A 57,553-nucleotide genomic window follows, 5' to 3' on the forward strand; every position below is an offset into this window, starting at 1 on the left:
ACCCACCGATCTCCAACTCGATCTCCTGGACCTCCTCGACATCGATCCACGAGACCTCCGCTGAAGATCACTCACATGCGGAAAACGGGGCTAGCCCGCCGGGGCGGGTGTCAGCGCGTGCGGGCGGGTCGCGAGGCCCGCCTGCGCGCGTCCGTCAGAAGACCCGCAGGTGGTGGAACAGCTCGTACGCGACGTCCTTCGCGGCGAACGCCGCCGCCTCCGAGCGCTTGACCGCCAGGTACGCGCTACGCCGCAGCGGCCCCAGCGCCTCCATGAGCACCTCGTCGGCCTCCAGCGCGTCCAGCGCCTCGTCCAGCGAGGCCGGCAGGCGGGTGTACTGGCCGGGCCGAGTGTCCGGGTCCACGTCCACGGCGGGCCCCGGGTCCAGCTTGCGCCGGATGCCGTCCAGGCCGGCGTGGATGACGGCCCCGAGCGCCAGGTAGGGGTTGGCGGAGGAGTCGGAAGGCTTGAGCTCCAGGTTGGGCTCGCCGCTCTCGCCGAGCGGGGAGCACACGCGCACCGCGGCCTCGCGGTTGTCGGGCCCGTGGACGGCGTACGCGCTCGCCCATGTGCGGGGCGCCAGCCGCCGGAAGCTGTTGACGCTCCCGCACGTGAGCGCCGTCAGGCCGGGCAGATGGGCCATCAGGCCGCCGATGAACCCGTCGCGCACCTCGCCGTCCTCGGCGAAGACGTTACGGTTGTCGCTCCACAGGGACAGGTGCAGGTGCGCGCCGTTGCCCGCCTGGTCGGCCAGCGGCTTGGGGGCCAGCGTGGCCCACATCTGCATGCGCATCGCCGTCCCGCGCACGGTCTCGCGGTAGAGGACGTGGTTGTCGGCGGCGCGCAGCGCGGGCGCGTGACGCACGGACAGCTCCTGCTGGCCGGGCCCCAGCTCGGGATGGTAGTGCTCGACCCGCAGCCCCTGCGTCTCCAGGGCGTGGATGAGCTTGATCGTGTAGTCGTGGGCCGTGTCGAACCCGGCGTTGGCGTAGCACAGCGAGTCGTCGAGCGGGACCAGCCGGTCGGGGCCGCCGGCCGGGTCGGGCAGGCGGCGGCCGAGCGTGAACTCCGGCTCGAACGCCGCGACCAGCGTGTAGCCCTCGGTGGCGAGCTCGGCGATGGCCTCTTTGAGGAAGGTGCGCGCGCAGGCCCCCCACGGCGAGCCGTCCGGCAGGCGCAGGTCGGACAGCATCGCCGCCGCGCCCGGCGCATGGGGCAACGGGACGTAGGTGGCGGGGTCGGGGACAATGCGCACCTCGCCCACCGGACCCATGTGCTCGACCTCCTGGAGCTGGTCGAGCATGTTCATCGCCATCATGGCCACCGTGTGCCCGATGCCCGTGCTGAGCCGTTCCGCCAACCTCGACCGGGACGCGGCCTTGCCCCGGATCACGCCACCGTGGTCGGCGTACAGAAAACGGATCAGCTCGATCCCCTCGAGCTCGGTTCGCTCGAGGATCCGCCGCGCGTTGGGATCGAGCTGATTGATCTTTGTGCCGCTCGGGCGATCTCTCATCCTGCCTGCGTAACACGATCCGGCAGCGCGGGGAAGCATCTGGCGCAGACAGAAGCCTCGCGTCAGGTCAGAACATTTGTGAAGAACACAGCCAATTGGTCTGCTCCGTGAAGGATTCCTTCAAACACTCCGTTGACCGCCGCCGCAGCCTGGGTCGGCTTGGTGAACAGGTAGAACACCACGAACGCGACAGCCACGTAGGTGATCACCTTCTTGACCTGCATGGGGGCCTCCTGCAGTCCATTCCCAGCCGTATATACCCGGATCTGGGCGATCATCAGGCATCTTGGTGAAGATGTACATGATCCTAACCGGGGGGCTTCCTTACTGAGCCAATGGTAAGCGCAGAAGGTCTGGCGTGAACCCCTTGTTCGCCGGGATTTCCGTGATAGGTCGTCCGGATCGCTCAGACGCCGAGGGAGGCCTCGCGCAGTCGTTCGACGTCCTCCGGGTCGCCGGTCAGCTCCACCTTGGTGTGCCGCTGCCGCCCGAAGCAGAACATGAGCAGCTCGGCCGCCCGGCCGGTGACCTCGACCCGCGCGCCGCCGCGGGGGCCGCCGAGCGCCACGCCGCCGCCGAGCCGGTGCAGCACCACGCCGACCGGCGCCTTGCGCAGCATCAGCCGGGCCCCGCTGGCGACCCGCTTCCAGATGAGCCGTTCGAGGTCGTCGGACAGCTCGCGGGGCTCCCATGACGGCTGGGCGCGGCGGACGTCCTCGTGGTGGACGAAGAACTCCAGCGTGTTGACGGCGTCGTCGAGGAAGGGCAGCAGCCCGTAGACGCCGCCCGGCTCGCGTACCAGGCCGACCAGTTCGGGGAAGGGGTGCTTGGCCTTGAGTCCGTTCTGCACCGAGGCGGTGTAGCCGGCGAGGGGCTTGAGCGCGATGCCGCCCATGGCGTCGGGCCTGCGCTCGCGCAGTGCGAGGTGGGCGGCCAGGTCGTAGGTGGTCCAGCCCGTGCAGAGCGTGGGGGCGTCGGGACCGAGGCGGTCGAACAGGTCGCAGAGCGCGGAGCGTTCGTCGCGGGCGTACGTCACGTGGTCAACCCTACCGGTGGGAATAACGTGCATATCTGGAGTGATAGTGACTTAGGCAGATATGTCGGATTGGAAGGGGAACGTGCCGCGTGGCGACCAAGGTCACCTCGGCCGTGATGCGTCAAGGGCTGCGTGTCCTTGGGGTGGCCATTCAGACGGAGAAAGCGGTGTTCGCGCTGGCGGTGCTGGCCAGCGCGGTCTACGGCGGCATGACCGTCGCGTCCGCGTGGGCGCTGGGCTGGGCGACGCAGAACGTGGTGCTGCCGGCCTTCGGGTCGGGCCGCATCGCTTCGGGGGCGCTCTGGACGGGAGCGCTCCTCATCGTCGGGACGGCGCTGCTCAAGGCGGTCGGCGTGGCCGGGCGCCGCATCCTGGCGGGGGTCATGCAGTACCGCATGCAGGCCAGGTCACGCAGGGACGTGACCAAGCAGTACCTGAGGCTGCCGCTGTCCTGGCACCATCAGCACCCGACCGGACAGCTCCTGTCGAACGCCAGCGCCGACGCCGAGGCCGCCTGGGCGCCGCTCGCGCCGCTGCCGATGGCCGTGGGCGTGATCGTCATGCTGTTCACCGCGGCGATCGCGATGCTGTTCACGGACCTCGTGCTCGCGCTGGTGGGCTTCTTGATTTTTCCGGCGATCGCCGTACTTAACCTGATTTATCAGCGCAAGCTCAGCCCGCTGGCCACCCGCGCGCAGCAGCTGCGCGCCGAGGTCAGCGAGATCGCGCACGAGAGCTTCGACGGCGCGCTTGTCGTCAAGACGCTCGGCCGGGAGGAGCTGGAGACCGACCGGTTCCGGCGGCGCGCCCACGAGCTGCGCGACGCCAACATCGCGGTCGGGCGCGTGCGCGGGCTGTTCGACCCGCTGCTGGAGGCGCTGCCCACGATCGGCGTGCTCGCGGTGCTCGCCGTCGGCGCCGCGCGGCTGTCCGCCGGTGCGATCGACTCCGGCGACCTGGTGCAGGTGGCGTACCTGTTCACGCTGCTGTCCTTCCCGATCAGGGCGCTCGGCTGGGTGCTGGCCGAGCTGCCGCGCAGCGTCGTCGGCTGGCAGCGGGTGCAGGCCGTGCTGGAGGCCACCGGCTCCATGGAGTACGGCGGCGTGGCCGCCACCACCGCCGCCTCCACTCCCGCCGCGCTGGAGGTCTCCGGCGTCTCGTACGCCTACGGCGAGGCCCAGGTGCTCCACGACGTCACCTTCGACGTGCCCGCCGGCCGTACCGTCGCGCTGGTCGGGCCCACCGGCTCGGGCAAGTCCACGCTCGTGCAGCTGCTCGTCCGGCTCGTGGACCCCGGCACGGGACAGGTGCTGCTCGACGGCGTGGACCTGCGCGAGCTGGCCTACGGCGGCATCGCCGAGTCGGTGGCGCTGGTGCCGCAGCAGACGTTCCTGTTCGACGACAGCGTGCGCGGCAACATCGCGCTCGGGCTGGAGGCGGGCGACGAGGACGTGTGGGCCGCCCTGCGGCTGGCCCAGGCCGACGGCTTCGTGGCCAGGCTCGCCGACGGGCTCGACACGCGGGTCGGCGAGCGCGGCGCGACGCTGTCCGGCGGCCAGCGCCAGCGCCTCGCGCTGGCCCGCGCGGTCGTGCGCCGGCCCCGCCTGCTCATCCTCGACGACGCCACCTCCAGCGTGGACCCGCAGGTCGAGGCCAGGATCCTGTACGGGCTGCGGGACGCGGCCGAGTCCTCGACCGTCGTGGTCGTCGCCTACCGGATGGCCACGATCGCCCTGGCCGACGAGGTGGTCTTCCTCGACCACGGCCGGGTCGTGGACCGGGGCCCGCACGAGGAGCTGCTGGAGCGCTGCGAGGGCTACCGCAACCTGGTGACCGCCTACGAGCGCGAGGAAGCCGAGCGCGCCGCCATCGACCTGCAGGCAGAAGAGGAAGAAGGGGTCAGCGCATGACGGCGCAGAGCATCCAGGGCAACTCTGAACGTTCCGCGCTCGCCACGATCCGGCATGGCCTCTCGCTCACGCCCGAGTTCCGCAAGGGGCTGGCGGGCACGCTGGCGCTGGCCGTCATCGCGACCATCGGCAAGATCATCGTGCCGATCGCGGTCCAGCAGACGATCGACACGGGGCTCAAGGGCGGCTCGCCGGACCTTCCGTACATCACCAAGGCTGTTCTTGTCTGCGCGGCCGCGGTGCTGCTCACGGCCCTGGCCGCCTACATCATGAACGTCCGCCTCTACAAGGCCACCGAGTCGTCCCTGGCGACCCTGCGCGTGCGCGGCTTCCGCCACGTGCACGACCTGTCGGTGCTCACCCAGAACACCGAGCGGCGCGGCTCCCTGGTCTCGCGCGTCACCAACGACATCGACCAGATCAGCGCGTTCATGCAGTGGGGCGGGCTGATGATCATCGTGGCGTTCGGGCAGCTGTTCGTGGCGACCGTGCTCATGTTCGTCTACTCCTGGCAGCTCACCCTGCTCGTCTGGGCGTGCTTCATCCCGCTGATGATCGCGCTGCCGCGTTTCCAGCGGCTGCTGTCGCGGGCGTACACGATCGTGCGCGAGCGCACCGGCGACATGCTGGCGGCGGTCAGCGAGTCCGTCGTCGGGGCCACCGTCATCAGGGCGTACGCCTCCGAGCGCCGCACCGCCGAGCGCATCGACACGGCCGTGAACGCCAACCGCCGCGCCCAGATCAGGGCGCAGACCATCGTCGGCTTCGTCTTCCCCCTGACCGAGATCGTGGCCGCCGTCGCCATCGGCGCGATCGTGCTGCTCGGCGTGCGGCTCGGCCTGTCGGGCGACATCACGCAGGGGCAGCTGGTGGCGTTCCTGTTCCTGGTGACGCTGTTCGTCTCGCCGCTGCAGACGGCCACCGAGGTGCTGAACGAGGCCCAGAACGCCATCGCCGGCTGGCGCCGCATCCTGGGCGTGCTCGACACGCCGGCCGACGTGGCCGACCCCGGCGACCGGGGCGTGACGCTGCCCCGCGGCCCCATCTCGGTCGCCTTCGAGAACGTGCACTTCTCCTACCCCGGCGGCGCGCCCGTGCTGCGCGAGGTCACCGTGGACATCCCGCCGCGCTCGCGGGTCGCGGTGGTGGGGGAGACGGGGTCGGGCAAGACCACGTTCGCCAAGCTCCTGACCCGCCTCATGGACCCGGCCGCGGGCCGCGTCACGGTGGACGGCCACGACCTGCGCGACGTCCGCTTCTCCTCGCTGCGCGAGCGGATCGTCATGGTGCCGCAGGACGGCTTCCTGTTCGACGGGACGCTGGAGGAGAACGTCCGCTACGGCAAGCCGTCGGCCACCGCCGAGGAGATCCGGCTCGCGATGACCGAGCTGGGCCTGGCCGACTGGCTGGAGGGCCTGCCCGCCGGGCTGGACACCCCCGTGGGCCAGCGTGGCGAGTCCCTCTCGGCGGGCGAGCGGCAGCTCGTCGCCCTGGCGCGGGCGTACCTGGCCGACCCCGACCTGCTCCTGCTCGACGAGGCCACCTCGGCGGTGGACCCGGCCACGGAGGTACGGCTGGCGCGGGCGCTGGAGGGCGTGACGCGCGGCCGTACGGCCGTCTCGATCGCGCACCGCCTGTCGACGGCGGAGAACGCCGACGAGGTCCTGGTCTTCGACGCGGGCCGCCTGGTGCAGCGCGGCCCGCACGCCGAGCTGGTGGGGGAGCCCGGCGTGTACGCCGACCTGCACGCGTCGTGGATCTCCGCGGCCCGCTCCTGACCGAATGTGACGTCCCTGCCCGCGTGCCCGGTAAGCCGGGCAGGCGGGCAGGCTGGTTGAATGGACGCATGTCCCTTGACCCCAAGATCGCCGCGCGGTTGAAGCGCGACGCCGACGGCCTGGTCGCCGCCATCGCCCAGCAGTACGACACCGGCGAGGTGCTCATGCTGGCCTGGATGAACGACGAGGCGCTGCATCGGACGCTCACCACCGGCCGGGCCACCTACTGGTCCCGCAGCCGCGCCGAGCTCTGGGTGAAGGGCGACACCTCCGGCCACGTCCAGCACGTCAAGGCGGTGGCCCTCGACTGCGACGGCGACGCCGTCCTCGTCAAGGTCGACCAGGTCGACGGTGCGTGCCACACCGGAGACCGCACGTGCTTCGACGCCGACCAGCTCGAGATCCCGCTCGGATAGCAGGCCGCATGGGGCACAGAGAGCTGTGGAGCTGGCTGGGGGCGACCGTCCTCGGATGCGTGCTCGTGCTGTTCGGCGCGAGCCGGGCCTGGGTGCGGATCCTGGAGGCGGGCGTGGCCGCGCCCACCGGAGCCGAGCTCAGCCCCGTCCTGACCCCCGTCGCCCTGGCCGCGCTGGCCGGGGTGGTGGCCGTGCTGGCCACCAAGGGCGCGGGGCGCCGCGTCGTCGGGGCGCTGGTCGCCCTGTGCGGGGCGGGCGCGGCGGCCGGGACGTGGACGGCGCTCGGCGGCGACACCGTCACCGGCTGGCTGCGCGAGCAGAACGTCCTGCGCGGCGCCGCCGACCTCCCCTGGGAGGCCGCCCCGCTCTGGCCGGCGGTCACGGCCGCCGGAGCGGTCCTGGTGATCGCCGGCGGGATCGTCGCGATCGTGCGCGGCGGCAGATGGGCGGGGATGTCGGCGCGCTACGACAGGGGCACCGAGCCGGGCGCCGACGGGGACGCCAATGGGGGCGCCGGCAAGGCCCGCGCCGAGGTCAAGGACGACCGGGCGCTGTGGGACGCGCTCGACCGCGGCGACGACCCCACCGACTCCCGCTGACTCTCCGCGCTATGACGATTTCTTTACTGTTCTGAACCTCTGTCTCCTTGGCAAACGTTTCCTCAATAAGCTGCCGTTGCAACTCGCCACGAACACTTAGGAGCCAGGCGCATGAGCTACGGGGATCAGGGCAGCGGCGGCGGCTACGGCGCGCAGCAGCCCGGCGGTGGGTACGGCCAGCAGCCCCCCAGCGGGGGCGGCGGTTACGGCCAGCAGCCGCCCAGCTACGGGGGTGGGTACGGGCAGCAGCCCCCGACCGGGGGCGGCGGTTACGGGCAGCAGCCCCCCAGCCAGGGCGGTTACGGCCAGGGCGGGTACGGGGAGCAGCCGCCCAGCTATCCGCAGGAGCCGCTCGGCTACGGCCAGCAGCCCCCGAGCGCCGGCGGCTACGGCCAGCAGCCCCCCAGCTACGGCCAGCAGGCCTATGGTCAGCAGGGTTACGGTCAGCAGGGCTACGGCTACGGCGCGCCGCCCCAGCAGCCCAGGTCCACCAACGGCATGGCGGTGGCCTCGCTCGTCCTGGGCATCATCGGCCTGATCTTCTGCGGGGTCACCAGCATCCCGGGCGTGATCCTCGGCCACATCGCCCTCAACCGGATCAAGAAGACCGGCGAGGAGGGCTCGGGCATGGCCGTCGGCGGTCTGGTCACGTCCTACATCACCGTCGTGATCTGGGTGCTGTGCTGGCTCATCTTCGGCGGGTTCATCCTGTCGATGATCGGGCTCAGCGCCGCCGCCACGTCGTCCTCGTACGACTACTGAACCGGCCGGTAACCCTCCGCGAGCGTGGCCGGACCGTGACGAGCCGCTTGCGGTCCGATTACGAATTGTCCGCAAAATGGACGTTCTTCCACGTAGGGGGCGTATCCTCGCTAGGCTGCCGCGCGCAACTTGCCACGGATAACAACATGAGAGGTCCTTCATGAGTTACGGCAATCAGGGCGACGGCGGCTACGGCTCGCAGCCGCCCGGCGGCGGTTATGGCCAGCAGCCCCCGAGTGGTGGCGGCTACGGTCAGCAGCCTCCGAGCGGCGGCGGTGGCTACGGCCAGCAGCCCCCGAGTGGCGGTGGCTACGGCGGTGGTTACGGCCAGCAGCCCCCGAGCGGCGGCGGCTACGGCCAGCAGCCTCCGAGCGGCGGTGGCTACGGTTACGGCCAGCAGCCCCCGGCCGGTGGCAACCCGCCGGACAACCACCTGGTCGCGGCCATCCTGACCACCCTGTTCTGCTGCCTTCCCCTGGGCATCGTGTCGATCGTCAAGTCTTCGCAGGTCAACTCGAAGTGGCAGGTCGGCGACTTCCAGGGTGCCGCGCTGGCGAGCGAGGAGGCCAAGACCTGGTGGAAGCGGTCGTTGATCGCGGGCATCATCTGGTGGGTGCTGGTCATCCTCTTCTACGTGGTGGTGTTCGTCCTCCTGGCCGCCAGTGTCCCGAGCTCGAGCTACTGAGCCGGAAGGCGGATACTGAGAGCATGAGCATCGCAACAACCGAGTGGCGCGGCGCGGCGCGCCTCAAGGGCCTGCTCGCGCCGCTCGGTGTTGCGGGCGCGACGGGCGCCGTGTTCGCGTTCGTCGGGATGGTGGACCCCAACCAGCCGGGCCACTACCCGACCTGCCCGTTCCTGGCGCTCACCCACCTCTACTGCCCGGGCTGCGGCACGCTGCGGACCATCCACGCGCTCGCCCATCTCGACCCGGCCACCGCGCTCGGGATGAACCCTCTCGCCGTGGCCATGATGCCGTTCCTGCTGTTCTGGTGGGGGAGATGGGTCGTACGCGCCTGGCAGGGCAGGCCGAGACGCACCACGCTCGCCCATCCGGCGTGGCTGTGGGCGTTCCTCGCCCTCGTCGTGGTCTACTGGGTCGTCCGTAACCTGCCGTTCGGGGCGTTCCTCGCTCCGTAGGGACTCCCAGCCGGGGGGCCTGTGGTGAGGTGACCCCGTGCGGGCCGATACCATCGCAGGACAAGGCAGAGAGCGGACGCGACGCGAACTCTCCGCCGCCCCCACAGTCGACCGGAGGGACCTCAAGCGCGTGAGTGAGCGGACGGAAGGGCCGAGTGTCCTCGACGACATCCTCGACGGGGTGCGCGCCGACCTCGCCGCACGTCAGCAGGCCGTGTCCATTGACGAGCTCAAGCGGCGGGCCGAGCGCGCCCACGCGCCCAGAGACGCCATGGCCGCGCTCGGGGGCGACAGGATCTCGGTGATCGCCGAGGTCAAGCGGTCGAGCCCGTCCAAGGGCGCGCTGGCCGCCATCGCCGACCCGGCCGCGCTGGCGGCCGACTACGAAGAGGGCGGCGCCCACGTCATCAGCGTGCTGACCGAGCGGCGCAAGTTCGGCGGCAGCCTCGAGGACCTGGCGGCGGTTCGCGCCCGGGTCGACATCCCGATCCTGCGCAAAGACTTCATCCTGACCTCCTACCAGCTCTGGGAGGCCCGGGCCCACGGCGCCGACCTGGCGCTGCTGATGGTCGTCTGCCTGGAGCAGGAGGCGCTGGTGTCGCTGATCGAGCGGGCCGAGTCGATCGGGCTCACCCCGCTGGTCGAGGTGCACACCGAGGAGGAGCTCGAGCGGGCGGTCGCCGCCGGTGCCCGGGTCATCGGGATCAACGCGCGCAACCTCAAGACACTCGAAGTCGATCGCGAGGTCTTCACGAAGCTGGCGCCCAAGATCCCCGATAATGTGATCAAGATTGCCGAGTCGGGCGTGCGCGGCCCGCACGACCTGCTCGCCTATGCCAGGGCCGGCGCCGACGCCGTCCTGGTCGGGGAGAGCCTGGTCACCGGCAAGGACCCGCGCAAGGCAGTGGAGGCCCTGGTGACCGCCGGAGCCCATCCAGCGACGCGCCCCGACCACTCAGCAGAGGGATAGCAGTGGCACACGAAGGCTCCATCCTGACCGCCGCCGACCTGACGGGCAACGGCCCGCTCGGCGACGACCCGGACGTGCACGGCAAGTTCGGCATCTTCGGCGGCCGGTTCGTCCCCGAGGCGCTCATCCCGGCGCTCGACGAGGTGGCCGCGGTCTACGAGAAGGCCAAGAACGACCCGGAGTTCCTGCGGGAGTTCGACCATCTGCTGCGCACGTACGCGGGCCGGCCGACCACGCTGACCGACGTGCCGCGCTTCAGCGAGCACGCCGGCGGCGCCAGGATCGTGCTCAAGCGTGAGGACCTCACCCACACCGGCGCTCACAAGATCAACAACGTGCTCGGCCAGGCCCTGCTGACCAAGCGGCTGGGCAAGAAGCGCGTGATCGCCGAGACCGGCGCGGGCCAGCACGGCGTGGCCACCGCCACCGCGGCCGCCCTGCTCGGCCTGGAGTGCGTGATCTACATGGGCGCGGTCGACTGCGAGCGCCAGGCGCTCAACGTCGCCAGGATGAAGCTGCTCGGCGCCACCGTGGTGCCGGTGACCAACGGCTCCCAGACGCTGAAGGACGCCATCAACGAGGCGTTCCGCGACTGGGTGACCAACGTCGACTCCACCCACTACCTGTTCGGCACGATCGCGGGGCCGCACCCGTTCCCCGAGATCGTCCGCGACTTCGCGCGCATCATCGGCGTCGAGGCCCGCCGCCAGATCCAGGAGCTGACCGGCGGCCTGCCCGACGCGGTGTGCGCGGCGGTCGGCGGCGGCAGCAACGCGATCGGCATCTTCCACGCGTTCCTCGGTGACGAGGGCGTCCAGCTGCACGGCTACGAGGCCGCCGGGCGCGGCCTGGAGTCCGGCGAGCACGCGCTCACGCTCACCGCCGGCTCGATCGGCGTGCTGCACGGCTCGCGCACCTACGTGCTGCAGGACGACGAGGGCCAGACCATCGAGTCCCACTCGATCTCGGCCGGGCTCGACTACCCGGGCGTCGGCCCCGAGCACGCCTGGCTGAAGGACTCGGGCCGCGCCACCTACCACGGCGTCACCGACGACGCGGCGATGGCCGCGTTCTCGCTGCTGGCCAGGACCGAGGGCATCATCCCGGCCATCGAGTCCTCCCACGCCCTGGCGGGCGCGCTGGAGCTGGGCCGCGAGCTCGGCCCCGAGGCGACGATCCTGGTCAACCTCTCCGGCCGCGGCGACAAAGACATGGGCACGGCGATGAAATACTTCAACCTCTGACGAGCCGCCACCCCGGCGTGGGGTCCCGCGCCGGGGGATAACTGGTGGGACTCGACCTTCGAAACGGACAGACATGACGACTCTTCAGACGGTTTTCGCCAAGGCGAAGGCGGACAACCGGGCCGCGCTCGTCGGCTACCTGCCCGCGGGCTTCCCCTCCAAGGGCGGCGACGTCGCCGCGGCTGCGGCCCTGGTCGAGGCCGGCTGCGACGTCATCGAGATCGGCCTGCCCTACTCCGACCCGCTCATGGACGGGCCGACGATCCAGGACGCGGTGCACCGCTCGCTGGTCAACGGCACGCGCATCGCCGACGTGCTGCGCACGGTCGAGGGCGTCGCCGCGACCGGTGCCGCCACGCTCGTCATGACCTACTGGAACCCCATCGACAAGTACGGCGCCGAGCGGTTCGCCCGCGACCTCGCCAACGCCGGCGGCGTGGGCACGATCACGCCCGACCTGACGCCCGAGGAGTCGGAGCCGTGGCGGGCGGCGTCCGCGTCCGCGGGCATCGACACGGTGTTCCTGGTGGCGCCGAGCTCGACCGAGCAGCGCATCAAGGCCGTCGTCGACTGCTGCACGGGCTTCGTGTACGCGGCCTCGCTGATGGGCGTCACCGGCGCCAGGGAGAGCGTCAACGTCGCCGCCGAGGGCCTGGTCGAGCGGACCCGGGCGCACACGGACCTGCCGGTGTGCGTGGGCCTCGGCGTGGGCACGGGCGCGCAGGCGGCCGAGGTGGCGACCTACGCCGACGGGGTGATCGTGGGGTCGGCGTTCATCCGCCGCATCCTCGACGCGTCCGACGAGGCAGAGGGCCGGGCCTCCATCGGAGCCCTGGCCAGGGACATGGCCCAGGGGGTCCGCCGGTAAGGGCGCTTTACCGCCTATGTGACGAAATTTCGGGATTGCTGCAAGGATCTGGCGCGTAAGTCCTTGGCGTGCGGTCCGGGGCGGGTGATGATCGGGGCCCCGAAGCGGTGCGACGCACGACCCCGAAAGGACACCGATGCGTCCCAGCCCCCTCACGTTCGCAGCGGCCCTCGTACTCGCGGTCACGGCCATGACCGCCCCGGCCTCCGCCGGTCCTGCCCCGGCGTCGGTAGACCCCGAACCGGCGTCTGCAAGCCCGGAGCCCACCCCGACGTACGCGTTGCCGTCCCCGGAGACGCCGCCCACCGGGACGCCCCCGCCCAGCCCCACCGCGCAGAACGAGCCGCCCAGGCCCGCGCGGGTGGCCCGGCCGATCGCGATCTCGTCCCCGGCGCTGCGCGTTGAGCTCGACCCCGACTTCCCGCGCGTCTTGGGCTACACCGACCGGGCGAGCGGCGCCAGGCTCGGGGGCGGCGCGGGCGTGCCCGCCGTCGTCCTCAACGGCCAGGCGCGAGCCGCCACCGTGGCGCTGACCGCGAACGACGGCGCTACCGCCCGCTACCGGCTGACCTTCCCCGATCTCGGCGGCGTCGCGCTCGGGGCGAGCATCGGGGTCAAGGGCCGGGTGACGACGTTCCGGATCGACTCGGTGGCCGACACCGAGGCGTTCCGCGTCAACACCATCGACCTGCCTGGCCATGACCTGGTGTCGGTGTCGAGCGCGCAGCCGGGCGCGGCGACCGCGTTCACCCGGCTGGACCCGAACTCCACCCGCACCGCCGACGTCTTCGCGCAGGTCACGCCGGGCACCGAGCCTGACGACGGCCCGATCGGGGCTACGTACGCGATCGTGAACACCGACCGGCTGGCCGCCGCGATCGAGACGAACTCCACGTACGACCGCCCCTCGGGCGTCACCGACCGGGACGCCGCCAGGCTCTGGCACCAGGCCAGGAAGGACGCCGGCGGCACGGTCACCGTGGGCGTGTGGAGCGGCCAGTGGACGCACCGCGCGACCGGCTCGCCGTTCACCGAGGAGCCGCCCTGGGCCAAGGTCGTGGTCACGCCCGACGCCAACGGCGACGGGACGCTCGACTGGCAGGACGGCGCGGTGGCGTTCAGGGCCGTCGCCGTCAAGGCGCCCGGCGCCGAGCGGACCGGGGACCGCGTGGTCACGCACATCCCGTTCAACTTCTCCAGCCAGGCCACGCACCCGTTCCTGCGCACCCTGGACGACGTCAAGCGCATCTCGCTGGCCACCGACGGCCTCGGGCAGCTCGCGCTGCTCAAGGGCTACCAGTCGGAGGGCCACGACGCGGCGCACCCCGACTACGGCGGCAACTACAACCGGCGCGCGGGCGGGCTGAAGGACCTGAACACGCTGCTCAAGGCCGGCAAGGGCTGGAACGCCACGTTCGGCGTGCACGTCAACGCCACCGAGTCCTACCCCGAGGCCAGGAACTTCGGCGAGCAGCTCGTCGACAAGGCCGCCAAGGGCTGGAACTGGCTCGACCAGGCGTACCTGATCGACCAGCGCGGCGACCTCACCAGGGGCACCCTGGCCGGGCGCTTCGCGCAGCTGCGCGCCGAGACCGACCGCAACCTCGCGGTGCTGTACGTGGACGTGTTCAGGCCGTTCGGCTGGGTCGCCGACCGCACGCTGGCCGAGCTGCGCGAGCAGGGCTGGCAGGTGACCACGGAGTGGTCGGACAAGCTCGAACGCGCGTCCCTGTGGTCCCACTGGGCCAACGACCTCAACTACGGCGGGGTCACCAACAAGGGGCTGAACTCCCAGATCATCCGGTTCATCCGCAACGACGAGAAGGACGTCTGGAACGCCCACCCGATCCTCGGCAACGCCCGCATCGTCGAGTTCGAGGGCTGGCAGGCCAAGAACGACTTCACCGCGTTCTACCGCAACATCTGGGAGCACAACCTGCCGGTCAAGTTCCTGCAGCACTACAAGATCATGGACTGGAACGCGGACGAGATCGTCTTCTCCGGCGGCGTGCGCGGCACGTACCGGGACGGGAGGCGCGAACTGTTCGCCGGCGGGCACAAGGTGCTCGACGGGGGCACCTACCTGCTGCCGTGGCAGGGCAGGTACTACCACTACAACCCGGCGGGAGGGGTCACGACCTGGGACGCCGACCGGCCGATGACCGTCTACCGGCTCACCGGCCAGGGCCGCGTGGCCGTCGGCACGGTCACCCCGGAGCACGGGAAGATCACGTTGCGGGCGGAGGCGGGCGTGCCGTACGTGCTCTACCCCGGCAAGGCGCCCCGGCAGCCGGACCCGGACTGGGGGCAGGACAGCGGCGTGCGCGACCCCGGCTTCAACGGTGACCGGCTCGCCGGATGGACCGTCACGGGCCCCGTGAGCGTCCGCGAGAACGACCTGGGCCAGCGGGTGGCGCTGCTCGGCGGCGGGGCGCGGGCGCGGCTGGAGCAGCGGCTGACGGGCCTGCGGCCCGGCCGCACCTACACCGCCTCCGCCTTTGTCGAGGTCGAGCCGGGCAGGACCCGCGAGACCACCCTGGAGGTCGCCGGTCAGGCGGTGACCGTCAGCCGGTCCACGGCCAGGAACTACATCGCCTCCGACGAGAAGCACGACACCTACTTCCAGCGGGCCAAGGTGACCTTCACCGCGCCCGGCACGTCGGCCACCCTGCGGATCACGGCCGCCGCCGCGGACGGTGACGTGCGGGTGGACGACGTGAGGCTGTTCGAGCGGGAGCCGGCCGGTGACGTGGAGACGTTCGAGTCGAACGAGCCCGGCTGGGGGCCGTTCGTGAAGGGGGACGCGGGCGGGTCGTTCGACGCGCGCACGCACCTGTCCGAGCGGCACGAGCCGTACACGCAGGCCGGGTGGAACGGCAAGACGATCGACGACGTGCTGAACGGCGACTGGTCGCTGAAGGCGCACGAGGAGCGCCAGGGGCTCATCTACCGCACGCTGCCGTGGACCGCGCGGTTCGAGCCGGGGCACGCGTACGAGGTGTCCTTCGCCTACCAGAGCGCGCAGGCGGACGCGTACCAGTGGGTGACCGGCTACGACAAGGGCGGCGCCAGCGTCGAGACGCGGCGTACGCCCATCCCCGAGCGGCGGACGACGGGGACGTTCAGGGAGCGGGTGGTGGCGGGGTGCGGGGACGTGTGGGTCGGGCTGCGTTCGCTCAAGGCCGAGCAGGCCGGGGCCGACTTCGTCCTCGACGACTTCTCCGTGACCGACCTCGGCGCGGCGCCGGACGCTCAGGCGTGCGGGTCGCTGGAGGTGGCGCCCGCCGGCGTCCTGGAGCAGGGGAGGGCCAACGAGGTCGTCACCACGTTCACGAACCACGAGGACTCGACGGCCCAGGACGTGCGGGTGACGCTGGACGTACCGGACGGGTGGACGGCCACCGGCGACGGGACCGGCGTCGTGGAGCCGGGCGCCAAGTTGACCACGACCTGGCAGGTCACCCCGCCCGCGGACGCCTCCGGGAGCTACGAGCTCGGGGCCGCCGCGGGCTACTCCGTGGGCGGCGCGGCGAAGCGGCTCACCGCGTCCGCGACCGTGCGCACGCCGCCCCGGCCGCCTGCGGAGGACGCCTACGCGAGCGACCTGGAGTGGGTCACCGCGGACAACGGCTGGGGGCCGGTGGAGCGCGACCGGTCCAACGGCGACACCGGCGAGGCCGACGGCGGGCCGATCGTCATCGGCGGGCGGACGTTCGCCAAGGGGCTCGGCACGCACGCGCCGGCCAGGGTCCGCTTCCACCTGGGCGGTGCGTGCGCGGGGTTCACGGCGTTCGTGGGGGTCGACGACGTGCAGGCGACGCGGGGGTCCGTGCAGTTCGCCGTGGTGGCGGACGGGGTGGAGAAGGCGCGCAGCCCGGTCCTGCGGGCCGCCGACGCGGCGTACGAGCTGAGCGCCGACCTGACCGGAGCCCGTTACGTGGACCTGGTGGCCGGGGACGGCGGCGACGGGAACGGCAACGACCACGCCGACTGGGGCGAGGCCAGGTTCACGTGCGGCTGAGCGGGCCCGTCATGCCAGGACCGCCCTGGCGAACAGCGCGGCCAGCCCGTCGGCGTACTCGGCCGGGTCGGCGTCGGGGTCGGCCTCCAGCAGGAGCGGCAGGCCGTCCAGCGCGCGCTGGACCGCCATCGCGGTCACCCGCACGTTGAACGCCCCGAACTCGCCGCTCTCCTGCCCCCAGACCAGTAACCGCTCGAGGTGGGACAGAGCCGACAGGCCGGCGGTCTCGGGGCGGTGGTTGAGGAGGATCTCCGTGGCCGCGCGCATCTCGGCGCGGTGCTCGCTGACGTACTCCGCCAGGGAGCGGATGTACGTCTCCAGCGCCGCGCCGGCCGTGCGCTGTGTGCGTACCCGCTCCGTCATGAACGCCGAAAGCCGCCCCTGGATCGTCGCGATCACCTGAGCGATCAGCTCGTCCTTGCCCGCGAAGTGGTACGAGATCAGGCGCGTGCTGCTGAGCCCGGCAGATCGGGCGATCCGGGCGAACGACGCCTGACGGTAGCCGAGCTCGGCGATCGTCGCGATGGTCGCCGTCACGATCTGCGCTCGTCTGGCGGAGCCCGTGACCGTTACTTGCATGCGTAAATTTTTACTTGACTGCGTAATTCCCGCAAGAAACACGGCTTAGCCGGTGCTTATCCGCCGCGTGGTCATATGGATTCCCGATACTGTGCCCATCCCGGCGCAGAGAAAGAGGAGATGGCGTGTGGACGCGTCACTATCGTCACGCAGAGAGTTCTCGGCGATACCCTGGGTGACGACCGTCGCCCGGCTGGTCCTGGGCGGGGTGCTGATCGCGGCGGGTGGGCTCAAGATCGGCAACCCGGCCGACTCCGTCGTGGCGGTCAAGGCTTACCAGCTGCTGCCCGAATCGATCGCCGTCACGGTGGGCTACGCCCTGCCGATCCTGGAGATCGTCGTCGGCCTGCTGCTGGTCGTCGGTCTGCTGACCAGGGTGGCCGCGGTGATCGCCGGGCTGCTCATGTTCGCCTTCGTGTTCGGCATCGCCTGGGCCTGGGTGCACGGCCTGCGGATCGACTGCGGCTGCTTCGGTGGCGGCGGCCAGCTGGGGGTAGGGGAGGAGCCGACGTACTTGCTCGACATCCTGCGCGACTTCGGGCTCGTGCTGCTCGGCGCCTGGGCGGTGCGTTTCCCGCCGGGCCGTTTCGCGCTCGACGGCGCCCTTGGACTGGGGGGCGACAATCGTATTGAAGGGGATGACGACGATGAGCAAGGCTGAGCGCACCAAGACGAAGAGCGCGCGCGAGAAGATCAGGGAACAGCAGGCCGAGGCACGCCTACGGGAAAGGCGCCGGCGCATCGCCACGTACGTGACCGCCGGGGCGGTCGCGGTGGCCGCCGTCGGGCTCGGCTGGTGGTACGCCGCCAGCAACTCGCAGTCCGAGCAGGCCGCCGGAGCGCTCGCGTCGGTCACGGTGCAGCCCGACGGCTCGGTCGTGATGGCCAACCAGGGCGTCGCCGCGCCCGTGGTCGACATCTACGAGGACTTCCAGTGTCCCGCCTGCAAGGAGCTCGAGCGGGTCAGCGGCCAGACCTTCAAGAACCTCGCCGCCGAGGGCAAGGCCAAGGTCGTCTACCACCCGATCACGATCTTCTCCCAGGAGCCGACCAAGTCCAACTCCGTACGCGCGGGCAGTGCCGCCCGATGTGTCGCCGACGGCAAGCAGTGGGTCGCCTTCCATGACCTGCTCTACCAGAACCAGCCGTCCGAGACCGAGGCCGGCTTCACGGTCGACCAGCTGAAGAACTGGGGCAAGCAGGCCGGCGTGACCGCGCCGGACTTCGACCAGTGCGTCACCACGCAGAAGCACGCCGACGCGCAGCTCTCGTACAGCAAGAAGATCATCGATGCGCAGAAGATCGACCATACGCCGACGGTGAAACTGAACGGCAAGGAAATCGACAATCCCGTACTCTTCAGCCCGCAAGATCTGCGCGAAGCGATTACGAAGGCGGCCAAGTAGTCTCTCTTCCGCTACCCTCACGTGACATGCCCCTTGCCTCGATTCCCAGCCCTTCCCAGGGGGTCTGGTATCTCGGAATCATCCCGATCCGGGCTTATGCGCTATGCATCGTGCTCGGCGTCATCGTCGCCGTCTGGCTGAGCGAGCGGCGCTGGCAGGCCCGCGGTGGCCAGAAGGGGACGATCGTCGACATCGCGGTCCCCGCGGTCATCTTCGGCCTGATCGGCGGCCGCCTCTACCACGTCATCACCGACTGGCAGACCTATTTCGGCAGCCGCGCGATCAAGGAGCCCATCCAGGCGCTGTTCATCTGGGAGGGCGGCCTCGGCATCTGGGGCGCGATCGCACTCGGCGCGCTCGGCGTCTGGTTCGCCGTGCGCAAACGCGGCATCTCCATGAGCGCCGTCGCCGACACGGTCGCGCCCGGCATCGCCTTCGCCCAGGCCATCGGCCGCTGGGGCAACTGGTTCAACCAGGAGCTCTACGGCTCGCCGACCACGCTGCCGTGGGGCCTGGAGATCGACGCCGACCACGGGGGCGAGCCGGGGGTGCTCTACCACCCGACCTTCCTGTACGAGTCGTTGTGGGACGTGGCGCTCGGCTTCGTGCTCCTCTTCGCGGGCCGGCGCTTCGCCCTGCGCCACGGGCGGCTGTTCGCCCTCTACGTCGCCGGCTACACGCTGGGCCGCTTCTGGATCGAAGGGCTGCGCATCGACCCGGTCGGCGGCGTGGACCACGCGGTGACGTTCCTCGGGCTGCGGATCAACCAGTGGACGTCGATCGTGCTGTTCGTGGCGGCGCTGGCGTACTTCTGGCTGTCCAGGAACCGGGACAGCGTGGAGATCGTGGCCCCGGCCGACCCGGCCCACCCCGCCGACCAGGCGGACGCCGACTCCGAGGACCCCCAGGAGCCCACCTCGACCGACGACGGCGAGGACACTCCGAGCCCTCGACCATCGGCCGATCCGTCCAAGGACCCCGAAGCCACGGACGACCCGGCTCCGGAGACCGACACGACCACGGACGCGGAAGTCACAGAAGTCACGGACGCTCCGGCGCCGGCAGCCGAAAAGGCCGAGAAGCCTGAGCAGGCCGAGAAGGCCGAGGACGACGGAGCGAAGGATGCCCCGCCGCCGGCGGATGATGTGACCCCCGCCGACGGGGTAGAGGCATCTGACGCCGAAGTCGTGACGAAGGAGAAGAACTCGCGATGAGTGGTCGCGCGGAGATCCACCACCAGCATCGCGACGTCACCGGAGGCTGGTTGCGGCCCTCGGTGTTCGGCGCGATGGACGGCCTGGTGTCGAACTTCGCGCTCATCGCGGGTGTCGCGGGCGGGACGACCAACACGAAGGTCATCGCCCTCGGAGGCGTCGCCGGGCTCGCCGCCGGCGCGCTGTCCATGGCGGGCGGCGAGTACGTCTCGGTCGCCAGCCAGCGCGAGCTGGCCCAGGCCGAGATCGCCGTCGAACGGCGCGAGCTCGCCCGCCACCCTGACGACGAGCAGGCGGAGCTGGCACAGACGTTCGTCGACAAGGGCGTGGAGCCCGGCCTGGCCGCCGAGGTGTCCAGGCAGATCTCCCGCAACCCGGACCGCGCGCTGGAGGTCCACGCCCAGAACGAACTGGGCGTCGCCCCCGGCGAGCTGCCCTCACCGGTGGTGGCCGCGGTGTCGTCGTTCCTGTCGTTCAGCCTGGGGGCGGTGCTGCCTCTGCTGCCGTACCTGCTCGGCGCCAGGGACCTGGCGCTGTCGGCGGCGGTGTCCTGCGTGGCCCTGTTCGCGGCGGGCGCGCTGGTCTCGGCGGTGACGGCGCGCAGCTGGTGGTTCTCAGGGCTGCGCCAGCTCGTGGTGGGCGCGATCGCCGCGGCGGTCACGTTCGGCCTCGGCAACCTGATCGGGGCGGCGGGCCTGTGATGGCCCGCAGGAGAGCCGGTTCGGGCGGTCACGGCAGATCCTCTTCCGGCCAGGACGGCACGGGCCGCACCCGCGGCGGCCGCTCGCCCGGCAGAGACCAGGACACCCCCACCCCCGCCTCCGGCCAGCCGACCCCAGACCCGAACGCCGCCGGCCGGGCCGGCGGTAGTTGGCCTGCGCGGGATGCCGGCCGTGCTGGTGGTCGGCGGGCGTCGGGTTCGGATGGTGCTGGCCCGGCTGGTGGCAGTTGGCCTGCTCGGGATGTCCAGGACGCCGGCGGTAGCTGGCCTGCTCGGGATGTGCAGGATGCCGGCCGTGCGGGTGGTCGGCGGGCGTTGGGTGCCGATGGTGCTGGCCCGGCTGGTGGCAGTTGGCCCGCGCGAGAGGTGCAGGACGCGGGTGGTAGCTGGCCGGCTCGTGATGTGCAGGACACGAGCGGGAGTTGGCCTGCGCGGGATGCCGGCCGTGCTGGTGGTCGCCGAGCGTCGGGTTCGGATGGCGCTGGCCCGGCTGGTGGCAGTTGGCCCGCGCGAGACGTTCAAGACGCCGGTGGTAGTTGGCCGGCGCGTGATGTGCAGGACGCGGGCGGTAGCTGGCCCGCGCGGGACGTTCCAGACGCTGGCGGTAGTTGGCCGGCGCGTGATGTGCAGGACGCGGGTGGCAGTTGGCCTGCGCGGAACCTGCGGGACACGGGTGGTAGTTGGCCCGCTCGGGATGTCCAGGACGCCGGTGGCAGCTGGCCCGCTCGAGAGGCGCAGGACACCGGCGGTGCTGGGGGTCGCCGGGCATCAGGCTCGGATGACGCCGGCCGTACTGGCGGCGGTGGTCGGCCCGCGTCGGAGGGGCGAGGCAGCCGTCGTGCCGGTGGTCGCCGGTCGGCGGACGCGGCCGACTCGGGGCGGGCCGGTCACGCCCGGCAGTCCGTAGACCCGGACGGTGGAGGCCACGCGGCGGGCGGCTGGTCGGCGGCAGGCGCGGACGGCGGCTGGCAGCCGAGCGGCGATGCCCAGCCGACGCCGGGTGCAGGTGGCCGGCACGCTGGCGACGAGGGTAGGCCCGGTGCCGGTGCCGGGCCTGGCACCGGTCCTGGTGCCACTGGCGGGAGCGGTCCTGGTGCGGCTGGCGGGGCGGGTGCTGGTGCCACTGGCGGGGCTGGCGTCGGCAGCGGTGGCTGGACTGCCGGAGGCCAGGGCGACGATGGTCAACTGCTGGCCGAGGCGACCGGCGGCGGGCGTCTGCCGTCCGGTAAGAGCGGTGAAAGGCGTGCCGGGCGCAGGCGAGCGAAGACGAGCCACGGCGCGGATGACCAGTCGGCGAGCGGCAGCGACCGCGGAAACTGGGCAGCAGACGGCGACCTTGGAAACTGGGCGGCCGGCGGCGACGAGTCCGCGGCCGATGCGGTCGGCGGTGACTGGGCGGTCAGCGGTATGCGGTCCGTCACCGAGGGGACCCGACCCCGCCGATCCGGCGGCCGACGTTCGGCGGCCGAGACCGATGGAGGTCGTTCGTCATCCGGAGGCCGCGGTCGTCGTTCGGCGGCGGCCCAAGGCGGTCACTCGGCGGCTGAGACCGACGGCGGTCGCTCGGTGGCTGGGGCGGAAGGTGGCCGCTCGGCAGCAGGGGCCGAAGGTGGCCGATTGGTGGCCGGCGACGATGGCGGTTGGTCAGTGCTCGGGGCCGAGGATGATCGGTTGGCTGACGACGGTCCATTGGGCTTCGGGGCCGACGGTGGATTTGCGACTTCTGAGACTCGCGACGGGAAGGCCGATGGCGACGGGCGGCCGGGGAAGTTCTCGCGTACGCGACGGCGTCCGCCGCCTTCTGACTGGCAGCTCCCGCTGCTCACCCACATGGGCTTGCAGCCCAAGCACCAGCGGCTGATCGTCATCATCGCCACGATCGTCGGCGTGCTGGCGGGCGGGACCGGGCTGGTGGTCGCCATCAACTCCATCGGCGGCTACTCCCCGCAGCGGCAGGCCGGCTCCTCCATGATCGCGCCGGACACGGCCCTCCCGCACGTCTTCCGAGGATGGGGCTCACCCAAGCTGTTCGACCCTGTCACGGACAGGGCCAAGGACCAGCGGGCCCTGACCGAGAAGGAGGTGTTCGGGCAGAGCGAGCTCGCCGTGTCCAAGAAGCTCAAGCTCAAGCTGGTCACCAAGAAACTCGATGCCGACTGCTCGGCGGCGCTGTGGGGCGCGAACCTCCTCGAACTGGTGTCGGACGCCGGATGCACCCAAGTTGCCCGCGGCCTCTACGCGAGCTCCGACGGCCGGTACATCGGCCAGTACACGCTGCTCAACCTCAAGGACGGCAAGTCGGCCGCCGACCTGGTGGAGTCCTTGAAGACGCTTTACCGGGGCGGTTGGACGCGTCCCCTGGAGTCCGCCAAGGCCACCTTCCCCGCCGGCGGCTACTCCGAGGCTGGCGGCTACGCCCTCGGCCACTACGTCGGCCTGGTGTGGCTGGGGAAGACCGACGGCGCGGATCCCGGCCCCAAGGACGACTTCGTCTCGCTCACTCTGGCGCTGCGCGGCGCGGAGAAGGCCGTCTACCGCCGCGTCGTCACGATCACCGGACCGTCCTCTTGATGCAGAACCACCTACCCCCGAACAACACCCGCCCCTGGCACCGCTCCCGTGCCGCCATCACGCTCGCTGAGGGTGGTTGCCTGAAGTCCGGGGGAGTTGCCGCGATGGTGGAGGGCGGCGGCCCGGGGCCCCGGGATGTCATCGCGATCGCTGAGGGCGGATGCCCAAGGTTCGGGGGAGTTGCCGCGACGGTGGAGGACGGCGGCCCGGGGCCTGGGGGTGTTGTCGCGATCGCCGAGGGCGGTCGGCTGAGGTTTGGGGGAGTTGCCGTGATCGTGGCGGGCAGTGGCCCGAGGCCTCGGGATGTCGTCGCGATTGCGGAGGTGGCCTGCTGATGTCGCGTCGTGTCGTCATCCCCTTGGGGCTCGCCGTCGTGGCGGTCGTCGCGGTGGCCGGTTGGCTGTGGCTGCGGCGCGAGGATCCCAGGCCCGCCAGCTTCCACGCCGAGCCCACCTCCGCCTTCTACTCCGCCATCGACAAACGCCAGAACGACACCGCGCCTCTCACCCTGAACGAGGTCTTCACCCCGGCCACCCAGAGCCTGGGCGCCATACGTCTGGACGCCACGCAGCAGTTCAGCGACTGTGACGAGGTTCTCTGGGGAGTCTCGGCCACGGGCTGCACGCAGGCGCTCCAAGCCACGTACAAGGGGGGTGCGGTGGCGGGTCAGTTCGTCATCTTCAACCTGAGCGACGGGCGGGCGGCTGACGCGCTGGTGTCGGCGCTGGGCAAGGACGGGTTCGTACGGCAGAACATCGTGTTCGAGCCGGTCGGTAGCCGGGCACAGGCGCGGGCGATGGGCCACTACGTGACTGTGAGCTGGGCCGGAGGATCGGCGCCCGCCCAGGACCTGGTGGCCGCCCTCGTGGCGCTGGACGGTTTGGGGCGCGTGGTCCAGGGCCGCATCGTCGCCGTAACCTGAGGCCACCGCCACCCACCCGTCCCCGATGGCGACCTGCTCCTGTGGTGGCGACTCGGACCGGCGACCGCGACCGCGATGGCAGCCCCTGAGAGAGGCAGAGGTCGTGACTGCGATGGCAACCCCTGAGAGGCAGAGGCCGCGACCGCGATGGCAACCCCTGAGCGCGACGGTGACCAGCACTCGAGACCGTGGCCGGGTGCATGACTCGCGACGGCGACGAGGGCGGGGACTGCATCGGCGATCCGCGAGAGCGACGGTGACCAGGACCCGCGACTGCAATGGTGATCGGAGCTAGCGACCGTGGCCGGGCCCATGACTCGCGACGGCGACCGGGGCCGGGATTGCGTCGGCGATCCGCGAGCGCGACGATAACCAGGACACGTGACGGTGGGATCCGCGAGCGCGACGGTAACCAGGACACGTGACGGTGGCCGGGCCCGCGACGGGGCGGCAGCCCGCGACGGTGGCCAGGGCCAGCGACTCCGATGATGGCCGCCACGATGATCAGGACGGCGATCGCTACAGGCGACCCTGACGGCGACTCGCCAGGGTGACTGGGATGGCGATCAGGGCGGCTTGCGACATTGGGCCGCTGCTGGCCTCGACCTCCACTGGCCTCGACCTCCACTGGCCTCGACCTCCACTGGCACTCCACTGGCCTCGACCTCCGCTGGACTCCGCCTGGCTGGACTCCGCCTGGCTGGACTCCGCCTGGCTGGACCCGGCCTACCTGGACCCGGCCTCGGCAGGACTTGGCTGTGGCGCATTGGCCTGGCTTTGGCAGCGACTGGACGCCCGGACCCCTCGGAGGGCGGGTTTCCCGGGTCAGGTGGTTGTGGTCAAGGCGGAGATGGTCGTGGTGACTGCTTCGGGGAGGGCGGACAGGCGGTGGAGGGGGGCGTCCAGGGGGGTCAGGGCTTCCGACCAGGGGGCGGCTTCGGCGATGAGGGTGCGGGCCTCGTTCTTGGTCAGGGTCGAGCCCTGGGTACGGGCCACCGCGATGAGGGCCTCGCGCCATGTGTTGGCCAGCTTGGCGTGCCCGTTGTCCAGGATCCTGCGCAGCACCGAGGCCGCGTCGCCGGGCGGTTGTGGGAGGCGTACGGCGTCCAGGACGTCGCCGCCGGCGCTCAGTTTGTAGACGGTGGACAGCACGTCAGGCAGCGGCGGGAGGTCGGAGCCCACGACGCGTACGTGGGAGGCGCGGGTCGCCAGGAGGATGCGGGGGAGGGCGGCCTCCAGGCCCGGGGGCAGGGCCACGGCCACGCGGTCCAGGGTGGCGGCGTACGGCTTGGAGAGCCAGGTCGAGAGCCGGACCCGGGGCTCGGTGAGGTCCTTGGGCCACTCGCCCACCAGCAGGTCGGGGTCGAAGCCCTGGATGGCCTCCTGCGGGGCTGAGAGGGCGTTATGGGCGCTTTCGACCGATTGTGGGCCTTGGGTGTAGATAGTGGTGGTTTGGCGGCTCAGGCGGGACGTCACGGCCGGGCGCGTCTTGGTGGTGGGGCGGAGGATGTACATGTCGGCGGCCGAGCCGATGGCTTCTGCCCCGAAATATCGGTTGAAGTCGGGATAGATGGCTTCGTAGGCGAGGTTGAGCTCCACCAGGGCCTGCTGGACCTTGAAGGCCAGCATCGGGGTACGTTCGCTGGCTCCGTACGCGAGCAGGATGCGGCCGTTGTCCGTCAGCGCCTCGGCGGCGCGTGCCACGAACAAGCCCGTACCCTCCGGCGTGTACGGCGGGTCGGTGAGCGCGAGGTCGTGGTCCCGGGCGGACGCGGGCAGGCCGAGGCGCAGGTCGGCCCAGCGGGTGCGGACCCCCAGGCGCTGGGCGTCGATGTACGCCAGGATGCGCTCGTCGATGTCGACCACCGTGACGTCGGTCTCCGGATGGATCAGCTTGACGGCCAGCGAGGTCAGGTCGTGGTCGCCGACGCACAGCAGGCGCGTGCCGGGGAGCCAGAAGCGGGCGCCGAGCAGCAGCGCCCGCCTCAGAATCGTTTCGGGGGTGGCCGAGACGTGGTCGAGTACGTGTCGGGCGCGCGGAGCCCGCGCCACGAGATCTTTGAGACGGGCGAGCTCGGAAGCGTAGTGGGGGAGCAGGTGGGCCACCGGATCCTCCGGCGGCGGGGCCAGCGCGAGGAGGTCCTGGTAGTCGTTGGTGTGGGTCAGCGGGATCCGGAACGCGTCGCCCTCCCGCTCCAGGGGGAGCTCACGCAGGAGGGCCTCGACGGTACGCCTGGAGGTGGCGGTCTCTCTGACCAGGTCGGCCAGCGTCCACCACTGGGCGTCGCACAGGAGGGTCAGGGCGTGCCGCAACCGCCTGCTGTCCGGCCCTGCCTCCGCGAGCAGGCGCTCCACCCCGTCACGCTCCATCAGATCCGCGCGGACCCCGCTGCCTGCCTCGGCCGGCGGAGGAGTCCGCGCTCCCTCCCTCCAGATTTTGTCGGCGCATGCCGATAGCGTGATGGTCTCGTTACTGAGGGTGGGAGGTGGTGGTGCACGGATCGTCCGTGTTCCTGCTGTGCCCCACCGGTGAGCAGGCGTACGGCGTGATCGATCGGACCGGGTGTGACGTCGTCGGCACGTCTGGATCGAGATTGAGCGGATCGATCCTGGAGGTGGCTCGGGGGGAGTTGATGACGGTGCTTGTGCACAGGGCTGCCGGCATCTCCTGTGCGTGTTCTCGTCGCCGGCTCTGTGCGCGCGTCGATGTCGACGGCGATGTCGGCGCGTCGATCGAGCTTCGCGACGCTGCGCAGGCGGCTTGGCGAGAAGCCGCTCCCTTCGAGGAGCGGAGGAGTCACGAGGGCAACCCTATCGAGGTACGAGGGTGGACGGCCCGAGCGCGCATCCGTCCGAGGCGGCGGTGTCCCCGCCCCGGCCACCCGTCCGTGCGAGGTGGTGTCGTCCGTGTCCCGGCCATGCCCGTGCGGGAAGGCGGCCCCGCTCTCTCGCGGTCATGGCGTGAGCGGGTGGTTCGGCAGTGGGGGGTCTGAGCGGGGGTTCGGCGGCGGGGGAGGTCCGAGCGGGGGGCTCGGCGGTGAGGGAGGTCCGAGCAGGTGGCCCCGTGGTGAGGGAGGTCGTCGCGGAGTTGGCTGGCGTCGCGACACGTGGTGGCAGTCAAAGCGGGGTGACTGTGGTGGTGGGTGGGAGTCCTGAGGGTCGCCGGCGGTGGCGCGTGGGTGAGGCGGTGGGGTGATCGTGGTGGTGTGTCGGTTGAGGAATGGCGGGTTGTGGTGGCTCGGGGGTGGGGCGGTGGGGTTGTGGCGGTGCCTCAGGTGGGGAGCCGGGGGATGGTGGCAGGGCGTGGGTGAGGCGGTGGGTTGTGGTGGTGCCTCAGGTGAGTGGCGAGGGGAATGTGGCAGGGCTTGGGTGGGGTGGTGGAGTGATCGTGGTGGCGCATGAGTGAGGTGGTCGGGTGAGCGGGGCGGCGCGGGGGTGAAATCTGGGGGTGGGTGGGGTGGTGTACGGGCGGATTGGTCGGGTTGGGGTTTGGGTGGGGGGTGAAGTGGGGACGACTCGCTCCCCATGCCGTAAATCGTGGACGTGTAGCGGGAATTTCTTTGCCTACGTCCGGGGTTTGGGATAGGGAGTTCGGATGCTGGGATAGGCCCCAATGTTCGCAATGCGGACGTGCCGGGCACCATTCCGGCAGCGTGCGGTAACCTCTACCCACGATATGCAGCAGGGCCAACGTCGTCCCCGCCTGTAGCGCAGTTAGAGACAGACGATGACGACGGGAGGGATTAAATGCCTGCTGCCCACCTCGGGTTCCCCGAGCCCCAGGGCCTGTACCACCCCGCCAACGAGCATGATGCCTGCGGTGTCGCCATGGTTGCCGACGTCGCTGGACGCCGTGGGCACGGGATCGTGGTCAAGGCGCTGACGGCTCTGTGCAATCTTGATCATCGGGGGGCCAAGGGTAGCGAGCCGGACACCGGCGACGGAGCCGGGATCCTGACGCAGATTCCCGATGGGTTCTACCGCGCGAGCGTGCCGTTCGCGCTTCCCCCGGCCGGCGCGTACGCGACCGGCATCGCCTTCCTGCCGTTCGACGAGCAGGCCAGGGGCATCGCCACCGGCCTGATCGAGGAGATCGCGGCCGAGGAGGGCCTCACCGTGCTCGGCTGGCGCGAGCTGCCGGTCGACCGCGAGCTGCCCGGGCCCAGCGCCAGGGCCGTCATGCCGCACTTCGCCCAGCTGTTCGTGACCGACCCTGAGGGCCGGGAGGGGCTGGAGCTCGACCGGCTGGCGTTCTGCCTGCGCAAGAGGGCCGAGCACGAGGCGGACGTCTACTTCCCCTCGCTGTCCGCCAGGACGATCGTCTACAAGGGCATGCTCACGCCCGACCAGGTCGAGCCGTTCTTCCCCGACCTGAGCGACGAGCGTTACGAGACGGCGATCGCGCTGGTGCACTCGCGCTTCTCCACCAACACGTTCCCGAGCTGGCCGCTCGCCCACCCGTACCGCTACATCGCCCACAACGGCGAGATCAACACGGTCAAGGGCAACCGCAACTGGATGCGGGCCCGCGAGGCGATGCTGGAGTCCGCCCACATCCCGGGCGATATTTCACGACTTTTCCCCATCTGCGACCCAGATGGCAGCGACACCGCCAGCTTCGACGAGGCCCTGGAGCTCCTGCACATCGGCGGCCGGAGCCTGCCCCACGCCGTGCTGATGATGATCCCGGAGGCGTGGGAGAACCACACCGAGATGGATCCCGCGCGCCGGGCCTTCTACGAGTTCCACTCCTCGATGATGGAGGCCTGGGACGGCCCCGCGTCGATCACGTTCACCGACGGCACCCTGGCCGGCGCCGTGCTCGACCGCAACGGCCTGCGCCCCGGACGCTTCTGGGTGACCGCCGACGGCCTGGTCGTGCTGGCCTCCGAGGCCGGCGTGCTGGACTTCAAGCCCGAGGACGTGGTCAGGAAGGGCCGCCTGCAGCCGGGCCGCATGTTCCTCATCGACACCGCCCGCGGCAAGATCATCGAGGACGACGAGATCAAGGCCGAGCTGGCCGCCGAGCTCCCGTACGAGGACTGGCTGCACGCGGGGCTCGTCCGCTTCGAGGAGCTGCCCGCGCGGCAGCGGGAGATCCCCACGCACGAGGCGCTCGTCAAGCGGCAGCAGACCTTCGGCTACACCGAGGAAGAGCTGCGCATCATCCTGTCGCCGATGGCCAAGGCGGGTCAGGAGCCGATCGGCTCCATGGGCACCGACACGCCCGTGGCCGTGCTGAGCGAGAAGCCGCGGCTCCTGTTCGACTACTTCACGCAGCTGTTCGCGCAGGTCACGAACCCGCCGCTGGACGCCATCCGTGAAGAGCTGGTCACGTCGCTGGCCAGCACCATCGGTCCCGAGGGCAACCTGCTCGACCCGGGTCCGTCGTCGTGCCGCCAGCTCGTGCTGCCGTACCCGGTGATCGACAACGACGAGCTCGCCAAGATCATCCACATCAACGACGAGCACGACCTGCCGGGCTTCCACCCGTACGTCATCAGCGGCCTGTACGAGGTCGCCGGCGGCGGCGAGGCGCTGCTGAGCCGCCTGGAGGAGATCAGGGCCGAGGCGTCCCAGGCGATCGCGGGCGGCGCGCGGATCATCGTGCTGTCGGACCGCGGCTCGTCGGAGACGCTGGCGCCGATCCCGGCGCTGCTGCTGACCGGCGCGGTGCACCACCACCTGATCCAGGAGAAGACCCGCACCAAGATCGGGCTCGTGGTCGAGACCGCCGAGGCCCGCGAGTGCCACCACATGGCGCTGCTCATCGGGTACGGCGCCGGCGCGATCAACCCGTACCTCGCGATCGAGACCATCGAGGACCTGGTCGACACCGGCGCCCTCCAGATGGACAAGCGCAAGGCCGTGCGCAACCTGATCAAGGCGTACGGCAAGGGTGTCATCAAGGTCATGTCCAAGATGGGCGTGTCCACGGTGGCCTCCTACACCGGCGCGCAGATCTTCGAGGCGCTCGGCCTGAGCCAGCAGGTCATCGACTCCTGCTTCACCGGCACCACCTCCCGCCTGGGCGGCGTCGGCTTCGACGTGCTGGCCGAGGAGGTCGCGCAGCGGCACCGCCACGCCTACCCGCGTGCGGAGAACGCCCACCGCAGGCTCCAGGTCGGCGGCGAGTACCAGTGGCGGCGCGAGGGCGAGCCGCACCTGTTCAACCCCGAGACCGTCTTCAAGCTGCAGCACGCCACCAGGACCCGCCGCTACGAGATCTTCAAGGAGTACACGAACCTCGTGGACTCCCAGGCGGAGCGGCTGATGACCCTGCGCGGCCTGTTCAAGCTGCGCAAGGGCGCCTCGATTCCGATCGAGGAGGTCGAGCCGGCCTCGGAGATCGTCAAGCGGTTCTCGACGGGCGCGATGTCGTACGGCTCCATCTCGATGGAGGCGCACGAGACGCTCGCCATCGCGATGAACCGGCTCGGCGGCAAGTCCAACACCGGCGAGGGCGGCGAGGACCCCGAGCGGCTCTACGACGCCACCCGCAGGTCCGCGATCAAGCAGGTCGCCTCCGGCCGGTTCGGCGTCACCAGCGAATACCTGGTGAACGCGGCCGACCTGCAGATCAAGATGGCCCAGGGCGCCAAGCCCGGTGAGGGCGGTCAGCTGCCCGGCCACAAGGTCTACCCGTGGATCGCCAAGACCAGGCACTCCACGCCGGGCGTCGGCCTCATCTCGCCGCCGCCGCACCACGACATCTACTCGATCGAGGACCTGGCCCAGCTCATCCACGACCTGAAGAACTCCAACCCGGAGGCCAGGGTCCACGTGAAGCTGGTCGCCGAGGTCGGCGTCGGCACGGTCGCCGCGGGCGTGTCGAAGGCGCACGCCGACGTGGTGCTCATCTCCGGGCACGACGGCGGCACCGGCGCCTCACCGCTCACGTCGCTCAAGCACGCGGGCGCGCCGTGGGAGCTCGGCCTGGCCGAGACCCAGCAGACGCTCCTGCTGAACGACCTGCGCGACCGCATCGTCGTCCAGGTCGACGGCCAGCTCAAGACCGGCCGCGACGTCGTCATCGCCGCGCTGCTCGGCGCCGAGGAGTACGGCTTCGCCACCGCGCCCCTCGTCGTCAGCGGCTGCGTCATGATGCGGGTCTGCCACCTCGACACCTGCCCCGTGGGCGTCGCCACGCAGAACCCGGAGCTGCGCAAGCGCTTCAGCGGCAAGCCGGAGTTCGTGGTCAACTTCTTCGAGTTCATCGCCGAGGAGATCCGCGAATACCTGGCCGAGCTGGGCTTCCGCTCGCTCGACGAGGCGATCGGGCACGTCGAGATGCTCGACATGTCGGCGGCCGAGGACCACTGGAAGGCCAGCGGCCTCGACCTGGCGCCGATCCTGCACCGGCCCGAGCTGCCCGCGGGCACCGTGCTGCGCAGGGTCGTCGAGCAGGACCACGGCCTGCAGCACGCGCTGGACAACACGCTGATCCAGCTCGCCGAGGGCGCGCTCAACGAGGGCACCCCGGTCACGCTGGAGCTGCCCATCCGCAACGTCAACCGCACGGTCGGCACCATGCTCGGCTACCAGGTGACCAAGCGGTACGGCGGCCAGGGCCTGCCCGACAACACGATCGACATCTCGTTCACCGGCTCGGCGGGCAACTCGCTCGGCGCGTTCGTGCCGCGCGGGGTCACGCTGAGGCTGACCGGCGACGCCAACGACTACCTCGGCAAGGGCCTGTCCGGCGGGCGGATCACCGTCCGGCCGCACGAGGAGGCCCCGCTCGACGGCCACATCATCTCCGGCAACGTCGCCCTGTACGGCGCCACGTCCGGTGAGGTGTTCATCCGCGGCGTCGTGGGCGAGCGGTTCTGCGTGCGCAACTCCGGCGCCACGGCGGTCGTCGAGGGCGTGGGCGACCACGGCTGCGAGTACATGACCGGCGGACGGGCCGTCGTCCTCGGCCCGACCGGGCGCAACTTCGCGGCCGGCATGTCGGGCGGCATCGCCTACCTGCTCGACCTCAGGTCGGAGCGGGTCAACCGCGAGATGGTCGCCATCGAGACGCTCACCGAGGAGGACGGCGAGTTCCTCAAGGAGACCGTCGAGAAGCACTTCGCGGAGACCGGCTCGCCGGTCGCCAAGGAGCTGCTGGCCGACTGGGACGCGGCGCTGGGCCGGTTCGGCAAGATCATGCCGACCGACTACAAGCGGGTGCTGGCCGCCGCCGAGGCCGCCCGCATCGAAGGCAGGGACATCGACGAGGCGGTCATGGCCGCCGCGGTGCAGGGTTAGGGAGGCGTACCGAATGGCTGACCCCAAGGGTTTTCTCACGCACGACCGGGAGCTGCCGGCGCGCCGCCCCGTGGACGTCCGCATCAGCGACTGGCGCGAGGTCTACCAGGACTTCTCGCGGGAGAAGCTGACCAAGCAGGCGGCCCGCTGCATGGACTGCGGCATCCCGTTCTGCCACAACGGCTGCCCGCTCGGGAACCTCATCCCCGAGTGGAACGACCTCGTCTACCGCACCGACTGGCGCGAGGCGATCGAGCGGCTGCACGCCACGAACAACTTCCCCGAGTTCACGGGCCGGCTCTGCCCGGCCCCGTGCGAGGCGGCGTGCGTGCTCGGCATCAACTCCGACCCCGTGGCGATCAAGCGGGTCGAGGTCGAGATCATCGACCGGGCGTTCGCCGAGGGCTGGGTGACTCCGCAGCCCCCGGCCGTCAAGACCGGCAAGCGGGTGGCGGTCGTCGGCTCGGGCCCTGCGGGCCTGGCCGCCGCGCAGCAGCTCACCAGGGCCGGGCATGACGTGGTCGTGTTCGAGCGGGCCGACCGGATCGGCGGCCTGCTGCGGTACGGCATCCCCGAGTTCAAGATGGAGAAGCGGCACATCGAGCGCCGCCTGGAGCAGATGCGTGCCGAGGGCACCGAGTTCCGCACCGGCGTGAACGTCGGCGTCGACGTCACCGCCGCCGAGCTGCGCGAGCAGTTCGACGCCGTGGTGCTGTCGGGCGGGGCCACCCAGTGGCGCGACCTGCCGGTGACCGGGCGCGAGCTCAAGGGCGTCTACCAGGCGATGGAGTACCTGCCGTTGTCCAACAAGGTCCAGGAGGGCGACTTCGAGACCGCGCCCGTCTCGGCCGAGGGCAAGCACGTCGTGGTGATCGGCGGCGGCGACACCGGCGCCGACTGCATCGGCACGGCGATCCGGCAGGGTGCCGCGTCCGTCACCCAGCTCGAGATCATGCCGCAGCCGCCGGCGAACAGGCCCGGCAGCCAGCCGTGGCCGACGTTCCCGATCCTGTTCAAGATGGAGAGCGCCCACGAGGAGCTGGCCGACGGCGGGGGAGAGCGGGTCTACGCGGTCTCCACGACCGAGTTCGTCGGTGACGCGGACGGCAACGTGCGGGCGCTGCGGCTGGTCGAGGTCGAGGGACCGCAGGGCGGGTTCAAGCCGATCCCGGGCACCGAGCGCGAGATCCCGGCCGAGCTGGTGACGCTGTCGATGGGCTTCCTCGGCCCGGAGAAGGGCTCGCTGCTGCAGGACCTGGCCGAGGCCGGTGGTGACGGCTTCTACGACGCGCGGGGCAACGTCTCGCGTGACAAGACGTACATGTCCAAGGTGGACGGTGTCTTCGTGGCCGGCGACATGGGCCGCGGGCAGTCGCTCATCGTGTGGGCCATCGCCGAGGGGCGGGCCGCCGCCTCGGGCGTGGACCGGTACCTGACCGGGGAGACGGCGCTGCCGTACCCGATCCTGCCGACCGCGCGCCCGCTGGTGTAACTCAAAGAGGCCGGGACCGCTCAGCGCGGTCCCGGCTTTTTCACGCGCATTCGCGGGCGATGGCGTCGAGGACGCGCTGCGAGCCGGCGTCGGCGGCGCGGTAGATGGCCGGCCGCAGCGTGCGCTCCCTGTCGCGGAAGAAGTCGCGCGGGCCCGGGTGGAGCATGCACGGCATGTCCAAAGAATTGCACACCCTGCAAGTCTTGCAGAGCGTGCAAGAGTTGCGTACAGTGCAAGACATGGAGAGTCCGCAGCAGCGTCGAGACCGTCGGCGGGCCGAGAAGCGGCAGGCCATCAGGGTCGCCGCGGTGAAGATCGCGCTCGACGAGGGGATCGAGGCCGCGACCGTGGAGGCGATCAGCGCGGCGGCCGACATCTCGCCGCGCACCTTCTTCAACTACTTCGCCTCCAAGGAGGAGGCGCTCGTCATGGAGCCTCTCTGGCACCCCGAGGAGCTCGTCGGCATGCTCGCGGAAAGGCCCGCCGACGAGCCCGCCTTCGAGTCGCTGAAAACGGTGATGCGGACCTTCGCCGTCCGGAGCCAGCGGATCTGGACGGACATGCAGCCGTTCATGGAGCTGCGCAAGCGCCACCCCGAACTGGCCGCCAAGTCCAGGGCGGCCGACGAGACGAAGATCATGGACACGGTCTTCGACGCCGTCAGGAGCCGTCCGGGCGTCACCAGCCCCATCCACGCCAGGCTGCTCATCGTCGCGTCGTTCGGCGCCGCCATCTCGGCGATCCAGGAGGCGACCGCCGGCGGCGACTCGGTGGAGGACCTGCTCGAAGAGGCGTTCACGCTGCTGGAGAACGGGCTCTGACCCCATAGGGAAAGCGGCGACCGGGGTGGCACCCCCGATCGCCGCGGATCACTCCTGCCCTCGCGAAAGAAGCAAGGAGACGACCAATGCTATCCACAACCACGCCCGAGGCAGCACCTCGGCGCTCACTCTGGGTGAGCATGGCCTCACTCATGCTCACCATGTTCCTGGCCGCCGTCGACCAGACCGTGGTGGCGACCGCCATGCCGACCATCGTGGGCGAGCTGAACGGCCTGGAGAGCCTGTCGTGGCTGGTCACCGCGTTCGCGCTGACGTCGGGCATCGCCACGCCCCTCTACGGCAAGCTCAGCGACATGTACGGCCGCAAGAACCTCTACCTGTCGGCCATCGTCCTGTTCGTCCTCGGCTCGGCCCTGTGCGGGCTCGCGCAGTCGATGGGCCAGCTCATCGCCTTCCGGGCCTTCCAGGGCATCGGGGCGGGCGGTCTCATGGTGCTGACCATGACCATCGTCGGCGACCTGGTCACGCCCCGCGAACGGGCCAAGTACCAGGGCATCTTCGGCGCGGTCTTCACGCTGGCCTCGATCGCAGGGCCGATCCTCGGCGGCTACCTCACCCAGCACGTCTCCTGGCGCTGGATCTTCTACATCAACCTGCCGCTCGGCGTGATCGCGCTGGCCGTGGCGTTCGCCGTGCTGAAGCTGCCCAAGCGCGTCTCCCCGCACCGCATCGACTGGCTCGGCGCCGTGCTCATCTCCGGGCTGCTGACCTGCCTGACGCTGTTCGCCTCCTGGGGCGGCACCCTCTACGCCTGGTCCTCGCCGGTCGTCATCGGGCTCGGTGGCGGCGCGGTGCTGCTGGCCGTGCTGTTCGTGCTGGTGGAGCGGACGGCGGCCGAGCCGGTGCTGCCGCTGCGGCTGTTCCGCGACCGGACGTTCACGATCCCGGTGGCCTCCGTCGTGCTCATGGCCACCGCGATGCTCGGCGCGGCCACGTTCCTGCCCGTGTTCCTGCAGTTGGCCACCGGCGCGAGCGCGGCGGACTCCGGGCTGCTGCTGCTCCCGATGATGGTCGGGATGGTCGTCTCGTCGACGCTGACGGGGCAGCTCGTGCACCGGTTCGGCCGGTTCAAGTGGTTCATGGTCACGGGGACGGCGCTCGCCGGGGTCGCCGGGCTCCTGTTCTCCACCATGGACCTCGGGACCAGCGGGTTCGTCTCCGGCTCGTACATGGCGCTCTTCGGGGCGGGGCTCGGCATGGTCATGCAGAACGTGCTGCTGGTCGTGCAGACCACCACCGCGGCGGCGGACCGGGGCGCGGCGACCTCGGCCGTCACGTTCGCCCGGGGCGTCGGCGGCGCGGTGGGCGTGGCGGTGCTGGGCGGCGTCTTCAGCGGCAGGCTCGCGCCGGGGCAGGCCTCGCTCACGCCCGAGGCCATCCAGGCGCTGCCCGAGGCCGCGCGGCACGCCACGCAGCTCGCCTTCTCCGACGCCATCAGCGGGGTGTTCGGGTGGGTGGGGCCGATCCTGCTGGCCGCCGCGTTGCTGCTGGCGTTCCTGAGGAACGTACGCCTGACCGACCAGGCCCCGTCCGAGCCGGTCGCGCAGGAACCGGCCCCGGAGCCCGGCGTACGGGCCTGAGCCCAGGGCTGAGCGGATCCCGTACCCGGGGTCCGCTTAGCTACCTTTAGGCCGAAATTTCGTCAGTAAGTTGCATCACCTGGTAAGTGTCGGGAAGATGCAGAATCTGCGGCACTGGGCGGATGGGGGAGCAATGCGGCGGGTCACCTCTGGCTTGACGGCGTTGGCCACCGTGGTCGCGATGGCCGCCTGCTCGGCCGGCACCTCGCAGGCCCCGCCCCGCGCCGCCACCCCCCGAGGCCCCGAATACCTCGTCTTCTACGCCCAAGACGGGCAGCAACAGGCACAGCAGGCCGTCGAAAGCGCCGGCGGCACCACGCTCGCGAACGACGCCAAGCTCGGCTACCTGACGGCCACGGGCGGCGGCGGCAGGTTCGTCGAGAACGTGGGCGCCGACGGATCCGTCGTCGGGGTGTCCCCGGACCGCAGCATCGGCTTCGCCGAAACCGGCGCCGCCCGCGCCGCCACCCGCCGTACCGGAGGAGCCAAGGGCCGGACGGCGGCCTTCCCCGACGCGCGCTCGTTCACCAAGAGCGGCTCGGGAGAGCCGCTCGCCGGCCGCCAGTGGGACATGCGGATGATCGGCGCCGACCGCGCCAACGCCAAGGTACCCGGCAGCAGGCAGGTGCTGGTCGGTGTCATCGACACCGGCGTGGACGGCAAGCACCCCGACATCGCCCCCAACTTCAACCGCGAGCTCAGCCGCAACTTCGTCACCGACAAGCCCAAGGACGAGGACGGCGAGACGCTCGACGGCCCCTGCGAGGTCAGCAGCTGCAAGGACCCCGTGGACGAGGACGACGACGGCCACGGCACCCACGTGGCCAGCACGATCGCCGCCCCGATCAACGGCATCGGCATCGCCGGCGTCGCCCCCGGCGTGCAGATCGTGAACATCAGAGCCGGCCAGGACTCCGGCTTCTTCTTCCTCAAGCCCAGCCTCGACGCGCTCACCTACGCCGGCGACATCGGCGTGGACATCGTGAACATGAGCTACTACGTCGACCCCTGGCTGTTCAACTGCACGAACAACAAGGCCGACTCCAGGAAGGAACAGCTCGAACAGGCGGCCATCATCACCGGCATGCAGCGGGCGCTCGACTACGCCCGCCAGCGCGGCGTCACCCTCATCTCCGCCCTCGGCAACGGCTCCACCGACCTCGGCCACCCCAAGGTCGACAAGGAGAGCCCCGGCTACCCGGTGGGCGAGAAGAAGGAGCGCCAGGTCGACAACTCCTGCGTCAACGTGCCCGCCGAGTCCGCCGGCGTCATCTCCGTGGCCGGGCTCGGCCCCTCCGGCCGCAAGGCGATCTACAGCGACTACGGCGCCGAGCAGGCCGACGTGTCCGCGCCCGGCGGCGACGCGCTGGACGGCAAGGGCGCCAAGGCCACCCGCTCGATCCTGGGCGCGGCGCCCGAGCACGTGCTGCGGGCCGCCGGGCGGATCGACGCGAAGGGCGAGCCCAAGGGCGCCGACGTCGTCAAGGACTGCAAGGGCGACACCTGCGCCTACTACCAGTACCTCGACGGCACCTCCATGGCCGCCCCGCACGCCACGGGAGTCGCCGCCATCCTCATCAGCCGCTTCGGCAAGCCCGGCAAGGGCGGCCTCGAACTGGCCCCGACCACCGTCGAGGACCTGCTGTACAAGACCGCCACCCCCAAGGCCTGCCCCACGCCCCGCCAATATGTGTACAAAGCCTACGGGCAGGACGTCACGCAGGTCTGCGAGGGAGACCAGGCGGACAACGGCTTCTTCGGGCACGGTGTCGTGGACGCATGGAAAGCGGCTACCGTCGAACCATGATGTATCGCATCATCGCGGACGCCGCGATGGTGGTGCACTTCGCGTTCCTGGCCTACCTGGCCGTGGGCGGGTTCCTCGCGTGGCGCTGGCGGCGTACGATCTGGGCGCACCTGGCCGTGGTCGGCTGGGGCCTGCTCTCACTCGCGACCGGCGTCGAGTGCCCGCTCACCGTGATCGAGGACTGGGGACGCCGCAACGCAGGGCTGCCCGAGCTGCCCCGCGGCGGATTCATCGACAACTACATCGAGGGCGTGATCTACCCGGAGCAGTACACGAACTTGGTACGTCTGGGGGTCGCCGTTCTCGTTCTGTTCTCTTACGTAGGCTACGTTCTCCGTCGTCAGTGACTGCCAAGTGGTCTGTACCAATTAAGGTAGGACTCGTGACTCGTCGCGCGAAAATCGTCTGCACCCTAGGCCCCGCCACCTCCTCCAAAGAACGCCTCCGCGAGCTGATCGCCGCAGGCATGGACGTGGCACGGTTCAACCTCAGCCATGGCACTCATGACATGCACAGAGAGGTCTACGACCGGGTCAGGGAGGTGGCGGCCGACCTCGGCCGCGGCGTAGGCATGCTCGCCGACCTGCAGGGCCCCAAGATCCGCGTCGGCACGTTCGAGGAGGGCCCCGTCAGGCTGGGCTTCGGCGACGTCTTCACCATCACCACCGAAGACGTCCCGGGCGACCGCGAGCAGGTCTCCACCACCTACAAGGGGCTGCCGAACGACGTGCGCCCCGGTGACACGATCCTCGTCGACGACGGCCGCCTCGTGCTCGAGGCCACCCGCGTCGACGGTGAGCGCATCACCACCCGTGTCGTCATCGGCGGCATGATCTCCGACAACAAGGGCCTCAACCTGCCCGGCGTCAACGTCAGCGCCCCCGCCCTGACCGACAAGGACGAGGCCGACCTGCGCTGGGCGCTGCGCACCGGCTTCGACATGATCGCCCTGTCCTTCGTCCGCCGCCCGTCCGACGCCGACGTGGTGCGCAACATCATGGAGCAGGAGGCCGTACGCCTGCCGCTGCTCGCCAAGATCGAGAAGCCGCAGGCCGTCGACCGCCTCCCCGAGATCGTCGAGGCCTTCGACGGCATCATGGTCGCCCGCGGCGACCTGGGCGTCGAGCTGCCGCTGGAGCAGGTGCCGATCGTGCAGCGGCGCATCATCGAGCTGTGCCGTGAGAAGGCCCACCCGGTCATCGTCGCCACCCAGATGCTCGACTCGATGATGAACGCCCCGCGCCCCACCCGGGCCGAGGCCTCCGACGTGGCCTACGCGGTCATGGACGGCGCCGACGCGGTCATGCTGTCGGGCGAGACGTCGGTCGGCAACTACCCGATCGAGTCCGTCTCCACGATGGACCGCATCGCCTGCGCCGCCGAGGAGACGTCCCTGCACGCCACGCACACGCTGGAGCGCATGCCGGAGACCACCGGCGGCGCCATCGCGCGGGCGGCGGCCGAGGTGGGGGCCATCGTGGGGGCCAAGGCACTGGTGGCGTTCACGATGTCGGGGGAGACGGCGCGCCGCCTGGCCCGCTACCGCTCGCCGATCCCGCTGCTGGCCTTCACGTCGTCGCCGCACGTGCGGGGGCAGCTGTCGTTGACGTGGGGGGTGGAGACGTTCCACGTGCCGTTCGTGCACCACACCGATGACATGGTGCGGCAGGTGGAGGCTTCGCTGCTGTCGTCCGGGCGGCTGGAGAAGGGGGACAAGGTGGTCATCGTGGCCGGCTCGCCTCCCGGCACCCCGGGCTCCACCAACGCCCTGCGCGTCCACACCGTCGGCTCGGCCGTCTCCCACACGCACTAACCTTCAGTTTTACGGCTGCGCACGGTCGGCGCCACCCGCCGGCCGTGGCGGTCTTTGAATCCTTTACGGCTGCGCACGGTGGGCACCACCCGCCGCCCGTGGCTGAGGGCCCTCCAGGGAGACGCTTACCCGCCTCACCGGCGCGCCGCCGTAACGGCGCGCCCTGGGCCATCTCCGTGGTTTTCGCCTGACCGGCGCGCCAGGGGGAGACGGGGCACGCCCACGGTGCCCGCGCGTTCCGACTTGATCGCGCGAAGGACCTGGGGGGCGCCCACGCGTCTTGATGGGCGGCCCCACCACCATGTGCCCCCAGCGCGGGCGGCGCCGGTGGCGGGGCGCCGCCCATAGGGTTGGTCAGGGGGTCAGTTGGCGTGCAGGGCGGCGTTCAGTTCGATGCCGCCGCCCGTGCGCGGCACCGCCTCCACCGCGCCCGACTGCGAGTTGCGGCGCAGCAGGACCCCGTTCGAGCCCGACAGCTCGGCCGCCTTCACCACCGTGCCGTCCGGGAGCGCGACCTTCGTGCCCGCCGTCACGTACAGCCCGGCCTCCACCACGCAGTCGTCCCCCAGCGAGATGCCGATGCCCGCGTTGGCGCCGAGCAGGCAGCGCTCGCCGATCGAGATGACCTGCTTGCCGCCGCCGGACAGCGTCCCCATGATCGAGGCGCCGCCGCCCACGTCGGAGCCGTCGCCGACGACCACGCCGGCCGAAATGCGGCCCTCGACCATGGAGGCGCCCAGGGTGCCGGCGTTGAAGTTCACGAAGCCCTCGTGCATAACCGTGGTGCCGCTCGCCAGGTGGGCGCCCAGGCGCACCCGGTCCGCGTCGGCGATCCGTACGCCGGACGGCAGCACGTAGTCCACCATCCGCGGGAACTTGTCCACCCCGTACACCGTCACCGCGCCCCTCGCCCGCAGCCGCAGGCGCGTCCGCTCGAAGTCCGGCACCGGGCACGGACCGAAATTGGTCCACGCGACGTTGGCGAGCAGGCCGAAGACGCCGTCCAGGTTGACCCCGTGCGGCCTGACCAGGCGCGCGGACAGCAGGTGCAGCCGCAGGTAGACGTCGTGGGCGTCCACGGGCGCCTCGGAGAGCTTGGCGATGCCGGTGCGCACCGCCACCACCTCCACGCCCCGCGCCGCGTCGGGACCCGTCAGCTCGGCCAGCTCACCGGCCTCGCCGGCGGAGAGCCGCTCGGTGCCCGTCGCGGGCGCGTCGCCCAGCTCGGGGGCGGGGAACCAGGTGTCGAGTACGGTGCCGTCGGCGGCGATGGTCGCGAGGCCGACGCCGAACGCGCCGGTCGAGGTGGGATCGATAGCAGTCACGGGCCCAAAAATACCGTTTCCGGGTCAGCCGAGAGCGCCCAGGTCGGCGGAGAGCCAATGCTCGGGTCGCATCCGGAACGTCATGAGCACGTGCAGGTCCGAGCCCTGCACGTATCCCTCCACCGCGTCGGGCGGCAGGTAGCGGGAGGAGATGCGCGTCAGGTCCTCCAGCGTCGTGGGCCCGGAGCGCACGACGGGCCCCTCGACGGACACGTACCGGTAGGTCGGGCTGACCCGCTGCACCAGCATCGAGAACCTGGTCGCCTTCGCGATCAGCTTGGCCTTGCGCGAGCCGCCGTCCGTCAGGAAGCGGATCTCGCCGCCGGGGACGTAGTCGTACCAGACGGGCACGATCAGCGGCGCGCGCCCGTCACCCGTCTCCACCGCCAGGCTCGCGATGTGCGGCTCCGCCAGGAACGCCTCCCTCGCCGCCACGCTCAACGGCATGCCGCCCCACCCCCGTCTTCATCGATCTTGAGACCGATATTCCCGATGGGAGCGATCCCGAAAGCTCCTCGATCGCGGTTTTGCCCAGGTGATCCCCATCTGCGGCGGCCAGGTTCCGGGCAGCGACCGTCGTCGCCGTGTGCACGAACCCCGCCAGCGCCCGCGACCGGACCCCCTCCGGCCAGGCCAGCACCACCGTCGTCGGAGCGCCGTCGAGCACCGGAACGCACACGAGATCCCGCCGCAGATGATCCCGCACCGACTCCGGCGCCACCGCGATCAACCGCCCCAACGCCACCAGTTGCATCGCCATGGACGGATCGTGCGGCTCCGGATGCTGACCCGGCCAGCGCGGAGTCGGGTCCTCCTCCAACTCGGCCCGGCGCACGAAGGGCCGCCCCGCCAGCCGGTGCCTGGGCTGCACGATCACCACGCTGCCCTCCTCACGGAGCGGCTCGCTGTCGAAACCCGTCAGATCCTCGTACGGGCTGTGCAGGAACGCCACGTCGGCCGTGCCGTCACGCAGCATCCGCGCCCGCTCCGTCACCGCGCACAGGACCAGATCCACCTCGACGGCGTCCGGATGGTCGCGATAGGCGGCGAGGATCTCCGGCAGCAGGCCGCCGTCGCCGCCCGCCTTCATCGCCACCACCAGCCGGGGCACCGCGTGCCCCGCCCGCTGCGTGCGCACCGTCGCGGCGGCCACCGCGTCGAGGACCTTGGCCGCCTCCCTGGCCAGCACCTCGCCCGCCGGAGTCAGCGAGATCCGCCGCCCCGACCGGTCGAACAACGTCACCCCGAGCCGCCGCTCCAGCTTCTGGATCGCCCTCGACAGCGGCGGCTGCGCCATGCCCAGCCGCTCGGCCGCCCGCCCGAAGTGCAGCTCCTCCGCGACGGCGGCGAAATAGGCCAGCTCGCGCGTTTCCATACCCTCAGGGTATGGCCCAAGACCCACCCGGTGTTGGCCCCGGAACCGCCGGCGATGGTGTGCTTCCCGACATGACCGACAACACCACAGCCCTGGTGACCGGGGCGAACAAGGGCATCGGATACGAGGTCGCCGCCGGACTCGCGCGCACGGGCATGACGGTGCTGCTCGCCTCCCGCGACCGGGCACGCGGGGAGGAGGCCGCCGCCCGGCTCCGCGCCGAGGGCGGCGACGTGCGCCCCGTCCTGCTGGACGTCACCGACCCCGCCACGATCGGCGCCGCCGCCGCCACGCTGACCCGCCTCGACGTGCTGGTCAACAACGCCGGCATCGCGGGCCCCATGGGCGACCCGCCCAGCGCCATGTCCCCGCGGACCCTCCGGGAGGTGCTCGAGACGAACGTCGTCGGCGTCCTCATGGTCACCAACGCCATGCTCCCCCTGCTCAGACGCTCACCGGCGGCCCGCATCGTGAACGTCTCCAGCGGCGTCGGCTCCCTCGCCCACCACACCGACCCCGGCCACTACATGTCCGCCCTGCCGCCCTCGGCCACCTATCCCGTGTCCAAGACCGCGCTCAACTCCCTGACCGTCCAGTACGCCAAGGAACTGCGCGAGGAAGGCATCCTTGTCAACGCCGCCGCCCCGGGCGCCTGCGCCACCGACCTGACCAAGGACCTGCCGTACAAACCCACCCGCACGGCCGCGGACGGGGCCGCCGTCGTCATCCGGCTGGCCACCCTCGGCCCCGACGGCCCGACCGGCGGCTTCTACGACGACGCCGGGGTCATGCCCTGGTGACCGGTCAGTATTTCGGGCCGACGTGAAGGTCGAGCAGCTCCACCGCCTCCCGCCGGGCGACCGAGAGCTCGTTGCGTTTGTTGAACCGCCAGGCGACCCCGAGCAGATCCAGCGCGTCACCGCAGAGTGCCAGAATGTCGGGGGACTCGTTCTTGAACAGGTAACGCGGATACTCGTACCAGCGGACGCCGCTGGGGAGGACGCGGCGGACGCGATTCATCCCTCGGTAGCCGTCTGAATGCATGAGGCCTCGCACGAACTGCCCGGGATGCGCCGTGACGATCTCCTGCTGCCACGGGTCGAGCACGATCGCACGGTTGTGCTTCTTGCCGGGGCCGTGCTGCGGGAACAGATGCGGCCAGTGCTTGGAGTAGGAGTTCACGTCGCTGCACCCGTGCCTCTGCACCACGCGCACCTTGTTGGTCGGGCGGACGGCTTGGAGCGCCTCGATACATTCCTGGACGAGGCCAGGCCAGCTGTCCGCGCACATGATCCGTAAGGCCCACACGTGCTTGTCCCGGTCGCCGACCCAGCAGATGCAGCCGTCGCCGAGATAGAGGCCCAGCAGGTAGGCATAACTGCCTGCAGGAGAGGGAGGATGGGGCTGCGACGCGCAGCGGGGGCACGTGCCGGTCATGGGAGAGTCGTGGGTAGGCCGATTGCGCCACCGGCTGATGGTGGTCCGACTGAGGCCAGTCTGGCGGCTCGCCTCGCCAATGCTGATCCCTGATGCGAGCAAACGGAGCGCTTCGTCACGGATGGCGAGATCGTACATGCGAAGAGTGTTGCATCCAGGTGCGACAAAACCGCCCGGCGGAGAGAACCGAGCGGTTGGTCAGTGCCCCGGGTGGGATTCGAACCCACACTGAATGGATTTTGAGGCCATCTTCTCTGCCGTTGGAATACCGGGGCATTTCCGGATTTATGGTGCATCCTAGCGCCGAGCTAGATCGCCTGCTGGCCGCCAGCGTCGCTCTAATGTACCGGACATCGGTACTCTTCTGCTCGTGAGTACGCAGCGGCGAGTAGTGATCGCGGAAGACGAGGCCCTGATCCGCCTCGACCTCAAGGAGATGCTCCAGGAGGACGGCTACGTCGTCGTGGGCGAGGCCGGGGACGGTGAGCAGGCGATCCGGCTGGCCGCCGATCTGAGGCCGGACCTCGTGATCCTGGACGTGAAGATGCCCGTGCTCGACGGCATCTCGGCGGCCGAGCGGATCGCGGCCGAGCGGATCGCCCCGTGCCTGATCCTGACCGCGTTCTCCCAGCGTGACCTGGTCGAGCGGGCCAGGGACGCGGGGGCGATGGCCTATCTGGTCAAGCCGTTCACGAAGGCGGATCTGGTGCCGGCGATCGAGATGGCGGTCAGCAGGCACGAGGAGATGGTGGCGCTGGCGTCCGAGGTGTCGAGCCTGTCGGAGCGGCTGGAGACCAGGAAGCTGGTGGAGCGGGCCAAGGGTCAGCTGATGACGCAGCACGGCTGGAGTGAGCCGCAGGCGTTCAGGTGGATCCAGAAGGCGTCGATGGATCGGCGGTTGAGCATGCGTGAGGTTGCTCAGATCGTTATAGATGACGCGGCCGAGCGGGGCTGAATAAGGCCTATATCAAGTCTTTTGGGCCGGTGGGTTGTGGTGTGGTCACGAGTGGGCATCCAACCGGCTTCGAGTGCTTTTCGTGGGAGGTGTCCCGGCGCGTAACTGATGGGCGGACAGAAGGTCCGCTCATCTCGAACGGAGACGCTTTCGATGATCCGTATTTCCCGCACGCCGGTCGCCGCCACAGCGATCCGCGTACCGGTGCTCGCCGCCGCCCGCTTACCGGTCGCCGTCACGGCGGCGTGTCTGGTGCTGGTCGCGTGCTCGGGCGGAGGCACGACCGCCGCCCCCGCCGGGTCCGCCTCGGCTTCGTCCTCCTCGGCCGGGGCCGCGAAGAAGGGGGACGGCACGCTGACGATCGGCACGGTGCTGCCGCAGACGGGTTCGCTCGCGTATCTGGGCCCGCCCATGTTCACGGGTGTGAACCTGGCGCTCAAGGAGGTGAACGAGGCGGGCGGGGTGCTCGGCAAGCCGGTCACCAAGTACGACACGGACTCGGGTGACACCACCACGAACATCGCCTCGCAGTCGGCCGACAAGCTGCTGACGCAGAAGGTGGACGCGATCGTGGGCGCGGCGTCGTCGTCGGTGTCGGAGTCGATCATCGACAAGATCACCCGGGCGGGGGTCGTGCAGTTCTCGCCGGCGAACACGTCGGACAAGTTCACCACGATCAACGACCGGGGGCTCTATTTCCGTACGGCGCCGCCGGACAAGCTGCAGGGCCGGGTGCTGGGTGACCTGGTGGTGGGCGACGGCAACGACACGGTGGGCATCCTGGCCATGCAGGACTCGTACGGGACGGGTCTGGCGGATCAGGTGCAGAAGACGATCACGGACGGTGGTGGCGAGGTCGTGGAGCGGGTGGACTACGACCCGAAGGCGGCCGACTTCTCCGCGGACGTGGCCAGGATCAAGGCGAAGAACCCGAAGGGCATCGTGCTGATCGGGTTCGAGGAGACGGCGAAGGTCGTGGCGGAGCTGGTCAAGCAGGGTCTGACGGCGGACAGGCACAAGTGGTACATGGTGGACGGCAACATGTCGAACACCAACTTCGTCAGGGCCCCGAAGGGCACGCTCAAGGACGTCAAGGGCACGCTGCCCGGCGCGGCGGCGCCCGAGGCGTTCCAGAAGAAGCTGCTGGCGGTCAATCCCAAGCTGACCGAGTTCACGTACGCGGCGGAGTCGTACGACGCGGTGACGCTGATCGCGCTGGCGGCCGAGGTGGCCAAGGACGACTCGGGGGCGGCCATCGCGGCGAACCTGGTGGCCGTGAGCAAGTCCGGCGAGAAGTGCACCGGTTTCAAGGAGTGCGTGGACCTGCTGAAGGCCGGCAAGGACATCGACTACGAGGGCGTCAGCGGGCCGGTCGACTTCAACGAGGTGGGCGACCCGTCGGTGGCGACGATCGGGGTCTACCAGTACAGGGCGGACAACACGTTCGACGCGGCGAAGGCGGTCGAATATCGCCAGGGCAACATCGCGGGCTGAGGAGCGCCCATCACACCCCAGATCAGGAAATTTCCGGATCTGGGGTGTGTCGTGTCTGACAGGACCGTAACTCACACGAAACACATCATTACCATCAGTGTTTGTGACATTACGAATCCGCATAAAAGCCGCGTAAGAACTCCCCATCACCTGTTCGAACAGGCATGCTGAGCTCGGAAAACCCAGCGAAGGTGATCGTTCCTTCGTTGAGATAGGGGGAGTCTCTTTTATGATCCGCATTGCTCCAACGGGGCGCGTGCTGGCCGTCGCGGCCGCGGCGAGCCTGGCTCTGACGGCCTGTGGCGGTGGCGGCGGCGACACGGCCGCGAAGCAGTCCGAGTCGGCGGCCCCGTCCACGGCGGCCTCCTCGGCGCCCGCGGCGAAGGGCGACGGCACGCTGACCCTCGGCACCGTGCTGCCGCAGACGGGCTCGCTCGCGTTCCTCGGCCCGCCCGAGTTCGCCGGCGTGGACCAGGCCGTCAAGGAGATCAACGAGGCCGGTGGCGTGCTCGGCAAGCCGATCACCAAGGTCCACACGGACTCGGGTGACACGAGCACGAACATCGCCTCGCAGTCGGTGGACAAGCTGCTGGCCCAGAAGGCCGACGCCATCATCGGCGCCGCGTCGTCGTCGGTGTCGGAGTCGATCATCGACAAGATCACGGGTGCGGGCGTGGTGCAGTTCTCGCCGGCCAACACCTCCGACAAGTTCACCACGATCAGCGACAAGGGCCTGTACTTCCGTACGGCGCCGCCGGACAAGCTCCAGGGCCGCGTGCTCGGCGACCTGATCGCCGCCGACGGCAACGACACCATCGGCATCCTGGCCATGCAGGACTCCTACGGCTCCGGCCTGGCCGACCAGGTCACCAAGACCGCCGAGGAGGCCGGCGCCAGCGTCGTGGAGCGGGTCGACTACGACCCGAAGGCGGCCGACTTCTCCGCCGACGTGGCCAAGATCAAGGCGAAGAACCCGAAGGCGATCGTGCTGATCGGCTTCGAGGAGGGCGCCAAGGTCGTGGCCGAGCTGGTCAAGCAGGGCCTGACGACGGACAAGTACAAGTGGTACATGGTGGACGGCAACATGTCGAACACCAACTACCAGAAGATGCCCAAGGGCACGCTCAAGGGCGTCAAGGGCACCATCCCCGGCGCCGAGGCGCCCGAGGAGTTCAGGAAGAAGCTCGTCGAGCTCAGCCCCAAGCTGAGCGACTTCACGTACGCGGCCGAGTCGTACGACGCGGCGAACCTGATCGCCCTCGCCGCCGAGGCGGCCAAGGACGACTCCGGCGCGTCCATCGCCGCCAAGCTGCCCGAGGTGAGCAAGGGCGGCGAGAAGTGCAAGAGCTTCAAGGAGTGCGTCGACCTGCTCAAGGCCGGCAAGGACATCGACTACGACGGCCTCAGCGGCCCGGTCGAGTTCAACGACGCCGGTGACCCGGCGGTGGCCACGATCGGCGTCTACCAGTACGGCGACGACAACAAGTACCCCGGCAAGGCGCTGGAGTACCGTACCGGCAAGATCGAGGGCTAGGAGCCCAAGCCGCACGTCTTCATCGCCCAGGGGATGAGGCGGTCCTGCAGCGGCTTGGGCGGCACCACGATGACCACGCGCTCCTGACCCCCGTCGATGCTGGCCCGCACGGGGAACAGGAAGGCCTTCTTGGCCTCGGCGAACGCGTGGGGGTCGCAGCGGCCGGGGGTGAGCGCGATCGGCACCTCCAGCCGCTGCCGACCGGCGGCCAGCACGCCCAGGGGCCGGTGCTCGGGCGTGACGATGAAGTGGGTGGTCCCGCCCATGTCGGTCACGGTGACGGCGCCGTTCCCGCGCCGGGTGATCACCAGGGTGCCCCGCATGGCCTTGTCGATGTCCTTCCACTCCGGGCCGAACTCGATGTCCGCCGCCTCCTTGATCAGGAACTCCGAGCACTCGTCGCGCAGCAGCCTGGCCAGCAGCGGGTCGGGGTGGGGGACGGTGAAGACCACCTTGCGCGGCGGCTCGGAGCCGGTGCTGACGTGCGCCACGACCGTGGCCGGCTGGACCTCGGGCAGCCCCTGGGGGAGGCAGTTGGCGGGCCCGTACGTGATGCGCAGGTCCGTCCGCTCGGTCTTCTTGAGGGTGGCGTCGGTCCGTTGCGCCGGCAGGGTTTTGAATGACGGCGTGACCAGCTGGACGTCGGCGAAATAGACCGGTGTGTCCGTGGTATTGCGGACGGCCACCTCCAGCGCGTGCACGGGCTCGTCCGAACGCCATTGCGCCAGTGAGACGGATACGCCCGCCGGGGGTGTCGCGGGTGGCGGCGAAGGCCGTTCGGAGGCGGCGCAACCGGCGAGGAGGAGCACCATGGCGAGGGGGACCGTAAAGCGCTTCACTCGATGCAGATTAAGCGCGCTTGCCCAGGTCCGTAAGTTGAGGACTGATTACGACTCCGCATCCAAGTGCCGACAGTTCCCCAGTGCATCTGGTTGGAGCATGCAGCAGTTTTATACGTTTCCTGCATTCGTTCGGGAACGCTCGGCGGTGCTGACCGATCCCGGCCTGGAAATGAAGGAGACACTTCATGATCCGCATTGCTCCCGTGGGGCGGGCGCTGGCTGTCGTGGCTGCCACCAGCCTCGCCCTGACAGCCTGCGGCGGTGGCGGCGGCAACACCGCCACGCAGACGTCAGAGTCTGCCGCCGCGCCGTCGTCGTCGGCGCCCGCCGCGGCGAAGGGCGATGGCACTCTCACCATCGGCACCCTGCTGCCCCAGACCGGTTCGCTGGCCTTCCTCGGCCCGCCCGAGATCGCGGGAGTCGACGCCGCCGTCAAGGAGATCAACGAGGCCGGTGGCGTGCTCGGCAAGCCGATCACCAAGTACGACACCGACTCGGGTGACACCACCACCAACATCGCCTCGCAGTCGGTGGACAAGCTGCTGGCGCAGAAGGCCGACGCCATCATCGGCGCCGCGTCGTCGTCGGTGTCGGAGTCGGTGATCGACAAGATCACCGGTGCGGGTGTGGTGCAGTTCTCGCCGGCGAACACGTCGGACAAGTTCACCACGATCAACGACAAGGGCCTGTACTTCCGTACCTCGCCGCCCGACAAGCTGCAGGGGCGTGTGCTGGGTGACCTCGTGGTGGCCGACGGCAACGACACGGTGGGCATCCTGGCCATGCAGGACTCCTACGGCACGGGTCTGGCCGACCAGGTCCAGAAGACGGTCACCGACGGCGGTGGCGAGGTCGTCGAGCGGGTCGACTACGACCCCAAGGCGGCCGACTTCTCCGCGGACGTGGCCAAGATCAAGGCCAAGAACCCCAAGGGCATCGTGCTGATCGGGTTCGAGGAGACCGCGAAGGTCGTGGCCGAGCTGGTCAAGCAGGGCCTGCCCGCCGACAAGCACAAGTGGTACATGGTGGACGGCAACACGTCCAACACGAACTACGTGAAGATGCCCAAGGGCACGCTCGACGGCGTCAAGGGCACGATCCCGGGTGCCGCGGCCCCCGAGGAGTTCGAGAAGAAGCTCCTGGCCGTCAACCCCAAGCTCCAGGACTTCAGCTACGCCCCCGAGTCCTACGACGCCGCCAACCTGATCGCGCTGGCGGCCGAGGCCGCCAAGAGCGACGCCGGCACGGACATCGCGGCCAAGCTCGCCGAGGTGAGCAAGGGCGGCGAGAAGTGCAAGAGCTTCAAGGAGTGCGTGGACCTGCTGAAGGCCGGCAAGGACATCGACTACGAGGGCGTCAGCGGCCCGGTCGAGTTCAACGAGGCCGGTGACCCGTCCGTGGCCACCATCGGCATCTACCAGTACGGCGCCAACAACAAGTACGCCACCAAGGCACTCGAGTACCGCACCGGCAACATCGCCGGCTAGTACCGCCGCCTCACACGGAAGGGCCCGGCCGCCATGGCCGGGCCCTTCTCGTCGCTACTTGCAGCCCGCCACGATCTGGTCGGCGGCCACGCGGTACTGCTTGAGCAGCGCCACCTGCCGCTCCCGGGGCACGTCGTTCCTGGACAGGCCGGCGGTCGTGGTCTTGATCGTCTGTACGGCGTCCTTCAGCGAGTCGGGCAGCCGGTCGCCGAACTCCAGCGTGATCCCGCGCAGCTCCGCCAGGCGGCCGATCACGGCGTCCTCGAAATATTGCCGGTCCTCCTGACCCTTCGGTTTCAGCATGAGGTTGGCGTACCCGATGGCCGAGACCACGCGGGCGCAGGGGCTGTCGGTGGGATCGCCGCCGGTGCTGTATTTGGACGCGGACGAGGCGTTGCCCTGGCAGCCGACGAGCAGGACGGGAAGCATGAGCGCGACTGTCGCTAAACGTTTCACAACGCACATTAAAGAACGGCGAAGGGGCCCATGGGAGCCCCTTCGCCGTTCTCGATCGTCTTACGCCTTGGCCAGCGTGCCGAGGTACAGCTCGATGACCTTGGGGTCGTTGGCGAGCTGCCGACCGGTGCCGGTGTAGGCGTTGCGGCCCTGGTCGAGGACGTAGCCGCGGTGGCAGATCTGCAGGCAGCGCCGCGCGTTCTGCTCCACCATGATCACCGTCACGCCCGCCTTGTTGATCTGCTGGGCCTGGATGAACACCAGGTCCTGCAGCTTGGGCGACAGGCCCGCCGACGGCTCGTCGAGCAGGAGCACGGACGGCTCGGTCATGAGGGCCCTGGCCATCGCGACCATCTGCCGCTCACCGCCGGACAGGGAGCCGGCGCGCTGCTTGCGCCGCTCCTTGAGCGCGGGGAACAGCTCGGCCACGAACTCGAAGCGCTCCTTGAACTTCCCCGGCACCTGGAAGGCGCCCATCTCGAGGTTCTCCTCGATGGTGAGGCTGGGGAAGACGTTGTTGGTCTGCGGCACGTAGCCGACGCCGCGGGCGACCAGCGAGTGCGCCTTCATGTTCGTGATGTCCTCACCCTTGAGCAGCACGGTGCCGCTGCGGATGGTGACCAGCCCGAACATGGCCTTGAGCAGGGTCGACTTGCCGGCGCCGTTGGGGCCGATGATGCCGATCAGCTCGCCCTCTTTGACGTAGAGGTCGGAGCCGTTGAGGATGTTGACGCCCGGCAGGTAGCCGGCGATCAGCTCGTCGCACCTCAGCACGGCGTCCTCGGCGCCTGCCAGGTGGTCGCCGCGGTCGGTGACGGCCGCCTTCGACTGGGCCGGCTCAGGGACGGTCACTTCTGCGTCTCCTCTTCGATCTCGGCCTCCAGCGCCGCCTCGGCCTCGTGAAGCTGGGCCTCCAGCTCGGTCTCCGAGAGCGGCGCGTCGTGGTGGGCGCCCAGGTAGGCGTCGATCACGCGCTCGTCGGACATGATCGTCGAGGGCGGGCCCTCGGCGATGACCGCACCCTGCGCCATGACGATCACCCAGTCGCTGATGTCGCGGACCATGTCCATGTCGTGCTCCACGAACAGCACCGTCATGCCCTGCTCGCGCAGGTCCTTGACGTGGCCGAGCAGCGACTGCGTCAGCGCCGGGTTGACCCCGGCCATGGGCTCGTCGAGCATGACCAGCTCGGGCTGGACCATGAGCGCGCGGGCCATCTCCAGCAGCTTGCGCTGGCCGCCCGACAGGGATCCGGCGAAGTCGTCGCGCTTGGCGTCGAGCTTGAACCGCTCCAGCAGCTCCTCGGCCCGTACCGTGATCTCGTCCTCCTGGCCGCGCCACAGGCTCGGGATGAGCGCGCGGAAGAAGCTCTCGCCCTTCTGCTGCTGGGCGCCCAGGCGCATGTTCTCCATGACCGTCAGCCGGGACAGCGCCTTGGTGAGCTGGAACGTGCGCACCATGCCGGCGCGCGCCACCTTGTGCGCGGGCACGCCGTTCATGGACTTCCCGTTGAACGTCCACGAGCCGGAGTCGGCCGTGTCGAACCCGGTGAGCTGGTTGAAGAACGTGGTCTTGCCGGCGCCGTTGGGGCCGATCAGCGCGGTGATGGAACCGCGCTGGATCTCGACGTGTCCGACCTCGACCGCGGTCAGGCCGCCGAAGCGGCGCACGACGTTGTCCACCACGAGGATGGGGTCGGGCTTGGGCACGCCGGGATCGCGCGCCAGGTCCTTGAACGCCGCCAGGGCGGCCGCCTTGCGCTCGGTGGTGGTGGTTTCAGCGTGCATCGATTGCTATCTCCCTCTTGTCACCGAAGACGCCCTGTGGCCGGAAGACGAGCAACAGGATGAGGCCAAGACCCACGATGATGTAGCGGAAAGCGCCCACCTGGTTGGTGTCCATGAACGTGATGTACCCGGCGCCGACCGCCTCGGTGAGCACACCGTAGATGAAGACCAGCAGCACCCAGAAGATCATCGAGCCGACGACCGGGCCGAGCACCCGGGCCGCGCCGCCGAGGATGACCATGGTGTAGACGTAGAAGGTCGTCTCGGTGCCGAAGACGTCCGGCTGCACGGAGGCGAAGGCCAGGCCGTAGATGAAGCCGCCGAGCGAGCCGATGACGCCGCCCAGGATGAGCGACTGCATCTTGTACGAGAAGACGCTCTTGCCGAGGCTGCGCACGGCGTCCTCGTCCTCGCGGATGGCCTTGAGCACGCGGCCCCACGGGCTCTTCATGAGCAGGTAGACGATGCCGCAGCAGATGGCGATCAGCGCCCAGCCGACGACCATCACCCACAGGACCCGGTTGTTGAAGAAGATCGGCACCGGGCCGAGGTTGAAGCCGTAGTCCCCCTCGGAGAACGGGTTGAGGGCGTAGAAGCCGTCGGAGAAGCCGCGCTGGCCGTCGGAGCCGCCGAAGACCGACTTGAAGGCCACCGAGCGGAAGACGAGCCTGATGATCTCGGCCGCCGCGATGGTGACGATGGCCAGGTAGTCGGCGCGCAACTGCAGCGTCGGGATGCCCATGAGGATCGCCAGCAGCACGGCGGCGGCGAGGCCGACGATGATGCCGATCCAGAACGGCAGGCCCATGACGGTGACGGTGACCGCCAGGCCGTAGCCGGCCACGCCCATGAACGCGGCCTGGCCGAAGTTGAGCAGGCCCGTGTAACCGAAGTGGATGTTGATGCCGATGGCCGCGAGGGCGTACAGCACCGTGTCCACGCCGATGGCGGACTTGAGCGTGGTGCTGATGATCGTGATCCAGTCCATTCTGATCCTCCCCCGATCAGCCGATCCGCTCGCGGCGGCCCAGGATGCCCTGTGGCCGGACGAGGAGCACGATGATGAGTACGCCCAGCGCGCCGACGCTCTTGAGCTCCGGCGGCACCCACAGGGTGGAGACCTGGATGAACAGGCCCACCACCAAGGAGCCGACCAGCGCGCCGAACGCGGTGCCGAGCCCGCCGAGCGTCACACCGGCGAAGATGAGCAGCAGGATGTCCTGGCCCATGGTGTATTTGAGGCTCTGCGACAGGCCGAGCATGATGCCCGCCAGCGCGGCGATGGCGCCGCCCGTGGTCCAGATGATCCGGATGACCTGGTCGACGTTGATGCCGGACGAGGCCGCGAGCGCGGGGTTGTCGGCCACGGCGCGGGCCGCCTTGCCGGTGCGGGTGCGCATCAGGGCCAGGCCGACGATGATCAGGACCGCGAGCTCGATGCCCATGGCGACGAAGTTCTTGGGTGCGGCCGTGATGGGGCCGACCTGGATGCCGGGCTGGGCCGTGTACTGGGCGAAGGCCTCGTTCTGGCCGCCGAAGAAGATCAGGAACACGTACCGCAGGAACAGCGCCACGCCGATCGAGATGATCATCATGGCGATGGTGCCGGTGCCGCGCCTGCGCAGCTGGCCCCAGAACAGGCGGTCCTGCAGGTAGCCGAGCATGCCGCCGACCACGACCGCGATGATGGCGGCCGGGATGATATGCAGCCCGAAGCCCACGTTGAACGCGTAGGCGAGGATCGCGCCGAGCGTGACCAGCTCGCCGTGGGCGAAGTTGGTCAGGCCGGTCGTGCCGTAGATGAGCGACAGACCGAGCGCGGCCAGGGCGATGATCAGGCCGAGGTTCAGGCCCTCGAAGGTCAGCTGCGCGGCCGTCGTCCAGAACGAGCTCTCGCCGCCGCTCTCCTGCTGCTGCCCGGGAGCGCCCTTGGCCTGGAGGGCGAACAGGACCGTCGAGCAGTTGCCCTCGAAGACGGTCGGCGTGCGGACATTGTTGCCGCCACGCACCTCCGCGTTCTTCGGAAGACTGCTGACATCCAAGGTGACCTTGTACTTACCGGGCTTGTCGACCGGAACGTCCCAAGTGCCTTGTGCGTTGCTCGTGACCTCCTTAACGGGTTGTCCGCTCTCGGTGGTCACGGCGATTTTGGCGCCGTTCACTGGCTGGCCTTGGAGTTTGAGTGTTCCCCTCAGTCCCTGGCAGTCGGCGGGCCCCGCGTGAGCGGGGCTGGCCAGCAGGAAGACGAGTCCACCCAGGAAGGCCGTGAACGCGATCACGGCTCTGCGCAATGGTGCTCCCTCAAGTAGGTCAAGGCGGGGTTGTAACCCCTCCATCTCGACACGCGCGCATCGCAGGCACAACTGGGATGCTGTGGCGGGAGCTTATTCTGGTGACGCCCGGTTCAGTATCGTTCGTCACCAATTAGTGACATGTGTGTGTCGCTGATGTGAGCAAACAACAAGCCAGGTCAGGGGCTAAATCGCCGTAGACGCCTGGCGGCTCGGCGCACGAATCCGTAACGATCGCCGTAAAACGTGGACGAGCCCGCGCGGGCGGCCTTTGGGACCGTGTAGGGCTTCCCCGGCCGCACACGTTTTCTACTGGGCCACCCCGCGGGCTCGCGTTCGGACCACCGTATCGACCTACGGGCGCGGCGCGCAAAGGGACAGGAGTTTCACCTGTCGCGCAACATGCACGTGAGACGAGAGGTGCACACGAGTTTTCCCTGCTCGTCGGTGATCTCGATGCCGTACGTCGCCAGCGTCCGGCCGCCGTGCAGCCTGGTCGCCACGCCCGTGACGTGCCCGGCGGTCGCCGAGCGGTGGTGGGTGGCGTTGATCTCGATGCCCACGGCGATGCGCTCCGGACCCGCGTGGATGGCGGCAGCCACCGAGCCCAACGTCTCGGCCAGCACCGCCGAGGCCCCGCCGTGCAGCAGGCCGTAGGGCTGGGTGTTGCCCGCGACCGGCATGCGGCCCACGACCCGCTCGGGGCCGGCCTCGAGGAACTCGATGCCCATGCGGTCGGCCAGCGTGCCCTCGTGCAGGGCGCCGAGCACCGAGAAGTCCAAGGGGTTGGTCTGCGTCAAAGGGACGTCTCCACTCTTCCGAGCTCAGGTTTTCTGTCGCAGACGCAGACTAGGCTGCGTGTGTGCCGAAGAGTGAAGTGACCCCCAGCCGCCCGCGCCTGTTGCTGCTTGACGGGCATTCCCTGGCCTACCGCGCTTTCTACGCGCTCAAGGACGCCAACCTGATGACCACCGATGGTCAGCACACCGAGGCGGTCTACGGGTTCACCTCGATGCTGACCAACGTCCTGCGCGACGAGCAGCCGACCCACGTGGCGGTGGCCTTCGACAGGTCGGAGCCGACGTTCCGCCACGAGGCCTACTCCGAGTACAAGGCCAACCGGAGCGAGACGCCGGAGGACTTCCGCGGTCAGATGCAGCTCATCTACGAGCTGCTCGACATCCTGCGCATCCCACACCTGTCCAAGGCGGGCTTCGAGGCCGACGACCTCATCGCCACGCTCGCCACCCGCGCGGCCAGGGAGGGCATGGACGTGCTGATCGTCACCGGCGACCGCGACGCGCTGCAGCTGGTCAACGAGCACGTCACCGTCCTGATGACCCGGCGCGGCATCAGCGACATGACCAGGTTCACCCCCGATGCCGTGGTCGAGAAGTACGGCCTGACGCCGGAGCAATATCCCGACTTCGCCGCCCTGCGCGGCGACCCCAGCGACAACCTCCTGAGCATCCCGAGCGTGGGCGAGAAGACCGCCGCCAAGTGGGTGCGCGAGTTCGGCTCGCTGACCGCGCTGGTCGACCGGGTCGACGAGGTCAAGGGCAAGGTCGGCGACAAGCTGCGCGAGCACGTCGCCCAGGTGCTGATGAACCGGCGCCTCACCGAGCTGCTGCGCGACGTCTCGCTCGACGTCGACCTCGGCGACCTCACACAGGGCGTGTGGGACCGCGAGGAGATCAACAAGCTGTTCGACTCCCTGCAGATCCGCGGCGAGCTGCGCGAGCGCGTCTTCAAGGTGCTCGGCAGCGGCGAGCAGGAGCCCGAGCAGGGCTTCGAGGTCGAGACCGTGCTGCTCGGCCCCGACCGGGTGGCCGGCTGGCTGTCGGCGATGCCCGCGGGCCGGGCCGGGCTGGCCTTCAAGGGCGCCTACGGCAGCGGCACCGGCCGCATCGACGCCATCGCCGTCGCCTCGCCCGACGGCACCGCCGCCCACATCGACCCCGTCAAGCTCACCGAGGCCGACGAGGCGGCCCTGCGGGCCTGGCTGGGCGACGAGAGCCGCCCCAAGGCCGTCCACGACGCCAAGGGGCCCATCCTGGCGCTCTGGGCGCAGGGCATGGACCTGCGCGGCCTGAGCTGCGACACCGCGCTGGCGGCCTACCTGGCGATGCCGGGGCAGCGCACGTTCGCGCTCGAGGACCTCGCCAGGCGCTACCTCCACCGCGACCTGCGGGCCGAGGAGGAGTCCACCGGGCAGGCCGCGCTGTTCGGCGACGACGAGGACGCTCCGGCCAAGGACCTCGCGCTGCGCGCCCACGCCGTGCGCGAGCTGGCCGACTCCCTGGAGACCTTCCTGGCCGGGCGCGGCGGCACCCAGCTCCTGGCCGACGTCGAGCTGCCCCTGCTGACCGTGCTGGCCGAGCTGGAGCGGGCGGGCATCGCCGTCGACGGCCAGTACTTCACGGGCCTGGAGGCCGAGTTCGGGGCCGCGGTCAAGCACGCCGTGGAGGAGGCCCACCGCTCCGTCGGCGAGCAGTTCAACCTGGGCTCGCCCAAGCAACTGCAGGAGATCCTCTTCGTCCGGCTCAACCTCCCCAAGACGAAGAAGATCAAGACCGGCTACAGCACCGACGCCGACCAGCTCGCCTGGCTGGCCACGCAGACCGAGCACGAGCTGCCGACGATCATGCTGCGCCACCGCGACCAGCAGAAGCTGCGCACCACCGTCGAGGGCCTGATCAAGGAGATCTCCGACGACGGGCGCATCCACACCACGTTCAACCAGATCATCGCCGCCACCGGCCGCCTGTCCTCCGAGAAGCCCAACCTGCAGAACATCCCGATCCGCACCGCCGAGGGCCGCCGGATCCGGCAGGGCTTCGTGGTCGGCGAGGGCTACGAGACGCTGCTGACGGCCGACTACAGCCAGATCGAGCTGCGCATCATGGCCCACCTGTCGGGCGACGAGTCGCTGATCGCGGCGTTCGAGTCGGGCCACGACTTCCACCAGGCCACCGCCGCGCGCGTGTTCAACCTGCCGCCCGAGCAGATCGACGGCGAGCTGCGGGCCCGCATCAAGGCCATGAACTACGGCCTGGCCTACGGCCTGTCCGACTTCGGGCTGTCCGGCCAGCTCAACATCCCGGTCGCGG

At 70.0% G+C, this 57,553-nt stretch carries 48 protein-coding genes and 1 tRNA gene (1 of these 49 cut by a window edge); 30 read left to right on the forward strand and 19 right to left on the reverse strand.

What is annotated here, in order from left to right; genetic code table 11:
- Positions 1-154: 154 nt before the first annotated feature.
- The 3 genes from AB0L65_RS54090 to AB0L65_RS54100 form a co-directional block, all read right to left on the reverse strand.
- The gene (locus AB0L65_RS54090; protein WP_363963756.1) at positions 155-1,516 is read right to left on the reverse strand and encodes a glutamine synthetase family protein; all 1,362 of its coding nucleotides are present in this window, start codon (positions 1,514-1,516) and stop codon (positions 155-157) included.
- 62 nt (positions 1,517-1,578) lie between these two features.
- Complete coding sequence (locus tag AB0L65_RS54095) at positions 1,579-1,794, reverse strand: hypothetical protein (RefSeq protein WP_185079467.1); 216 nt, start codon at positions 1,792-1,794, stop codon at positions 1,579-1,581.
- A 128-nt stretch (positions 1,795-1,922) separates the two neighbouring features.
- On the reverse strand, positions 1,923-2,552 hold the full coding sequence (locus tag AB0L65_RS54100; protein WP_364263903.1) for a TIGR03085 family metal-binding protein: 630 nt from the start codon (positions 2,550-2,552) through the stop codon (positions 1,923-1,925).
- Between the two features lie 116 nt (positions 2,553-2,668).
- On the opposite strand from AB0L65_RS54100, the gene AB0L65_RS54105 reads away from it, so the two are divergent.
- The 11 genes from AB0L65_RS54105 (at position 2,669) to AB0L65_RS54155 (ending at position 16,260) form a co-directional block, all read left to right on the forward strand.
- Positions 2,669-4,462: an ABC transporter ATP-binding protein gene (locus tag AB0L65_RS54105; protein ID WP_364264094.1), complete on the forward strand. Its 1,794-nt coding sequence runs from the start codon at positions 2,669-2,671 to the stop codon at positions 4,460-4,462.
- A complete protein-coding gene (locus tag AB0L65_RS54110) occupies positions 4,459-6,240 on the forward strand; it encodes an ABC transporter ATP-binding protein (protein ID WP_364263906.1) in 1,782 nt (593 codons plus the stop codon). The genes AB0L65_RS54105 and AB0L65_RS54110 overlap by 4 nt, the downstream gene beginning before the upstream one ends.
- Positions 6,241-6,308: 68 nt before the next feature.
- Complete coding sequence (gene hisI / locus AB0L65_RS54115; protein ID WP_185073053.1) at positions 6,309-6,656, forward strand: phosphoribosyl-AMP cyclohydrolase; 348 nt, start codon at positions 6,309-6,311, stop codon at positions 6,654-6,656.
- 8 nt (positions 6,657-6,664) lie between these two features.
- The gene (locus AB0L65_RS54120) at positions 6,665-7,255 is read left to right on the forward strand and encodes a Trp biosynthesis-associated membrane protein (RefSeq protein WP_364263909.1); all 591 of its coding nucleotides are present in this window, start codon (positions 6,665-6,667) and stop codon (positions 7,253-7,255) included.
- A 111-nt stretch (positions 7,256-7,366) separates the two neighbouring features.
- A complete protein-coding gene (locus AB0L65_RS54125; protein WP_364263912.1) occupies positions 7,367-8,017 on the forward strand; it encodes a DUF4190 domain-containing protein in 651 nt (216 codons plus the stop codon).
- 160 nt (positions 8,018-8,177) lie between these two features.
- Positions 8,178-8,702 (forward strand): CD225/dispanin family protein, encoded by a 525-nt coding sequence (locus AB0L65_RS54130; protein ID WP_364263915.1) that lies wholly within the window; start codon positions 8,178-8,180, stop codon positions 8,700-8,702.
- 23 nt (positions 8,703-8,725) lie between these two features.
- Positions 8,726-9,157 (forward strand): DUF2752 domain-containing protein, encoded by a 432-nt coding sequence (locus AB0L65_RS54135; RefSeq protein WP_364263918.1) that lies wholly within the window; start codon positions 8,726-8,728, stop codon positions 9,155-9,157.
- A gap of 130 nt (positions 9,158-9,287) precedes the next feature.
- On the forward strand, positions 9,288-10,127 hold the full coding sequence (trpC, locus tag AB0L65_RS54140) for an indole-3-glycerol phosphate synthase TrpC (RefSeq protein WP_192792295.1): 840 nt from the start codon (positions 9,288-9,290) through the stop codon (positions 10,125-10,127).
- Between the two features lie 38 nt (positions 10,128-10,165).
- Positions 10,166-11,371, forward strand: coding sequence for a tryptophan synthase subunit beta (trpB, locus tag AB0L65_RS54145; RefSeq protein WP_357730127.1), 1,206 nt, complete (start codon positions 10,166-10,168; stop codon positions 11,369-11,371).
- 73 nt (positions 11,372-11,444) lie between these two features.
- Positions 11,445-12,239: a tryptophan synthase subunit alpha gene (trpA, locus tag AB0L65_RS54150; protein ID WP_350726265.1), complete on the forward strand. Its 795-nt coding sequence runs from the start codon at positions 11,445-11,447 to the stop codon at positions 12,237-12,239.
- Between the two features lie 136 nt (positions 12,240-12,375).
- Positions 12,376-16,260 carry an endo-alpha-N-acetylgalactosaminidase family protein gene (locus tag AB0L65_RS54155; RefSeq protein ID WP_364263921.1) on the forward strand — a complete coding sequence of 1,295 codons (3,885 nt, stop codon included), beginning with the start codon at positions 12,376-12,378 and terminating at the stop codon, positions 16,258-16,260.
- Positions 16,261-16,269: 9 nt separating this feature from the next.
- Here the strand turns inward: AB0L65_RS54155 and AB0L65_RS54160 are convergent, their stop codons facing one another.
- Entirely contained in the window at positions 16,270-16,839 is a 570-nt protein-coding gene (locus AB0L65_RS54160; protein WP_364263924.1) for a TetR/AcrR family transcriptional regulator, read from the reverse strand.
- A 175-nt stretch (positions 16,840-17,014) separates the two neighbouring features.
- Here AB0L65_RS54160 and AB0L65_RS54165 point away from each other — a divergent pair, with 175 nt between their 5' ends.
- Genes AB0L65_RS54165 through AB0L65_RS54180 form a run of 4 tightly spaced genes read left to right on the forward strand, consistent with a single transcriptional unit; the run spans position 17,015 to position 20,160 of the window.
- On the forward strand, positions 17,015-17,500 hold the full coding sequence (locus AB0L65_RS54165; RefSeq protein WP_364263927.1) for a MauE/DoxX family redox-associated membrane protein: 486 nt from the start codon (positions 17,015-17,017) through the stop codon (positions 17,498-17,500).
- Entirely contained in the window at positions 17,487-18,245 is a 759-nt protein-coding gene (locus AB0L65_RS54170) for a thioredoxin domain-containing protein (protein WP_364263930.1), read from the forward strand. Before AB0L65_RS54165 ends, AB0L65_RS54170 begins: the two co-directional genes overlap by 14 nt.
- A 26-nt stretch (positions 18,246-18,271) precedes the next feature.
- Positions 18,272-19,459, forward strand: coding sequence for a prolipoprotein diacylglyceryl transferase (lgt, locus tag AB0L65_RS54175; RefSeq protein ID WP_364263933.1), 1,188 nt, complete (start codon positions 18,272-18,274; stop codon positions 19,457-19,459).
- Positions 19,456-20,160: a VIT1/CCC1 transporter family protein gene (locus AB0L65_RS54180; protein ID WP_363963776.1), complete on the forward strand. Its 705-nt coding sequence runs from the start codon at positions 19,456-19,458 to the stop codon at positions 20,158-20,160. Before lgt ends, AB0L65_RS54180 begins: the two co-directional genes overlap by 4 nt.
- Positions 20,161-20,948: 788 nt before the next feature.
- Here the strand turns inward: AB0L65_RS54180 and AB0L65_RS54185 are convergent.
- The gene (locus AB0L65_RS54185) at positions 20,949-21,455 is read right to left on the reverse strand and encodes a hypothetical protein (RefSeq protein WP_364263936.1); all 507 of its coding nucleotides are present in this window, start codon (positions 21,453-21,455) and stop codon (positions 20,949-20,951) included.
- Between the two features lie 555 nt (positions 21,456-22,010).
- Between AB0L65_RS54185 and AB0L65_RS54190 the strand changes: the two genes are divergently transcribed.
- Together AB0L65_RS54190 and AB0L65_RS54195 are read left to right on the forward strand one after the other, a co-directional pair.
- Positions 22,011-22,751: a hypothetical protein gene (locus tag AB0L65_RS54190; RefSeq protein ID WP_364263939.1), complete on the forward strand. Its 741-nt coding sequence runs from the start codon at positions 22,011-22,013 to the stop codon at positions 22,749-22,751.
- Positions 22,752-23,085: 334 nt separating this feature from the next.
- Positions 23,086-23,673 carry a hypothetical protein gene (locus tag AB0L65_RS54195; protein ID WP_364263942.1) on the forward strand — a complete coding sequence of 196 codons (588 nt, stop codon included), beginning with the start codon at positions 23,086-23,088 and terminating at the stop codon, positions 23,671-23,673.
- 825 nt (positions 23,674-24,498) lie between these two features.
- Here AB0L65_RS54195 and AB0L65_RS54200 read toward each other — a convergent pair.
- The gene (locus AB0L65_RS54200) at positions 24,499-26,028 is read right to left on the reverse strand and encodes a bis-aminopropyl spermidine synthase family protein (protein ID WP_364263945.1); all 1,530 of its coding nucleotides are present in this window, start codon (positions 26,026-26,028) and stop codon (positions 24,499-24,501) included.
- Between the two features lie 1,392 nt (positions 26,029-27,420).
- Here AB0L65_RS54200 and gltB point away from each other — a divergent pair.
- Together gltB and AB0L65_RS54210 are read left to right on the forward strand one after the other, a co-directional pair.
- A complete protein-coding gene (gltB, locus tag AB0L65_RS54205) occupies positions 27,421-31,926 on the forward strand; it encodes a glutamate synthase large subunit (RefSeq protein ID WP_364263948.1) in 4,506 nt (1,501 codons plus the stop codon).
- A 13-nt stretch (positions 31,927-31,939) separates the two neighbouring features.
- Positions 31,940-33,418, forward strand: a complete 1,479-nt coding sequence (locus AB0L65_RS54210; protein ID WP_364263951.1) for a glutamate synthase subunit beta — start codon at positions 31,940-31,942, stop codon at positions 33,416-33,418.
- Positions 33,419-33,458: 40 nt separating this feature from the next.
- On the opposite strand, the gene AB0L65_RS54215 is transcribed toward AB0L65_RS54210, so the two are convergent.
- The gene (locus AB0L65_RS54215) at positions 33,459-33,593 is read right to left on the reverse strand and encodes a hypothetical protein (protein ID WP_364263954.1); all 135 of its coding nucleotides are present in this window, start codon (positions 33,591-33,593) and stop codon (positions 33,459-33,461) included.
- 64 nt (positions 33,594-33,657) lie between these two features.
- Between AB0L65_RS54215 and AB0L65_RS54220 the strand changes: the two genes are divergently transcribed.
- The 5 genes from AB0L65_RS54220 (at position 33,658) to pyk (ending at position 39,460) form a co-directional block, all read left to right on the forward strand.
- A complete protein-coding gene (locus AB0L65_RS54220) occupies positions 33,658-34,239 on the forward strand; it encodes a TetR/AcrR family transcriptional regulator (protein WP_364263957.1) in 582 nt (193 codons plus the stop codon).
- Positions 34,240-34,379: 140 nt separating this feature from the next.
- Entirely contained in the window at positions 34,380-35,840 is a 1,461-nt protein-coding gene (locus AB0L65_RS54225; RefSeq protein WP_364263960.1) for an MDR family MFS transporter, read from the forward strand.
- Between the two features lie 154 nt (positions 35,841-35,994).
- Positions 35,995-37,647, forward strand: coding sequence for a S8 family serine peptidase (locus AB0L65_RS54230; protein ID WP_364263963.1), 1,653 nt, complete (start codon positions 35,995-35,997; stop codon positions 37,645-37,647).
- Positions 37,644-37,994 carry a DUF2784 domain-containing protein gene (locus AB0L65_RS54235; RefSeq protein WP_364263966.1) on the forward strand — a complete coding sequence of 117 codons (351 nt, stop codon included), beginning with the start codon at positions 37,644-37,646 and terminating at the stop codon, positions 37,992-37,994. Before AB0L65_RS54230 ends, AB0L65_RS54235 begins: the two co-directional genes overlap by 4 nt.
- A gap of 35 nt (positions 37,995-38,029) precedes the next feature.
- A complete protein-coding gene (gene pyk, locus AB0L65_RS54240; RefSeq protein WP_355191838.1) occupies positions 38,030-39,460 on the forward strand; it encodes a pyruvate kinase in 1,431 nt (476 codons plus the stop codon).
- A gap of 362 nt (positions 39,461-39,822) precedes the next feature.
- Here the strand turns inward: pyk and dapD are convergent, their stop codons facing one another.
- Genes dapD through AB0L65_RS54255 form a run of 3 tightly spaced genes read right to left on the reverse strand, consistent with a single transcriptional unit; the run spans position 39,823 to position 42,160 of the window.
- Complete coding sequence (gene dapD, locus AB0L65_RS54245; protein ID WP_350726299.1) at positions 39,823-40,785, reverse strand: 2,3,4,5-tetrahydropyridine-2,6-dicarboxylate N-succinyltransferase; 963 nt, start codon at positions 40,783-40,785, stop codon at positions 39,823-39,825.
- Positions 40,786-40,809: 24 nt separating this feature from the next.
- Positions 40,810-41,232: a pyridoxamine 5'-phosphate oxidase family protein gene (locus AB0L65_RS54250; protein WP_350726301.1), complete on the reverse strand. Its 423-nt coding sequence runs from the start codon at positions 41,230-41,232 to the stop codon at positions 40,810-40,812.
- On the reverse strand, positions 41,156-42,160 hold the full coding sequence (locus tag AB0L65_RS54255) for a LysR family transcriptional regulator (RefSeq protein WP_364263969.1): 1,005 nt from the start codon (positions 42,158-42,160) through the stop codon (positions 41,156-41,158). Before AB0L65_RS54255 ends, AB0L65_RS54250 begins: the two co-directional genes overlap by 77 nt.
- 71 nt (positions 42,161-42,231) lie before the next feature.
- Between AB0L65_RS54255 and AB0L65_RS54260 the strand changes: the two genes are divergently transcribed.
- Positions 42,232-42,960: an SDR family oxidoreductase gene (locus AB0L65_RS54260; protein ID WP_364263972.1), complete on the forward strand. Its 729-nt coding sequence runs from the start codon at positions 42,232-42,234 to the stop codon at positions 42,958-42,960.
- Positions 42,961-42,964: 4 nt separating this feature from the next.
- On the opposite strand, the gene AB0L65_RS54265 is transcribed toward AB0L65_RS54260, so the two are convergent.
- Both AB0L65_RS54265 and AB0L65_RS54270 read right to left on the reverse strand, forming a co-directional pair.
- Positions 42,965-43,735, reverse strand: coding sequence for a helix-turn-helix domain-containing protein (locus AB0L65_RS54265; protein WP_364263975.1), 771 nt, complete (start codon positions 43,733-43,735; stop codon positions 42,965-42,967).
- Between the two features lie 64 nt (positions 43,736-43,799).
- A tRNA-Leu gene (locus AB0L65_RS54270) sits at positions 43,800-43,872 on the reverse strand.
- Positions 43,873-43,967: 95 nt separating this feature from the next.
- Here AB0L65_RS54270 and AB0L65_RS54275 point away from each other — a divergent pair.
- The 3 genes from AB0L65_RS54275 (at position 43,968) to AB0L65_RS54285 (ending at position 47,580) form a co-directional block, all read left to right on the forward strand.
- Positions 43,968-44,552, forward strand: a complete 585-nt coding sequence (locus AB0L65_RS54275) for a response regulator (RefSeq protein ID WP_350726309.1) — start codon at positions 43,968-43,970, stop codon at positions 44,550-44,552.
- A 153-nt stretch (positions 44,553-44,705) separates the two neighbouring features.
- Positions 44,706-46,046: an ABC transporter substrate-binding protein gene (locus AB0L65_RS54280; protein WP_364263979.1), complete on the forward strand. Its 1,341-nt coding sequence runs from the start codon at positions 44,706-44,708 to the stop codon at positions 46,044-46,046.
- Between the two features lie 229 nt (positions 46,047-46,275).
- Entirely contained in the window at positions 46,276-47,580 is a 1,305-nt protein-coding gene (locus tag AB0L65_RS54285; protein ID WP_364263982.1) for an ABC transporter substrate-binding protein, read from the forward strand.
- Here the strand turns inward: AB0L65_RS54285 and AB0L65_RS54290 are convergent.
- Positions 47,577-48,419, reverse strand: a complete 843-nt coding sequence (locus tag AB0L65_RS54290; RefSeq protein ID WP_364263985.1) for a hypothetical protein — start codon at positions 48,417-48,419, stop codon at positions 47,577-47,579. The two genes, AB0L65_RS54285 and AB0L65_RS54290, sit on opposite strands and share 4 nt — an antisense overlap.
- 188 nt (positions 48,420-48,607) lie before the next feature.
- Here AB0L65_RS54290 and AB0L65_RS54295 point away from each other — a divergent pair, with 188 nt between their 5' ends.
- A complete protein-coding gene (locus AB0L65_RS54295) occupies positions 48,608-49,909 on the forward strand; it encodes an ABC transporter substrate-binding protein (protein WP_364263988.1) in 1,302 nt (433 codons plus the stop codon).
- A gap of 54 nt (positions 49,910-49,963) precedes the next feature.
- Here the strand turns inward: AB0L65_RS54295 and AB0L65_RS54300 are convergent, their stop codons facing one another.
- From AB0L65_RS54300 to AB0L65_RS54325, 6 genes are all read right to left on the reverse strand, one after another.
- Positions 49,964-50,338 (reverse strand): hypothetical protein, encoded by a 375-nt coding sequence (locus AB0L65_RS54300; RefSeq protein WP_364263991.1) that lies wholly within the window; start codon positions 50,336-50,338, stop codon positions 49,964-49,966.
- Between the two features lie 87 nt (positions 50,339-50,425).
- Positions 50,426-51,160, reverse strand: a complete 735-nt coding sequence (locus tag AB0L65_RS54305) for an ABC transporter ATP-binding protein (protein WP_350726902.1) — start codon at positions 51,158-51,160, stop codon at positions 50,426-50,428.
- Positions 51,161-51,213: 53 nt separating this feature from the next.
- Positions 51,214-52,152, reverse strand: a complete 939-nt coding sequence (locus tag AB0L65_RS54310) for an ABC transporter ATP-binding protein (RefSeq protein WP_364263994.1) — start codon at positions 52,150-52,152, stop codon at positions 51,214-51,216.
- Positions 52,142-53,140, reverse strand: coding sequence for a branched-chain amino acid ABC transporter permease (locus AB0L65_RS54315; RefSeq protein ID WP_355191854.1), 999 nt, complete (start codon positions 53,138-53,140; stop codon positions 52,142-52,144). Before AB0L65_RS54315 ends, AB0L65_RS54310 begins: the two co-directional genes overlap by 11 nt.
- Positions 53,141-53,156: 16 nt before the next feature.
- Positions 53,157-54,443: a branched-chain amino acid ABC transporter permease gene (locus tag AB0L65_RS54320; protein WP_364263998.1), complete on the reverse strand. Its 1,287-nt coding sequence runs from the start codon at positions 54,441-54,443 to the stop codon at positions 53,157-53,159.
- Positions 54,444-54,829: 386 nt separating this feature from the next.
- Positions 54,830-55,174, reverse strand: a complete 345-nt coding sequence (locus AB0L65_RS54325) for a hotdog fold thioesterase (protein WP_192794325.1) — start codon at positions 55,172-55,174, stop codon at positions 54,830-54,832.
- Between the two features lie 131 nt (positions 55,175-55,305).
- Between AB0L65_RS54325 and polA the strand changes: the two genes are divergently transcribed.
- On the forward strand, positions 55,306-57,553 hold the 5' portion of the coding sequence (gene polA / locus AB0L65_RS54330; protein WP_364264001.1) for a DNA polymerase I. Its footprint extends 443 nt past the window's final position; 2,248 of the gene's 2,691 nt are visible here — the first part of the coding sequence; its start codon is at positions 55,306-55,308; its stop codon lies beyond the right edge, outside the window.

This window comes from Nonomuraea sp. NPDC052116 (assembly GCF_040680035.1).
GTDB lineage: Bacteria > Actinomycetota > Actinomycetes > Streptosporangiales > Streptosporangiaceae > Nonomuraea > Nonomuraea angiospora_A.

Excerpts from the sequence above, each read along its gene's own strand:
- trpA (WP_350726265.1), top strand. The coding sequence starts at position 11,445 with ATGACGACTCTTCAGACGGTTTTCGCCAAGGCGAAGGCGGACAACCGG.
- AB0L65_RS54135 (WP_364263918.1), top strand. The coding sequence starts at position 8,726 with ATGAGCATCGCAACAACCGAGTGGCGCGGCGCGGCGCGCCTCAAGGGC.
- gltB (WP_364263948.1), top strand. The coding sequence starts at position 27,421 with ATGCCTGCTGCCCACCTCGGGTTCCCCGAGCCCCAGGGCCTGTACCAC.
- AB0L65_RS54130 (WP_364263915.1), top strand. The coding sequence starts at position 8,178 with ATGAGTTACGGCAATCAGGGCGACGGCGGCTACGGCTCGCAGCCGCCC.
- AB0L65_RS54315 (WP_355191854.1), bottom strand. The coding sequence starts at position 53,140 with ATGGACTGGATCACGATCATCAGCACCACGCTCAAGTCCGCCATCGGC.
- AB0L65_RS54250 (WP_350726301.1), bottom strand. The coding sequence starts at position 41,232 with ATGCCGTTGAGCGTGGCGGCGAGGGAGGCGTTCCTGGCGGAGCCGCAC.
- AB0L65_RS54195 (WP_364263942.1), top strand. The coding sequence starts at position 23,086 with ATGTCGCGTCGTGTCGTCATCCCCTTGGGGCTCGCCGTCGTGGCGGTC.
- hisI (WP_185073053.1), top strand. The coding sequence starts at position 6,309 with ATGTCCCTTGACCCCAAGATCGCCGCGCGGTTGAAGCGCGACGCCGAC.
- lgt (WP_364263933.1), top strand. The coding sequence starts at position 18,272 with ATGCCCCTTGCCTCGATTCCCAGCCCTTCCCAGGGGGTCTGGTATCTC.
- AB0L65_RS54325 (WP_192794325.1), bottom strand. The coding sequence starts at position 55,174 with ATGGGCATCGAGTTCCTCGAGGCCGGCCCCGAGCGGGTCGTGGGCCGC.
- AB0L65_RS54310 (WP_364263994.1), bottom strand. The coding sequence starts at position 52,152 with ATGCACGCTGAAACCACCACCACCGAGCGCAAGGCGGCCGCCCTGGCG.
- AB0L65_RS54120 (WP_364263909.1), top strand. The coding sequence starts at position 6,665 with ATGGGGCACAGAGAGCTGTGGAGCTGGCTGGGGGCGACCGTCCTCGGA.
- AB0L65_RS54180 (WP_363963776.1), top strand. The coding sequence starts at position 19,456 with ATGAGTGGTCGCGCGGAGATCCACCACCAGCATCGCGACGTCACCGGA.
- AB0L65_RS54095 (WP_185079467.1), bottom strand. The coding sequence starts at position 1,794 with ATGATCGCCCAGATCCGGGTATATACGGCTGGGAATGGACTGCAGGAG.
- AB0L65_RS54090 (WP_363963756.1), bottom strand. The coding sequence starts at position 1,516 with ATGAGAGATCGCCCGAGCGGCACAAAGATCAATCAGCTCGATCCCAAC.
- AB0L65_RS54260 (WP_364263972.1), top strand. The coding sequence starts at position 42,232 with ATGACCGACAACACCACAGCCCTGGTGACCGGGGCGAACAAGGGCATC.
- AB0L65_RS54280 (WP_364263979.1), top strand. The coding sequence starts at position 44,706 with ATGATCCGTATTTCCCGCACGCCGGTCGCCGCCACAGCGATCCGCGTA.
- AB0L65_RS54255 (WP_364263969.1), bottom strand. The coding sequence starts at position 42,160 with ATGGAAACGCGCGAGCTGGCCTATTTCGCCGCCGTCGCGGAGGAGCTG.
- AB0L65_RS54265 (WP_364263975.1), bottom strand. The coding sequence starts at position 43,735 with ATGTACGATCTCGCCATCCGTGACGAAGCGCTCCGTTTGCTCGCATCA.
- AB0L65_RS54285 (WP_364263982.1), top strand. The coding sequence starts at position 46,276 with ATGATCCGCATTGCTCCAACGGGGCGCGTGCTGGCCGTCGCGGCCGCG.
- AB0L65_RS54160 (WP_364263924.1), bottom strand. The coding sequence starts at position 16,839 with ATGCAAGTAACGGTCACGGGCTCCGCCAGACGAGCGCAGATCGTGACG.
- AB0L65_RS54110 (WP_364263906.1), top strand. The coding sequence starts at position 4,459 with ATGACGGCGCAGAGCATCCAGGGCAACTCTGAACGTTCCGCGCTCGCC.
- AB0L65_RS54170 (WP_364263930.1), top strand. The coding sequence starts at position 17,487 with ATGAGCAAGGCTGAGCGCACCAAGACGAAGAGCGCGCGCGAGAAGATC.
- AB0L65_RS54300 (WP_364263991.1), bottom strand. The coding sequence starts at position 50,338 with ATGCTTCCCGTCCTGCTCGTCGGCTGCCAGGGCAACGCCTCGTCCGCG.
- AB0L65_RS54190 (WP_364263939.1), top strand. The coding sequence starts at position 22,011 with ATGGGCTTGCAGCCCAAGCACCAGCGGCTGATCGTCATCATCGCCACG.
- AB0L65_RS54295 (WP_364263988.1), top strand. The coding sequence starts at position 48,608 with ATGATCCGCATTGCTCCCGTGGGGCGGGCGCTGGCTGTCGTGGCTGCC.
- AB0L65_RS54225 (WP_364263960.1), top strand. The coding sequence starts at position 34,380 with ATGGCCTCACTCATGCTCACCATGTTCCTGGCCGCCGTCGACCAGACC.
- AB0L65_RS54155 (WP_364263921.1), top strand. The coding sequence starts at position 12,376 with ATGCGTCCCAGCCCCCTCACGTTCGCAGCGGCCCTCGTACTCGCGGTC.
- AB0L65_RS54220 (WP_364263957.1), top strand. The coding sequence starts at position 33,658 with ATGGAGAGTCCGCAGCAGCGTCGAGACCGTCGGCGGGCCGAGAAGCGG.
- AB0L65_RS54125 (WP_364263912.1), top strand. The coding sequence starts at position 7,367 with ATGAGCTACGGGGATCAGGGCAGCGGCGGCGGCTACGGCGCGCAGCAG.
- AB0L65_RS54210 (WP_364263951.1), top strand. The coding sequence starts at position 31,940 with ATGGCTGACCCCAAGGGTTTTCTCACGCACGACCGGGAGCTGCCGGCG.
- AB0L65_RS54235 (WP_364263966.1), top strand. The coding sequence starts at position 37,644 with ATGATGTATCGCATCATCGCGGACGCCGCGATGGTGGTGCACTTCGCG.
- AB0L65_RS54215 (WP_364263954.1), bottom strand. The coding sequence starts at position 33,593 with ATGCCGTGCATGCTCCACCCGGGCCCGCGCGACTTCTTCCGCGACAGG.
- AB0L65_RS54105 (WP_364264094.1), top strand. The coding sequence starts at position 2,669 with ATGCGTCAAGGGCTGCGTGTCCTTGGGGTGGCCATTCAGACGGAGAAA.